Raw genomic sequence first — 57,671 nt, forward strand, 5'->3', positions numbered from 1 at the left:
GTGTTATCCGGTATTAGCCCCGGTTTCCCGGGGTTATCCCAGTCTTACAGGTAGGTTGCCCACGTGTTACTCACCCGTCCGCCGCTCGTTCCACAGGCTTCACCCCGAAGGGATCCGTCTGCTTCCCGCGCTCGACTTGCATGTATTAGGCACGCCGCCAGCGTTCGTCCTGAGCCAAGATCAAACTCTCCATAAAAGTTAGTTTGAATATGATTGACACCAATCAATCATATAATTGTCTTAGCTTTAATAATTGAAATCAGGGTTTAAAAGTTTAACTTTTAACCTGTTTTCTTGACATACTGGTTGTTTTGTTCAGTTTTCAAGGAGCAAATTTCGTTGCCGCCTCTCAAAATGGCGACTTCTTAAATATACCATCTTTCTAAGATAATGTCAATAATGTAATTGACTAATTTTTAAAAGATGTTTACGTTGCCGAATGCTTTTAAATGCGCAACGTCATTTAATTTACCACGATTTCTTTACTTAATCAAGGATAAATTTTAATGAAATTTTGCCGGCGAAATTCGTCATGAATTTTTGCGACAGAATTAACTTTATCATGGCTAATTTTTAAAGTCAACAATTATCTTATCCAAACTATAGTGGGAAATGCATCAAGAAAAGGGCTACAATTCTAACCACCGAACTATAGCCTGTATTTCAATAATTAAGAGAATTACTGTAAAGACTCATCTTTTCCATCACTCATCATTAATTCGATATTTCCGTTGATATACGCGTGCACCTTTTGTTTGAATTCTTTCTGCAATAAGAATTCCTTTCTCGGTTAGATAACTAAGCATCGCAGTTAAGTCTAATTGGTACGGCGAAACTTTCCCGTTTTGTTTTAGTTCACCATATGACCAACTATCCTCCTTAGTTTCCATAATACTTAATAAATGTTTTGCAGATACTTCGGCTCTCGTACTAATAACAAAGTCAGAAGCAATTATCATCAGTTGCAGTCGTTTAGAAATAGCTTCATCACTCTGTATTAATTCATCATACAATTTAAACACTTCAGGATCTATTTGTCTTACCTGATTCCACAGTGTTACTTCTGGATGATATCCTTTTTCAATTACTGCTAGTCTTGCTAAATAATGCAGTGAGTGTACCATTCTGCTAAATGCATCTTTATATTGTTCTGATGTGTAAAGATCCTTAACTTCACTATAACTTTTAACTAACTTACCAAATTCCATCGCCTTGCGTAAGTCTCTTTTTTCATGTGGAAAGTTTCTCAGTTGGTCTTTTAACTGCGAAAGGTATTCATTCCGATCAAAGATAACTTTTCCATCAATTATCCATTCGACCGCCTTCCGATATCCACTCGTATCAATCCATTCCATTAACAGCTCTTCTGTCACAGTGTGCATTGCTGCAATCTTGCCATCAAATTCGTAATGCTTTTCCTGCCATTTGCTTTCAGCTTCGTCAACTATAATGAGTAATATAACATCGAAATTATCTGTAATCGGACTGTTTGGCTTTGTTTTTTCTATTATAACGATCCCTAATGTGCTAGCATTCCCAGCACGTTCCTGATATATCGGTCTTAATAAATCCTCCATGTCACAAATCCTCCATTTACTTGGCAGTTAAGGAAGTATAAATACTTTCTTATTGCATAAATGCAACTAAAGCTTCTCTAATAAAGCTTGGTAATAAGCCAAGTTTTCTAAACTACTATAATATATTTCGTTATAATTTTGTGAAATCCTTTTTTTAAAATCAAAAAAAACATGAAAATATGCTATACTACCCATGTAACATATAAGGAGGACAAACATGGCGCAACAATTAGTCTATTCAAGTAAAATTAATAAAATCCGGTCTTTTGCTCTAATTCAAATATTCATCGGATTTGCTTTTATGTACGGAGGAATCTTAACGAAGAAAATTGAATGGTTAATGGTAACATTCTTTATAATAGGTGTTTTATTTGTGATCTTCAGCTGTGTCGTTTATTTTTGGATTGGTTTGCTATCAACTAAGGCTGTTCCAATCATTTGTCCAAACTGCGAAAATCCAACAAAGATGCTTGGCCGTGTTGATGCTTGTATGCATTGTAAAGAACCATTAACACTTGATAAGGAATTAGAAGGTAAAGAGTTCGATGAAAAGTACAATACAAGGAAATATCGAAAAGAAGCAAAAGCTAATACTAAGAATAATGAATAAATCCGTCACTTTGGCGGATTTTTTTAAGCAGTTAAGTATAAATACTTTCTAAGACTCATTCACATTTTATTGTATCCTGAAGTAATCCGTACAGATTACGGCTCAAACTTTTGACGAATATTTGATGAAGAAAGTGGGCGATAGATTATGTGCAGATTAACGTTTAATTTCACTGATCATAATGAAAAGAAAAATCCAATACTTTTCCAGGATCCACTGGAAATTATTGAGACTACTTGCATTGAGGAAGTAAAACCAGCACTAGAAAAGATACAGAAAGCTATTGATTCTGGATTCTATGCAGCAGGATATTTATCTTATGAAGCTGCACCAGCCTTCGATAATGCCTATCAGGTTAATTCAGGTTCAAAAATGCCGTTACTTTGGTTCGGGATTTTTCAGGAATCACTTCATGAAATAGAAAACAATAAGGCTTCCTATAATGTTAGCGAATGGAAACCAACTGTAAGTATAGAAGAATATAATTCCAATATTGATAGAATAAAAAATCAGATTAAATTAGGCGACACATATCAAGTAAATTATACAATTCGTATGGAATCTGAATTCGAAGGGGATGCAACTGCTTATTACAATCAATTGGCCAGTGCACAAACATCAGATTACAGTGCGTATATGGACCTTGGTGATTTCTCCATTCTATCCGCTTCTCCAGAATTATTTTTTAAAATGCGAAATGGAAAAATTACAACAAAACCAATGAAGGGGACCATCGGGCGAGGGAAATCATACAGCGAGGATCTTAAAAACGCTGAATGGCTTTTCCAATCTGAAAAGAACCGGGCTGAAAACGTAATGATTGTTGACTTATTACGCAATGACCTGGGTATGATTGCCAAACCGGGTTCTGTAAAAGTCCCAAGACTATATTCAATAGAGAAATATCCCACTGTTTATCAAATGACCTCAACAGTAACTGCAGAAGTTAAGGATGGTACTAGAATACTCGATGTATTTAACGTGTTGTTCCCATGTGGATCTATTACCGGTGCGCCAAAAGTAAGTACAATGAAGATTATTTCTACCTTAGAAAATTCACCTCGTGAGGTTTATTGCGGAACAATGGGTTATATCACCCCTGAACAAGAAGCGATTTTTAACGTGCCAATTCGAACAGTCATGATTGATAACCGAGATGGCAGTGCTCAATACGGCGTAGGTGGTGGCATCACTTGGGACTCCACAAAACAAGGTGAATATGAGGAAATTCTACATAAAACAAAATTGTTAACGAGGGACAAATGTGATTTTCAACTTCTCGAAACGCTAGGATTAAGAGATAGAGAATATATCGTTTTAGATTACCACTTAGAACGATTGGATAATTCAGCTGCCTACTTTAACTTTCAAATTGATTTAGCGTATGTAAGGAAGAGATTAATTAAATTTGCAGAATCAATTACTAACGGCGAATATCGCGTACGTTTACTCGTATCAGCAGATGGAGAAATTTCTATAGAAAGTAATGTTCCTGCTGTCCTTGATAAGCCAGTATATGTAAAATTGGCACCTAATCCGATTAACAAACAGGATGAGTTTTTATACCATAAAACAACGAACCGTACTGTATATGAAAAGTTCGACAAAACTGGTTTATTTGATGTTTTGCTATGGAATGAGGAACGCGAGGTAACAGAATTCACCATTGGTAATGTTGTAATCGAATTGAATGACAAACTGTATACACCACCAGTTGAATGCGGACTATTAGCTGGAACGTATCGGAAATATTTATTAGAAGAAGGCATTATAACGGAACGAAGGATAAAATTGGAAGAAATTCATTTATGTTCGAAGGTATGGCTTATAAATAGTGTACGAAAATGGGTTGAAGTCAGATTTGAATAAAACAAATCCAGCTGCCATCTGAGGCATCTGGATTTTTATCTTTAAATTAGTGCTTTTGTGTTTGTATTTGCTGGCAGTCTTCACATTTACCGTATATTTCCATTCGGTGATGACTAACATCAAAACCTGTTACCTGCTCAGCCAACGATTCCACTTCATCCAAAGTTGGATAATGAAAATCAACAATTTTGCCACATGCGTCACAAATAATATGGTAGTGTTCGGTTGTATTGCAGTCAAATCGGCTTGAGGAATCACCATAAGTAAGTTCACGAACAAGCCCTATCTCACGCAACACACGTAAGTTATTGTAGACTGTAGCAACACTCATGTTTGGAAATTTTCCTTCCAGAGCCTTATAAATATCATCAGCTGTAGGATGAATCATCGAGTTAAGAAGATAGTCAAGAACGGCATGACGTTGTGGTGTAATCCGAACGCCAGAGTCTTTTAACGTATTAATGGCTTCATTTAATTTATTGTCAGACACCGTCATGCACCTCACTTTCAATTATATGGTCGAAACTAATAATATTCTTATATTATAATCTTTATAATTAGTTTACCTGCTCATACAGTATTCTGTCAATATAAGTATATTGGAACTTTAAAGTTATTATAACCTGAAAAGAAAAAACGAACGATTCCAATATTTGAAAAGCGCTCGTTTTTATATAGATTAGATGTCTGCTTTTAATGGTATTTCTTTTCCATCCAAGCTTTGATTAACATATCTGGCGGCAACAAATAAAAAGTCGGATAATCGGTTTAAATACGATACAACAAGTGGATTAAGTGCTTCATCGCCCATCCCAACTGCTGTACGCTCCGCCCTTCTTGCCACAGTTCTTGCTGTGTGTAATGCACTGGATGCACTATGTCCCGACGGTAAAATAAAGTTTCGTAACGGCTCCAGGGTTTTATCCCATTCATCAATCTGATCTTCAAGCTCCTGGATATGCTCTTTTTTCAACTTCCAGGTTACTTCTTTATCCTCAGGTGTTGCAAGCTCTGCCCCAACATGAAATAAAATCGTTTGAATGCGGTGCATTTTTTCCAAAAAAGCGTCCTTTTCCGACCAATCTTCTTGATCAAGAAAACTTAATGCCAACCCTATCATTGAGTTTGCCTCATCACATGTTCCATAAGCTTCGACGCGTAAATCATCTTTTGGTACACGCTGACCATAAATTAACGATGTTGTTCCCTTATCGCCTTTTCTAGTATAAATTCGCATATTAATACCCCCTGGTTACATCAATTTTATTAACATAATTATTGCTATTTTCCTTATATACCTGAAGATTTGTTTCAAAAATTTCCAATGCGCGAGTCTGATAATGTGGTGATATGCCTGATAGGTGCGGTGTTACTGTTACGTTCTCTTCCTCCCAAAGTGGATGATTTTCTGGAAGTGGTTCTGTTTCAAATACATCCAGCACTGCATGAGCTATTTCCTCTTCTCGTACTGCTTTTAAAATGTCATCACCACGAACAGCATCTCCCCGCCCCATGTTTAAAAACACTGCATGGTAAGGCATCATTTGAAAATGTTCAAATGTAAAAAAGTCCTTCGTCTCCGATGTGCTCGGCAAAACAGATACTATAAAATCTGCTTCCGGCAATACTTCTACCATTGATTCATTCACAAGGTTGTAATCAAAATACTCTACTCGTTTGCCACTTCTGGAAATGCCATATGTTTTCATTTGAAATGCCTTCGCAAGTCGTGCTACTTCTTGTCCAATAGCACCTGTTCCAGCTATCAGCATTGTTTTCCCGGTGATTTCGTTCATTCGAACTGATCTGTCCCATTTATTTTGTGCTTCATTTTGTATTAACTGTTTACCTTGACGATATACTTGAAGCAGTGAAAAAATAGCGTACTCAGCCATTGGATGCTTATGAATACCTTTAGCATTAGTAACAAGTATGCCTTTTTCATGAATCGCCTCAAAAGGCATTTGATCCATACCAGCAGAGATTACCATAATCCATTTCAACTTCTCTGCTTTGCTGATTAAATCAGTTGTAAGGTCTTCACCATATGTTAGTAGAATTTCTGCTTTAGCTAAGTGCTGTTTAGCCTCGTCCATATTTTTATAGAAATAGAACGTTTCATCTGGATATTTTTCGATAAGTTTTGTTTTATGTTTGTCTGATAGTTTTGCTGCAGATAAGATCACTCAGCCCAATACCTCCTATTGCCATGTCTATTTCTAGAGTAACCGTTTTCTTTTAAAATTTCCATTTAAAACGATATGTTTAATAGTACGGTATTTAATAATCATATCAAATTTAAGCGAACAATTCTTAATATAAAAAAGATCGTCCTTGATTTTTTGATCATGATTTCGATTCGCATTTCCATTTACTTGAGCAAAGCCGGTAATCCCAGGTTTTACCCGTAACCGTTGTGCCTGATATTTATTATAGTATTCGACAATCTCTACAATTTCCGGACTTGGTCCTACAAGACTCATGTCTCCTTTAAGTACATTATATAGCAGCGGAAGCCGATCAAGGCGATATTTTTTTAGCCATCTTCCAGTGTGTGTCACATTTTGATGTGGATCGCGGTTAAAACTAAACTGATCCGGAACCCCATTATCCCATGATTTCGGAAATGGATGTGGTGGTAATGAGCGAATAACCTTTGATGGATTTGTGAGCGTACGAAACTTTCTTATTAAAAAAGGACGATTATCTTTTCCCATACGAACTTGCCGAAAAAGTATCGGTCTCCCGTCTTTTTTTAATATCCGATAACTTATTAGCAATAGCAATGGGCACGAAATAATTATCAATATCAAACTTCCCGTTACATCAACAATTCTTTTTACTATAAAAAACTTATTGATGTCTATATATGACGCAGGTTTAGACCGAACATTTTGACGAATCTCCATGCAACACACCCCCGCTTTTTAGTATATTCACTACATTTTATTCGATTAAACGGGCTTGTATAACTGTAAATACGAAAATGTAATATTAACTTTGGCTCATTGCTAAAGAGATTGTAGAGAAAGTGAAACATGCATATAAGAAAACTTGGCATTCGTTAAAGGGATTCTTACGAAAGCGTATTTTGCTTTCTTAAATCCCTTATACTCTGGAGTGCAAGCCTTTGGGCGAATTGCCTTAGTTGCACTTATGCAGTAAGAAAGTAGTTATACTTTCTTATCTAGTAAGAAAGCAGCCCATTTGGTATGGACTGCCTATGCTTAAATTATTTATTTTCCCGGATAAACTCCAATGCTTTTTCAACATGGCCTTCAACTTTTACTTTGCGATATTCCTTCTGAAGATTGCCTTCTTTATCAATGATAAACGTAGACCGTTCGATACCATAACTTTCTTTGCCAAAGTTTTTCTTCAATTTCCAAACATCATAGTCTTCAGCTACCTTATGTTCTTCATCTGCTAATAATAGAAAAGGAAGATCATGCTTATCGATAAATTTCTGATGTTGTTCAACTGGATCAGGACTAACTCCGATAATAACTGCATCAAGTTCGCTGAAGCTTTCTTGTGCATCACGGAAATCGCATGCTTCTGTTGTGCATCCTGGCGTCATATCTTTCGGGTAAAAATAAAGCACAACATATTTTCCTTTAAAGTCGGATAAGCTAACTTTTTTTCCGTCCTGATTTGGTAATGTGAAATCTGGGGCTTGTTTGCCTATTTCTACACTCATTATAATATCCCTCCATAAATTTTACGATTATCTTCACTATAGCATATCAGTTTACTCGTCTCTATTTTCTTGATTCGACTGTACAAGACGAAGCACGAAAGCAGTTGGAAGGATATAACCGATTATCGCCTGGACTAAGGCAATGAAACGTCCTAGCCCAATTGGTGTGATATCACCATACCCAATTGTAAGCAATGTCACCCCGCTAAAGTAAAGCGAATGACTGATAGAACCAATTACACTTACCTTTCTCAGCTCCCCATTCTCGACTAATAAAATATTGTTTATGGATAAAATAAAATAGATTAGACCAAAACCAAGAATAACAATAAGATAAATTACCAACAACGTGTAAAAAATTTCAGCAGAAAAACGGCTTTCCCGCATCTGAATATTTATCCGTAACTTTCCTCCACGAATAAAATCAACAAGGCTAGCAATCAAAATAAAACATATACCTATTATAATAATCCATAGAAATAAGCCCATAATATCCCCCGCTCTACGATATACATATGCTTATCCACCTGTTCATTTGTCATTTATTTTTCGAGATTAATACGATAGGATATAAATAGGTCTATAAAAGGGTTCTTCCATAGAAAGTGTATTTTCATCCATATTATCTATACAGCAAGCTGAAGAAATATTCTAGGAGGCATTTTAATGGATTTCACAAAATCAAAAGAACTACACGAGGAAGCACTTCAACATATTGTCGGTGGTGTAAACTCACCATCTCGCGCCTACAAAGGAGTCGGTGGAGGCACACCAGTCTACATGGAACATGCTAAAGGTGCTCATTTCTGGGATGTTGACGACAATAGCTACATCGATTACTTAGCGGCGTATGGACCGATTATCACGGGACATGCCCATCCGCATATTGCAAAAGCAATAACACATGCTGCAACAAATGGAGTTCTTTACGGTACGCCGACAAGACTTGAAAACAAATTTGCCAAAATGCTTAAATCTGCTATTCCATCATTAGAAAAAGTGCGTTTTGTCAATTCAGGTACTGAAGCTGTAATGACTACAGTCCGTGTCGCCCGTGCATATACAAACAGGAATAAGGTTATCAAATTTGCTGGCTGCTACCATGGTCATTTTGACTCTGTATTGGTCGAAGCTGGTTCAGGACCAGCTACATTAGGAACACCTGATTCAGCGGGTATCCCCAAGGCTGTAGCTGAGGATGTCATTACAGTTCCATTTAATAACCTCGATGCATTCAAAGAAGCAATAGATCATTGGGGTGACCAAATTGCTGCAGTATTAGTCGAACCGATAGTTGGCAACTTTGGAATCGTAGAACCGCATGCGGGCTTCTTGCAGGCCGTTAATGACATGACACATGATGCAGGTGCATTGGTGATTTACGATGAAGTAATTACAGCATTTCGTTTCACATACGGAAGTGCGCAGCAGGTTTATGGAATTGAACCTGACATGACTGCAATGGGGAAAATTATTGGCGGTGGATTGCCAATCGGTGCATATGGCGGTCGTCAAGATATAATGGAACAAGTTGCCCCACTTGGCCCTGCATACCAAGCCGGGACTATGGCCGGTAATCCTGCATCGATGGCAGCAGGAATCGCCTGCCTGGAAATATTGCAGGAAGATGGTGTCTACGAAAAATTGGATCAACTAGGAGCACGATTGGAAACTGGAATATTGCAAAAAGCTTCAGAGGAAAATATCCCTATTTCAGTAAATAGATTATGTGGAGCATTAACCGTCTATTTCGGTGATGGTGTGATCACAAATTATGACCAAGCTGAAGCAAGTGACGGCAAAGCATTTGCTCAATTCTTTAAATTGATGCTTGACCAGGGCATTAATTTAGCACCATCTAAGTTCGAAGCATGGTTCCTAACCACCGAACATACTAAGGAAGATATCGATAAAACAATTGAAGCTGTTGGACATGCATTTCGTGTAATGGCTGGCAAATAAAAGAGAATAAGTACACTCTCCATTGGAGGGTGTATTTTTAATTCTAACTTTTTATACTTACTTTATAAGCATTTAATAACATCAACTTTAAGATTAAGTCTTCTTTTTACTAGAATCGAAATTCACAAAGAAAAAGTGGCATCAATTAAAAAGTTTTTTTAGATGCCACTTTTTGCAGTTGGCGTTCGATAGTAGTTATAGAAAAGCTATAAAAGACTTAACGTTTTTTTGCGGACACAGGAGACTTTATTTCTATAAAAAGTGACTTTTCGAACCTATACTGACACAGAAGGCTTTGCACTTAGAAAGTATTTATAATCTATTAACTGCGAACGAAAGTGGCTAACCAAAAAACTCCCCCACAATTAGATGTGAAGGAGCTTTCCAGAAATTACGTGTCGATATATTCATGATCATCCAGATTTTGGACCTGATACAAATTATAATAATTTCCTCTTCGCCTCATTAATTCAGCGTGGGACCCACTCTCTTGGATTTCACCGTTTTCGATGACGACAATTCGGTCAGCGTGTGTGATTGTTGCTAATCGATGTGCCACAATAAATGTCGTACGATCGGATGCCAGCTTTTCGACAGCTTCCTGAATGGTATGTTCACTTTCTAAATCAAGCGCGGAGGTCGCCTCGTCAAAAATTAGAATAGGCGGGTTCTTTAAAAATACACGCGCAATTGCGATACGTTGCTTTTGTCCGCCAGAAAGTTTAACACCTCGTTCGCCGACAAGTGTTTCATAGCCATGAACTAACCCTTCAATAAAATCATGAGCGTTCGCAGCCTTTGCTGCAGCAATAACCTCTTCATATGTGGCATCAGGGTTTCCCATCCGAATATTCATGGATATAGATTCACTAAATAATGTATTATCTTGTAAAACCATTCCGATGTTATCACGTAATGACCTTGCCTTAACATCTCTGATGTCATTACCATCTACTTTTATCGATCCTTTTGTTACATCATAAAACCGTGGAATAAGGCTGATGAGGGTTGATTTACCTCCACCACTCATACCTACAAATGCTATTGTCTCACCATGTCGAACATTTAGAGAAACGTTGCGTAATACTTCCTCTTCCTCTTCTTCATATTGGAATGAGACATTTTCGATATCAATTTTTCCATCAACACGACCAAGTTGCTTCGCATTTTCCTTATCGACAATATCATATTTCTCGTTCATTAACTCAAAAACACGGTCAATAGATGCAATCGACTGCGTTAGAACAGTTGAGGAGCTAACAAGTCGGCGTAATGGGCTGTATACTCTTTCCATATATCCAACAAACGCAACCATTGTCCCCATTGACAGACTGCCACTGATCACTTGATATCCGGCGAATGCAATTACTAATAATGGCGCAAGATCAGTTATCGTGTTCATTACTGCAAAAGTTTTTGCGTTCCAGTCAGTATGATTTAATGCTTTTTGTAAGAAGTTATCATTTCTGGAATCAAACTGATCTTGTTCATATTCTTCCAATGCAAAACTTCGCGTAACTGGAATACCTTGTACGCGCTCATGTAAATGACCCTGAACTTCAGCAAGCGATTGTGAACGGTCACGCGTAAGACGCCTAAGTTTTCCATAGAAGTATTTAACGGAAAATCCGTATAATGGGAATAACATAATCGATACTAGTGTTAACCAGACGTTCATCGTTAACATAATTATAATTGCAATTAAAATAGTAATCATATCCAGCCAGATATTCATTAACCCAGTTATCACGAAAGTTTTTGTTTGTTCGACATCATGTATTACCCGGGAAATAATTTCCCCGGTTTTTGTCTTAGAATAGAATCTAAGACTCAGCTTTTGAATGTGGTCAAACAGTTTATCCCTTATGTCATATAGGATTGTGTTCCCTACCCATTGAGCCATATATTGTCGAATGTATTCAATGGGTGGACGTAAAACAAGAAATACTACAAAAGCTCCACCCATTAACCAAAAAAGATCATTGAGTTTCGCAGCATCTGTCATATCTTCTGCATTAATAATATCATCAATTACATATTTTAAAATTAATGGCATTAACAACGGAATACCAAATTTAACGATACCTATGAGCACCGTCCAAAGTATTTTCCATTTATATGGTTTAACAAACTGTAAATATTCTTTAGTACTACTCATATACTTCGCTTCCTTATTTGCTTAAGACTTTAATTGAAAATGCGCTGCTATCTTATTGTAACAAAGGCTTTTTTTACACACTTCCTGCATTATAAGACTTTACTGTTGCGAATTCAATTAATCGGTTTACCTATACGTCAGATAACGTTCATACCACTGATCGATAAAATCAGGGGAAAAAGGACCTTTGCGTTGTCTGACCCAGTGCAGTAAATATTCTATGTTATTATGCAAAATGCGATCTAGAACAGCGGGGTAATTCATCTGCTGCTTATGTTCTTCATATTCATCCTCATCGAGTAAATCATAAGTCATATCAGGGTACACCTTTACATCTAAATCATAATCAATATACTTTAATGCCTCATCATCATATACAAATGGAGAACTAATATTACAATAATAGTGTATCCCGTCATTACGGAGCATACCTATAATATTAAACCAATACTTTGAATGGAAATAAGAAATAGCTGGTTCGCGGGTAATCCAAGTTCTGCCATCACTCTCTTTTACCATTGTTTTATCATTTGCACCAATGACAATTAATTCTGTTCCTTTTAAAACAAGACTGTTTTCCCATACACGATGCAGTTGTCCATTATGTTTATAGCTTTGTATCTCCATTGTTGACCCTGCTTTTGGACCAGACATTCTATCTCTCCTTCTAATCACATCTCTTTGTCCTTATATTATAAGGCCAAGAAAAGTATAGATAAAGCAAAGTCTTTTAAAAGAAATGGCATTCGTTATAGGGATTCTTATGATGCGTAATTTTACCTTCTAGAACCACTAATACGTTGAAAAGGCTTTATAGATAAGCATTAGTTGCACTTAATGTAAGAATGAATTTTCTTAAATGCCATCAAAAAAAGAGCTTCCTGAGGCAGGAAGCTCTTTTGTGTCTAAAAATCGGGGATTGGTACGTTATTTTTTCTTTTGCTTAGATTGTTGGTTCTGCTTTCTAACTTCTTGAGCATTTGTTTCAGATGCAAATTCAGTACCGTACTGACCTTGCCCTTGTGCAGCTTGTTGATTTTGCTGTTTTACTTTTTGAACGTTTGTTCCAGCAGCTGATTTGTTAGGTTGTTGTTGCTTAGCCATCAGTATCACCTCCGCAATAATTAATTTCTCCATTTTAAAAATTGTTATCCATAATAAACGTAGTTAAAATTACCTTTAATTGGGATTAAATCCCAATATCGAATAAAGGATTTTTTTCTACATATAATAATTAGGACAAGTATTCGTTAACGGAGGTTTTACACATCGATACACCTAGAGATTTCGCCGAATTATCAATGATAAGCAAAACACAGTGGAATAATAATGAATTGGATTATTTTCAGCATGCTCTCTCACAGCTTTTACCATATGTAAATGCAGAGGGCTTGTCGATATTACAGGAAATAAATGATGAAATGCACAAAAGAGGATAATTGTTTTATTTCTTAACGCTTTCGCTTAGTCAAATGCTGGTGCAAACCCTTATATCAACCGCGATCTACCTTTAAAACCGCTCCATGTCTAGAACAAGAGTGCAAGCGCCTGTTCAGCGCCGTATGGACTGCGCTCAGCGCTGCGGATGGGTCGACGTTGCCGCGCAAAGCAGCGGTCTTAGTCGATCTTCCTTTTCCTTGATAAAGGATACACGAAGAGCGTAAAGCTGCCACATTAGATGGCAGCTCATTCTTCACGCATATACTTCATCATTTTTTGGTGCGAGACTGGGAATGGATAATCAGCTAGCCTATTTTTATCGACCAACTTAACCCTTTTATCAATGACCTTTTCACTTTCTGTAGTTGCTTCAATAATATCGAGTTGCCATATAATATGAGAAAATACATGTTTTAATTTCCCTAAGTTATTCCCTAAGTCAACCTGTATACCGTATTCCATATCAACCCAATTTTCGATATGGTCCATCCCAATTTCATCTATGGGGACCATTGGAAATTGCCACATATTAGCAAGCAGACCGGTTTCAGAACGTTTTTCAATAATATATTCGTTCTTTTCATTTCGAATTAATAATGCAACATACGGAATTGTCTTCTGTTTTTTAGCTTTTGATTTTATAGGTAATTTCTGTTCAACACCATCTTCAAATGCTCTGCACTGCTCTTGAACAGGACACAACATACACATTGGGGATTTTGGTGTGCATACTAAGGCACCTAGTTCCATTATCCCTTGATTAAACGCAGATGGATCATCATCCGAAATTATATTCTTTGTATAACGCTCAAAGTCCTTTTTAACTTTAGGCTGTGCAATATCGTCTTCTATTTTTAAAACACGTGATAAAACTCGCATCACATTCCCATCAACGGCTGGCTCTGGCTGATTGAAGGCAATTGATAATATAGCACCTTTTGTATATGGACCAACACCTTTTAAAGCGCCCAAATCTTTTGGATTAGCAGGAACTTTACTCCCATATGCAGAAACAACTTCTCTGACAGCGTTTTGTAGGTTACGTGCACGGGAATAATATCCAAGACCTTCCCATGTTTTAAGAACATCTTGTTGGTCGGCATCTGCTAAATCCTGTAAAGTTGGATACTTTGTAATAAATCGTTGAAAATAAGGGATAACTGTATCAACTTTTGTTTGCTGCAGCATTATTTCAGAGACCCATACTTTATATGGATCCTGATCTTTGCGCCATGGGAGATCACGTTTATTGGCATGATACCAGTTAATTAAGTTAGCCTGAAATTTTGAAATGTCGAAATTCTGTAATGTCTTATCAATCATACATTTACATCCTTTATGTTATAATTATTAAGTTGAAAGTAATTCTCGACAAGTGACAGGCACCACCCGAAATTTGTCGAATTATTGTCTAGGAGGGCCTGGTCTTATGGATACTGGTACCCATATTGCTATGGGCGTTGCACTTGGTGGTCTAGCAACGTTAGATCCTGCAGTGCAAAGTGATCCTACATTGTTTAATGCTATACTTGTCGGTACAATTGTAGGTTCACACGCGCCAGATTTTGATACTGTCTTAAAGCTTAAAAATAACGCTGTTTATATACGGCATCATCGTGGAGCAACTCACTCTATCCCAGCTGTGTTGATGTGGGGAGTCGTCATTGCCGGTCTTATCCATGCAGTCGTACCAGGTGTTAATTTTGTACACCTGTGGGCTTGGACTGCTCTGGCTGTCATTATTCACGTTCTCGTTGATATTCCAAATGCATATGGAACACAAGCATATCGTCCCTTCACAGATAAGTGGGTTGCAAAAGGGTTTATCAACACGTTTGATCCCTATATCTTCCTGCTTCATATTGGAGGAATTGTTGCCTGGATGCTTGGTGCAAACCCTGGGTTCACAATGCTAGTCATCTACGCGGTAATTTTATTATATTATATTAAACGTTATATAGATAAAAAAGATATCGTTCAGAAAATCCATGATTATTTTCCAGACACCGAGCAAATCGCAACTTCGCCTACCATAAAGCAAAATGAATGGCGTGTTGCTATTACAACAACAGACAAATTTTATGTAGGTTCAGTAATACACGGACACATTGAGATATTGGAAGAGTTTGAAAAAGTCCAATTACCAAATAACAAATTAATGAATTTAGCCAAAAAAGACAAAAATATCTCAGCCTTTTTATCATTTTCACCTGTTTATCGATGGGAAATTAATGATTATGATGATTTTACCGAAGTTCGGTTTATAGATTTGCGATATCGTTCCAATGAGCATTACCCATTTGTAGCCGTCGTGCAAATAGATGATAACATGAGAATAATGACCTCCTATACTGGATGGATCTTCTCCGAACAAAAATTACAGAATAAATTAGATGTAGAAAATAATCCAATTTAAACAACAGCACGGTTGCCTCCGCGCTGTTGTTTTACTTTTACTCCACTTTATCACCTAGTAGTGAAATTGGAATAGCTTCTTCCTTTTCATACGTTTCATTTAATAAATTAACTCGATGTCCCCATGCAAACACACCATTTATATAATTAATTTTAAATTTATAACCAGGATCGCCATTCAACTGATGTATATCTGTAGCTTTGAAGTCTTCCGGGTTAAGCATATAAGCCATCGCAACCTGTAACTTTCGCTCATAGATTGCCACTTCACTTATATTACCAAGCTGTTCAGCCTTCTGTGCTTTTTCCTTAAACTTACCAATCTCTTCTCGCAATTGTTCAAGCGAGTAATCACTATATCGTACATCCATTTTTGTATACTCCTTTCCTATCAGTTTACATTTTACCAAGAGTTTAGGAAAATAGAAATAATGATACTCACTAATCTAAGGAGGAAACGATATGCCAACTGTTGCAATTACAGGTGCAGGTAGTGGTCTAGGACGTGCACTTGCCTTAAAATATGCCAGCAATAATTATAAAGTATTTTTACTGGGAAGAACCGACACAAAATTACTTATGGTTCAAAATGACATCCTGAAAGGCGGCGGCCAAGCTGAGGTGATCCTCTGTGATGTTCAAGAACCAGCGTCAGTGAGTATAGCATTTCAACAAATAGGTGAACTAAATGTCTTTATCAATAATGCGGGAATTGGTATTTTTGGTCAGGTAGAGGATTATTCAATTGATGATATCGAATCAACATTGGATACTAATGTTAAAGGCACGATTTTGACAGTACAATCTGCTCTTCCGCAAATTCGTTCTAGTAAAGGGCGAATATTAACGATTATTTCAACTGCAGGATTACGAGGGAAAGTAAATGAGTCAATTTATTGTGCGAGTAAGTTTGCTGTTAAAGGGTTCACAGAGAGCCTACAAAAAGAGTGGGAGAATGACTCCATTGCCATCACAGCTGTTTATATGGGTGGTATGAATACACCATTTTGGGATAAATCAACACACGTTGCCGATGCAACAAGCTTAAAAGGACCTGAAGTAGTTGCTGAACATATTTTCAGGGAAGATGATGGCAGAAAGGAAATATTTATTGATAAATAATTTCATCACTTACTTGGATGGGGGAGTTAACGAGCGGGACCCCTATCCTCACTCGTCAAACGAGGTCTCTAGGAATTTATCAATTAAATCGAAAGTAAACCCCTTTCTATACAAAGCTTCTTTTATCTTATTGCGTAATTCATAGCCCTCAAACTTCTGCTGGTGTTTACGAAGAAGCTTTTCACCTTGTTTCACAATGGCATCCCATTCAGCATCGTCATTTTTTTCTTCTTGTACGTCCGCCAGCACATCCTTGATAACATCTTGTGTAAATCCCTTTTGCATTAATGTTGATTGCAGTTGCTGAACCTGTTGCTTAAATGAGTTGCTTTTACTTGTATTCAGTTTTTTCTCAACCCATTTAGCTGCTTTCACATGCTGTTCCTCATAGGTAAACAAATCAACCGCTTCACTAGCAATTAATTTGGAAACACCTTTATCCATCAATTCTTTTTTTACAAGCATCGGTCCCTTGCTTGCTGTTTGAATTCTTGTTCTAACAAATGAGTCAGCAAACTGCTTATCATCTATTAACCCCTCATCGAGGAGCTTGTCCATAATTTTCGTAATATGCTCTTCATCAACTTCTTTTTTAACAAGATAATCATAAATTTCTTTTTTTGTTCGCATTCGGTAGCTTAAAAAGTTTATTGCAAGGGTATATGATTTATGTAATGTATCTTTTTGGATAAGCGTGGCGATCGTCGTATCGTCTAAATCAAGGTCTTTACGAAGCTTATTCTCGATTAATACCGCTTCATCTACACTGAAGCCGTATTTTTCACCTTGGCCCTCATCCAGAAAGATATTGAACCGATTCTTACGTTTCTTTTGTGTAGTGATCCGGGTAATTTTTGTCAATGTTTCTCACCCCTTTCCCTAATGATAACATGATTTTTTGCCCGGACACTACTGTAAGAATCGATATACTAAAAGCTCTAAAATAGAATAAACTAATATAATAGTGATTAATTACTGGAGTGATAAAATGAATATATTAATTACAGGTGGAACCGGATTTGTTGGCAGCCACCTTACAAAAGCTTTGAACGAGAAAGATCACCACGTTTACATACTCACACGCTTCCCTGAAAAACACACAAACAGCGAAAAAACTTCTTTTATAAGTTATGATTATCAAGTAGAAAAACTCCCTGCAATTCATGGAGTTATTAACCTTGCTGGAGATTCCCTATTTGGTTACTGGTCTAAAAAGAAAAAGGATGCTATTATATCCAGCCGAATTAAGACGACACAAAAAGTTATTGATATTATGAAACAGATGGACAAAAAACCTGACGTATTTATTACTGGGTCAGCAATCGGCTATTATGGAACATCAGAGGATTCTATTTTTACAGAAAACACGAAAGAACCAGGTGATGACTTTTTAGCTAAAGTAGCAGTAGACTGGGAGAAAACTGCAAAACAGGCTGAACAACTGGATATTCGAACGGTTTACACTCGATTTGGCGTCATTTTGGGTAAGGAAGGCGCCCTCCCTTACATGAAGCTTCCAATTAAAATGTTTGCTGGAGGGAAAATAGGTAATGGAGAGCAGTGGGTATCATGGGTTCATATTGAAGATGTTGTCCAGCTTATTCAATTTTGCTTATTTAATACGCATATAAGTGGAGCAGTTAATATCACTTCACCGTATCCAAAGCGTAATAAAGATTTCACTAAAGTATTGGCAAAAGTACTAAAACGCCCATATTGGGTCTCTACCCCATCCCCTATTATCCGGACGGTAATTGGAGAAATGAGCCACCTGATTACGAAGGGACAATTCGTTTTACCACAACAAGCAAAAGATAAAAATTATCAATTTTCGTATCCTTACCTAGAGGAAGCATTACGAGAGACAGAACGTGAATAGGTTGAAATGTATATATTTGTTTGTTGTGGATAATCCTAACACCAAAGCGTAAGCGAGGGGGTTGTCCTATGAAAGGTAAGCCAAAAGACCAGCGTGAAAAGTTTTTGTCCAAAACACAGGAAGTATTGTATCAGAAGGAGTTTAAGCAAGCTGACAAAATACATGGTCAGTTAAGTCAGAGAAGAAACCAAAGGTAATTCTTTGGTTTCTTTTTTTAGGCTCTAGAGCAGCGGATAATGGACTCCCGAATCAGCCACGCCCTGTGCGTCGAAGGCTTGTGGTGAGCCCACGGCTAGTGAAGACACTGTGAAAGCGAGTACTGAAAATCTACGAAACAGTTAATCTTTGTTGTGTCGCAAACAATCTATATCTATAGCAACAATCTTTTATAAAACAACCCTTCTATTTATCCACAAGTTTAATAACAGTGTTAATAACTCTGTGAAACCCCTCCACATATACACCACTTATTCACACTATAGTTGTGCATAAGATTTTATCCTCCTGTTTATATTGTGGATACTCTGCTAAAACGTTGTGTGTAAGTTCACTTTCATGTTAATAACCTTGTGTATAATTATTTTTCTTTTAAAATGAACCTTTTCACGTCATAATTCGTAGATAGACTATCAACAACGATTGGAGTGAATTAGCATGGAAGAAGTAGCATTAATAGATATATTTAGCGAGATCAATTGGGCCATTATTGCACCCATAATCGTTATACAGGGAATTTTGCTTATTGTTTCTTTAATTGATTTAGTAAGAATCGAAAAAACAAACGGGCCCAAATGGCTTTGGTTCATTATCGTTATTTTCATTAACATAATTGGACCAATTATCTATTTTATTTTCGGGAGGAGACAGGATTAAATGGCGTTACTTACGGTTAATAATCTAACCAAGAATTATGACGGCAAATCTGCAGTTAATGAGATAAATTTTCAATTTCAGCCTGGTAAATGTATTGCTCTTATTGGACCAAATGGTGCTGGGAAGACAACTACTTTACGCATGTTATCCGGATTAATCAAACCTACCAGTGGATCAGTTACGTTTTCTGGTATGAAACAAAATGATGATATTAGAAAATACATTGGCTACCTCCCACAGTATCCAGTCTTTTATGCATGGATGACTGGAAAAGAATTTCTGGTCTATGTCGGTCGTCTTGCACATTTATCCAAAGAGGAAGCGAACAAGCGCACAGAAATACTTTTGGAACGTGTTGGTCTGACTGAAGCTAAAAATCGTCGTATTGGTAAATACTCTGGCGGAATGAAGCAACGCCTTGGCATAGCCCAAGCTATGATTCATCACCCAAAGCTTCTGATGCTTGATGAACCGGTATCATCATTGGACCCACTTGGACGCAGGGAAGTCCTAACCTTAATGGAAGAGTTGAAAGAAGACATGACGATTTTATTTTCTACCCACATTCTAGGAGACGCAGATGAGGTTAGTGATGAGCTTTTGCTATTGCATGAGGGACAAATTGTTGAATCTGGTTCCATGGAAGAACTTCGTCATAAGTATCAGACAGCTAAGATAGAACTAGGATTTCAGGACAATCTGGCAAACTATCATACTAAAATAGGTAACCTGCCATCGGTCGTAACATGTTCCATGGATCGAAACACAATCCATGTGACGGCAACCGATATTTTAAGTGCGCGCAAGGAAATTCTCGCAGCTGCTTCTCAAGAAGAATGGCCACTAACATCTTTTGCTATTAATCGCGCGTCTCTCGAAGACATGTTTATGAAGGCGGTGAGCAACTAATGCAATGGATGACACTTTTTAAAAAAGAACTTTTAGAAAATATCCGGAATCTCAAATGGATATGGGTACCTTTAGTCATGATTTTAATCGCCACCATGGATCCGGTATCGAGCTATTACTTACCACAGATTATTGATGCTGTTGGTGGGATGCCAGAGGGAACTGAATTCCAGCTACCTGATTTTACTCCAAGTGATGTTGTTATGATGAGTTTATCGCAAATAAGCAGTATTGGTGTACTTATTATCGTACTTATGTCAATGGGGACAATAGCTGGTGAACGCAAAAGTGGAGTTTCTGAACTAGTTTTGGTTAAACCAGTATCTTATACAAACTATATTACCGCCAAGTGGGCTGCAGTACTATTATTAACTCTGACTGCCTTGGCATTAGGAATGCTTTCCAGCTGGTATTATGTAAATCTTCTGTTTGGTGAATTATCTTTTGGTACACTCCTGCAAATTATTTTCTTTTATGGACTATGGCTTGCATTAGTTGTGTCCTTATCCATCTTTTACAACACATTATTAAAAATACCTGGTCTTGTAGCATTTCTTACGATTGCAACGATCCTGGTAATGAAACTGATTACAACTATCTTTTCACATCTTCTCGAATGGAGTCCTAATAATATTTCAGGATATATTAACCAGATGCTCGTGTCTGGCAGTGTTCCATCTGAACTAACAGGTGCAGCTATGGTAACAATAGTTATGATTATCTTGTTAGTAGCAAGCTCGATCTACATGTTCAAGTCAAAGGAAATGGCGAATTAAAGAATTGAGACAGGGAATAACTAAAACTTCCTAATTGAGAGATGAATAATAGCAGGCTAGGATTTTTAGAATGTTCATTTTCAATGGCTGGATCTAATACGTAGTTGATATATGATGCGACACAGTATTAAAATAATTTATGTGCGATGACATCGCTCCGGAAATACACTACGCTTTCCGTGGGCGGCTGATGAGCCTCCTTGCTCCTACGTCGCTGCGTAGTCTCATCTAGGCCTCAGCTCCCACAGGAGTCTACGTGTATTTCCTCCGCTGGATTGTGTATTACAATCCTAAAAATAAACAAATGTTGTTGTGATGGGTAAGAGAAACTTTAAATCATTTAAATTAACAACTCCAAGGAACGCGCAGTTCTTTATAAATCCAACTGCAGGCTAATACTCCCTTTCACCGACCTGGATACCAAGGCGACATCTGCTCAATCTGACGTTTTACAGTTTCTTCTTAGTCACGGGCATCCTCGTGACGCTAAGAGCGCTTCTCCCGGGGTCTTAAGGCACGTACTGAGTTCCCTTTGGCTAAGAGGGGCAATGTCACGACAAGCATTAATTAATTTACAGGATATAGTGAGAGCAAAACCTAGCGAAGGAAATACATGGAGACTCCTGCGGGAAAAGCAACAGCTGAAGATCCCGCAGGAAGCGTTTTTTGCTTCCGAGGAAGCTGAAGCGTTGCCCGCGGAAAGCGAAGTGTATTTCCGAAGCGGCATCATAGCACTCAAACTTTTTAAATAGTACGTCGCAGTTTATATCTAATCTGCAACAAAAATAAATCCGAACTAATTCGAATTCTATTTCAGGAATTTTGAATCATAGTTCGGATTTTATTTTGACTAAATAACTTTTGCCCAGGTCTCTCTATTTTACTTTTACAGTTGTGATCCTTCTTAAGAATAAAAAGGAAATGCAATAAACTACGATTCCTAAACCTAACATTTGATAAAAGAATGCTAAATCAATCTCTGAAAATAGGTTAATAAAGAAATCGACAATCCAGCCCTTGGCAATACTTATAAGTAATAAAACTACTAATACTCCTAAAAAGCTTCCGCCTCCTGCAAGCCCATATCTAAAGAATATTAGCCCCACTACAAACATGAGTGCAAGAAAGAAGAACATGACTGATGTATCAATAAGGATTCTCGTATACCATGTGTTATCCACAAAATACGCCAGATGAAGAAATGAAAATGTATCAACGCCAGTCATCTCTGCCAATACTTTTACAATCTCCTGGAGAATACTAGCTGCTGTACTCATAAATAATGAGATAGCCAGAAAAAATATCCCTAAGCTGACAAATACGCTTTTACGAGTTGCCCCCATCTTTATGGAAAATGGTATTGATTCTTTCACCGTTAAGAACCCTAAGATCCCACAATAAACATACATTGGGCCTGTTAAACTTAATATCATCATTCCATTCTCTACATCCGTTAAAAAATAAGCGAATGCAAGTGAAACAACTAATATGCTTAGTAAAATCGTCCAAAATATGAGAAGTGAATAACGAATATCAGTAATAAAGAAATAAAGTAGGCCTTTTAATTGTCTGCCCATCGTTATGCCCCCTTCTTTTCCGTTAAATAAATCATCAGTTCCTGAATAGGAATTCCCTCTGCAGATAGGCCTGCTGATTTTGCTTGTTCTATACTTCCATACACATAGGCTGTCATCATCCCAGCAAGATTCTTACTCTGAATTACTTCCTTACCTTTAACAAATTCTTCAACATCCTGAACCGTTCCAGAAACAGCACATGTATTGTTACGCAATTCTTCTGCTTCTTCTTTTAGTACTAATTTTCCATCCTGCAGAATAAGAACTTCTTCAAACATTAGACTAACTTCATCAATTAAATGGGTGGAAAAAATAATTGTTCGTTTTTCAGATTCATATTCTTCCAATAAAATCTCATAAAACTTCTTACGTGCTGCAGCATCAAGCCCTATATATGGTTCGTCAAATATCGTGATTGGAGCCTTACTTGCCAAACCGACTATTATTCCGAGAGCTGATACCATCCCTTTTGATAAGGCTTTTACTTTGGCATTAAGATTTAAGTTGTATTCAGCTATTAATTCATCAGCCAGCCCCTGATCCCATGTTGGATAAAAATAGGAATAAATACGGAGTACATTTTTTACTTTTAGATCTCTTTTAAAGTTGTTTCCTTCTTTAATTAAACAAATTGCTTCTGTTAATCGCTGATTATCAAAAGGAGGCTCTCCATCTATCAAAATCTGTCCTTCCGATGCTAATATTTGTCCTGATAATATTTCCATAAAAGTTGTTTTTCCTGCCCCATTTCTTCCAAGCAATCCATAAATTTTGGGTTCATTAAGCGTGAATGAAACATTATCAAGCGCATTTGTATCTTTATATTTTTTAGAGACGTCTTTAACTTCAATTTTCATAAGTTTCCCCTCTTTCCACCATTTCCAATAATTCTTCCCTACTGATGTTCAATTTGTTCGCTTCGCTCTTAAGAGGCAGCATGTAGTTTTCATAAAAAGTTTTCTTCCGTTTCTTAATTAAAATTGTCTTAGCATGTTCTGTTACAAACATCCCAACACCCCTTCGTTTAACTAAAATTCCTTCATTAACAAGCTCATTTATCCCTTTTGCTGCTGTTGCTGGATTGATTTGATAGTAGCCTGCAAATTCATTTGTGGAAGGGACCCGTTCGCCCGGCTTAACCGATTCGTTGATGACTGAGTCTTCCAGCTGCTCTTTTATCTGAAGGAAAATAGGTTTAGTTTCATCTAACTGATTTTTCATAAGTAAGCCCCTTGGTTAATTGGTTAATTAGTTATGTAACTAACCATATAACTATATTGATCACTTGTCAATAAATTTTTAGAAAATTTTACGAAACTGAAGTATGATTGCATAGTTCTTTCAACTGAATAACGTACGCTATCGTACCGGGATGCGCGCAAAACTTTTGAATTATAAATTCTGCAAATCTTTATTTTTTAATAAATTGATTCAAACAGAAAAAAATAGGCCCCTGTACATGTAATATGCAGAGCCTATCAATCTTCTCCTATTTTTTTATCTTGTGTTTTTGGCAATCTTCCTGCTTTCATAGTTGATTCGCGAAGTAAGTATTCCACATGACTATTAACGCTGCGGAATTCATCCTTGGCCCAGGACTGCAAAATATCATATAACTTCGGGTCTATTCTTAGCGGAAAGTTTTTCTTTTTAGCCATAGAATCCCTCTTTTTCTATTGATAAAGTGAACCTGTATTAACAACCGGCTGTGTACCATTATCTGAAACGATTGATACTAGTAGATTATTAATCATCGCAGCACGACGTTCTTCATCCAATTCAACAATCCCATCTTTCTCGATCCGTTTAACCGCATCCTGTACCATTCCGACCGCACCTTCAACGATTTGCTTACGTGCAGCGATAATCGCACTCGCTTGCTGGCGTTGCAACATAGCTTGTGCTATTTCAGTGGAGTATGCCAGGTGTGTTAAGCGTGCTTCGATGACATCAACACCTGCTACCTTCAGGCGTTCCTGCAGTTCTTTGGTTAGCTGGCTTGAAATTTCTTCAGCATTGCCACGGAGCGTTAATTCTTCATCAGTAAAAGTATCATAAGGGTATTTGGTTGCCACTGCCCGAATAGCAGTTTCACTCTGAATTTCTACAAATTCCTCGTATTGGTCAACATCAAATACTGCTTTTGCTGCATCGACAACTTTGAATACTATTACTGCTGCAATCTCAATTGGATTACCATTGACATCATTGACCTTTAATCGCTTACTGTTAAAATTACGTACCCGAAGTGATATTGTACGTCTCAATGAAAATGGAACTGTAACTACAATACCTTCTTTTCGTATACTCCCCATGTATTTTCCGAGGAAAATAACTACAACTGACTGATTGGGCTGTATTAAGGTAATACCACTTCCCAATATGATCGCAATTGCTAAACAAATGGCACCAATAACATATAATTCTTGAAATAAGCTACCTACTGTAACGGCTAGCAGAACTGCAATAGTAAGGATACCAACATAGCCATTCATCATCCACGCATCTTTTTCACGTAACATGTAAACACACCTTCCCCAGAATAGTTGGTTTAATTTAATTTAATATTATAATGATATCACAATTGTTTAAAATTGTAAATTTAACTTGCGTCCAAATTACTTGTTGGCTGCTTCTCAGTTTCAATCAGGTAACTTTCGCCATCTGTACTAATCGTAATGTCCCCGAATACTGCAGTTGAGTATATAGCTGCGTGAACGTTGTTTAAATTTTCGATAACCCGATCAACTGGGTGCCCATAGTCATTTTTCTTACTATATGTAAGAATGGCAAGCTCCGGATTTACTTTATCTAAAAAATCCGACGTGGTACTTGAGTTTGAACCATGATGAGCCACTTTTATGATTTCGGACTGCAGATTATATTTTTTCGACAGTTTCTTTTCTTGTTCTTTTTCGACATCGCCCATGAGCAAAAAGTCTATTTCCTTAAAGCTGATTTTTAACGCAATCGATGAATCGTTATTATCTTTATTTCCCGTATGTGTATTTAAAATTCGAACTTTGAAAAATGGGTCAATCTTAATCAGAGCATTTTGCTTTGCTATTTCAATTGGAATCCGCTGTTTCAGTATTTGACTGATATACATGGCATATGTTTTGGTTGAATATATTTTCCCCGAGTCAATAATCCGGTCTACTTCATATGACTTCATAACATGTGTAAGCCCGCCAATATGATCGATATCAGGATGTGTAGCAATAAGTAGATCAATTTTTTCAACGTTATGATCTTCAAGGAAGGCAACTACTTTTTTTCCAGCCTCAGGTGGGCCACCATCAATTAGAATATTTTTATCAGATGGCGTTTGTATCAACATACTATCTCCTTGGCCAACATCAATGAAGTGGACATCCATTTCGGTTTGTTCCCCGTAAACATTATTACCAGAACCGGTTAAAACAAAGAACACCAACAACATGGTCGAAGCACTCATTCGTAAGTATCTCTGCATGAAAGACATCCTTTATCAAATTTTATCTCTATATAGTTTTTCACTGAATCCGATTAATCATACGTATAACAGTAAACAGTAAGCGTGGTGCTGTTTCACTTCCCGGTATATTTTAAATCAGATTAGTTCTCCAACTATAAAAAGCCGCTGACACATTATGTCAGCGGCTTCCCATTGTTAAATGTTATTCACTTTTTACAACAACAATTTCACCATTTGTTACGTCTACATGAACAGCATTAACTGTTTCTTCTTCCAAAATCAGATCTGTTAATTGATCTTCAATTTTATCTTGGATAACACGGCGTAAAGGTCTTGCACCAAAGCGCCGGTCATAGCCAAGTTTTGCTAATTCTCTTTTTGCATCATCAGATACAGTGATGCTTATATCGTTTTCTTCAATTCTTTCTTCTAGTTCTGCAAGCATTAGATCAACAATTTCTATTAAATGATCCTCAGCTAGTTCATTGAAGGTAACGATACCGTCAAAACGGTTCAAGAATTCAGGTTTAAAATAGTCACTTAAGTTCTCAAGTGTTGAAACTGATTCATGTGCGTCTTTATTAAATCCAACATTAACTTCCTTCACACCAGTTCCAGCGTTGCTAGTCATGATGATTACGGTGTCTTTAAAGCTTACTGTTCGTCCATGTGAATCGGTCAAATGGCCATCTTCCATAATTTGCAGGAACATATTCTGTACATCTGGATGTGCTTTCTCAACTTCATCCAGCAAGATGATCGAATATGGGTTGCGTCGAACACGTTCTGTTAGCTGTCCCGCTTCTTCATGCCCTACATAACCTGGTGGTGATCCAATAATTTTAGACACTGCATGCTTCTCCATATACTCACTCATGTCTAGACGAATTAAGCTTTCACGGGAACCGAATAATTCTTCGGCGAGTGCTTTAGTCAATTCGGTTTTCCCTACACCAGTTGGACCAACAAATAAGAATGATCCAATTGGACGATATTTTGATTTTAGACCGGCACGGCTGCGGCGAACTGCTTTGGCAACTTTATTAACTGCTTCCGGTTGTCCGATAACTTTTGTTCCAATATTTTCTGCGATATTTCTCATTTTCTCTTGCTCGTCAGTTTGCAGTTTTGTTACGGGTATACCAGTTTTTTCTTCAATAATTAACTGAATATCAGCTACATCAACATCGACAACCTGTTCGTCATTTTTAGCTGTTTCCAGCTGCTTTTGCAATTGAATTTCTTGATAGCGTAAATTTGCTGCTCGTTCATAGTCTTCTTTTTCTGCAGCTTGTTCTTTTTCACTGACAACTTCCTCTATCTTTTGCTGAATGGAGTTAGAATCTTTTTCTGCATTTGAAAGGTTTAAACGTGAACCAACTTCATCCATAAGGTCGATAGCTTTGTCTGGTAAAAAGCGGTCCTGAATATAGCGCTGTGATAATGTTACAAACGCTTTAACTGCCTCTTCAGAGTACCGAACTTCATGGAAACTTTCGTAACGAGATTTTATTCCATTTAAAATTTGAGTTGCCTCATCCGCCGAAGGCTCTTTCACGATGATTGGCTGGAAACGACGCTCTAGTGCAGCATCCTTCTCAATTTTACGATATTCCTTTAATGTTGTAGCACCTATCAACTGCATTTCGCCTCTGGCTAATGCAGGCTTCAGAATATTTCCTGCATCCATTTGCGAGCTTTCTGCAGTACCAGCTCCTACTAATAAATGAATCTCATCAACGAATAAGATTACATTTTTACGTGATTGCAGTTCTTGAACAAGTTGCTTCATGCGTTCTTCAAATTGTCCACGAACACCTGTGTTTGCTACAAGTGAAGCAACATCTAATAGATAAATTTCCTTGTTCATAAGTTTGGCAGATACATTTTCCTCAGCAATTCGGAGGGCAAGTCCTTCAGCAATAGCTGTTTTACCAACACCAGGTTCACCTATTAAAACAGGATTGTTCTTATTTCGACGATTCAATGTTTCGACGACTCGTTTCACTTCATTGTCGCGGCCGATAACAGGATCGATTAAGCCAGCGCGTGCTGCATCTGTAACGTTTTTACCAAGCTGATCCAATAATCCATCGCCATTTCCTGTTTGTTGTTGTGTCTTTGTTCCGGTATAGCTTTGACCATTTCCTTGGAAAAATTTATCCGCAAAGCTATCTTGATTATTCTGAGCTGACCCATAACCACCGTTCATTAATTGACCTTGTATCTCTTTGAAACATTCATTACAAACGTGCATATGCATTTTTTCATTGTTGATTTGCATGGCTACATTAATTGATGCTGGGTGAATACCACATTGTTGACACTTCATATGTCACTCCTCCTTGTGATTTCAATTTATTATTAGGCAACTTGGCTTATCGTCAAGCCTCTATATAGATAAGCCTTAGTTGCGCTTATGCAGTAAGAAAGTTTTTAAACTTTCTTAACTGCTAAAAAGGTTTGACTTTGACTATATTTGACCTTTAACTTTATTATACTCTGACCAATTTTGACTTTCAAGTATTAAAGATTAATTTTTTTACTAAGAATCTTAATTATTATTTTGATTTATCCGTTCACTAATATTCTAAAACATATCTAATTGTTATTTTCACTTTAATTTACATATAATAATATTTAAAATGCTGATTAGACATATCGGCATTCGTTAAAGGACTCTTCTGAAAGTGTATTTTGCCTTCTTAGGACTTCTTATACTTTGAGGACAAGCATTAATATTTATAAACCTTAGTTACACTTTTGCAGTAAGAAAGTACCTATTAAATTGACTATCGCCGGGTGACCTGAAGCGGAGGATTTATTATGCAAGATTTGAGATTAGAACGAAGGAAACTGAAAAGATCAAAAATACGAAAGAAACGATTACTGTATTCAGTTATCTTTCTTATCGTAATTATTATTGGAATTGGAATTTACTTATTACTTCAAACTTACAATGCAGCAAACGAATCCTATAATGAATTAGATCGTCCTGGGGGTAAATCCGAACTGCGAAATGATACTGTCACAATTGGAGAAGATCCAATTTCAATTTTGCTGTTGGGGATTGAAAACTATTCCTCCGGAGGAAAAAATGGACGTGCCGATACGCAAATAGTTGTTACACTCAATCCGGACACAAACAAGATGACAATGACATCGATCCCCAGAGATACCAGAGTTAATTTACCAGCAGAAGCTGTTGGGCGGGAACATGCTGGATTTCATAAAATTAATGCAGCATATACATATGCCTCTCTTTCAGGATACGGCGCAACAAAACTAACAGTCGAAACTGCAGAAAATCTACTTGATATACCGATTGATGAGTATGCAGCAGTCGACTTCGAGGGATTTCGTGATATTGTTAATGCACTTGGTGGTGTAACAATAGACATTAAGAAAGGTTTTTGGGAAAAAAATATATATAACAATGACAAGAGAATTTATTTTACAGAAGGTACCACAAAGTTAAGTGGCGAAGAAGCACTAGCTTTCGTCCGAATGCGGAAAAGAGCAGTTAATAATTCTTACCCTCGCGATGAAAGACAGCGCCAGTTTATTAAAGCAGCGATTAGTGAAGCAATATCGGTTGGAACTATTTTTAGAATAGGAGAAATAACAGATATACTCGGTAAGCACGTTAAAACCAGCTTAAAACCAGCTGAAATCTATGCTTTAGAAAAGGAATACTCCTCAATAGAAACCGCGGCTATTGAAACATTTGAAATAGATGGCTCCAATCAGCGGGTAAATGGGGTATCTTATTTCATCCCTACTGATCAAGACCTTGCTAAGATATCCAAAAAACTAAAGCAGGAGTTAGGAATATCTGCTGTTAAAGTTCAGGATGATTGATAATGATAAGAATGTGATATCGATACGTCGATGCCCCCTCATGTTATGACGTTTAATTTTGACTATTACTTTTACTCACAGTTCCTAATTAATTTTCATAAATCCATTGACTTGTTTTCTTTTTTCTGTAAAATAATTATTGAAAATGAAATTCATTATCAATTAGGTACATACACTTAATATCAAAGGAGATTACTTATGAATAACAGATTTTTTATAATCAGCATAATCGCTTTATTATCTATACTTTCATTAGCTGCATGCGGAAATACTTCAGAGGATGGTGATACTTCTGAAGAGTCTAATGGTGCTAAAGGAGAAATCAACCTTTATACAGGGCGTCATTATGAAACTGACCAGGAATTATATGACCAGTTTACAGAAGAGACAGGAATCCAAGTGAATGTTATTAAAGGTAAAGATGATGAGCTAATAGCACGATTGGACCGTGAAGGAAAAGCATCTGAGGCTGACCTATTTATTACAGCTGATGCAGGACGTCTGCACATTGCAAAAGAAAAAGGGCTGCTGCAGGAAGTAAAAAGTGATACAGTTAACAAAAATATTCCAGATAAGTATCGTGATGAAGAAAATAATTGGATTGGATTAACAAAGCGCGCTCGTATAATTACTTATCATAAAGACCGGGTTAATCCTGAAGATATTCAAACATACCAAGATCTAACATCCGATACTTTTCAGGATAAAGTACTAATTCGTTCATCTTCTAACATATATAACCAATCTTTATTAGCATCACTAATTGCTATCGATGGTGAGGAAGGTGCTACAAAATGGGCTTCAGGCATTGTAGATAATATGGCAAGAGACCCAAAAGGTGGAGATCGTGACCAGGCAATTGGAGTTGCTGCAGGTGAAGGTGATGTAGCAGTAATGAACACCTACTATTTAGGTAAAATGCTGAATTCCGAAGAGGAAGAACAAGTAAAAGCAGCTGAACAGCTTGGTATCATTTTTCCAAACCAAGAAACAACCGGTACCCATGTAAACATTAGTGGAATCGGTTTAACAGCAAGTAGTAAGAACAAAGAGAATGCTATTAAATTCATAGAGTTTCTAACAACTAAAAGTGCCCAAGAGCAATTTGCCAAAGCTAACTATGAGTACCCTGCCAATCCAGATGTGGAACCTACTGAGCTATTGAAATCATGGGGTGAGTTTAAGGAACAGGAACTTAACCTAACTGAGTTAGGAGAAAATAACGATACAGCAATTAAGATAATGAATAAAGTTGGATGGAAATAACTTCTCTTATTACTCATCCTTAATGGTGAAATTATAAATAACTTATGCAGTAAGAAAGTATTTCCTTAGCTGCTTAAAAATACTGCATCAGTATTTGTAAAAGATGCAGTATTTTTATATACATTATAATTGAGAACTGTTATCATTGATATATTAATACCTTTTTTATTATCATGTGTAAAACCTCATCCATGACTAAGGGAAGTGTACGTTTTTGAAGCTGTATCGAAAGTTACCTGGTTATATGAACTTATGGACATTTTTATCCTTATTTATTGTTATTTTGATTCTGCTACCAAACGTTTCAATTTTATTGAACTTTTTTACCCAAGAAACTTCCAATTGGCAGCATATACAAGAATATATCCTGCCTTTACTGTTAAAGAACACTTCTATCATTATACTATTCACAGGCATACTTACTATTTTAATCGGCACCAGTTTAGCATGGCTTATCTCAGCTTATGACTTCCCACTAAAACGTTTTTTCAAATGGGGGCTAATTTTACCGTTAGCAATCCCTCCATACATTGCTGCATATACGTATAATGGGATACTAAACTACACAGGAACCATTCAAACAATATTACGGAATAAACTTGATTTTACCGTAAATCAGGACTACTTTGATATTATGACACTGCCTGGGGCAATTTTTATTTTCACAGTGTTTCTGTACCCATACGTATACATGATAACCCGTACTTTTTTAGCTAACCAGTCTTCTTCACTGATTGAGAATGCCCGTTTACTTGGGGGAAATGCGTATACCGTTTTCTTTCGGATCGTTCTTCCAATTTCCCGAAGTGCAATTGTTGGAGGAGTCAGTCTTGTTTTACTGGAAGTATTGAATGACTACGGTGTGGTCAAATACTTTGGTATTCAAACTTTTAGTACGGCTATTTTTCAAACCTGGTTTGGAATGGGCGATTTAAATGCTGCTATTAAATTATCAGCAACGCTTATGTTTATCGTTTTCTCTATTTTAATTATTGAAAAGCTCCTCCGTTCTCGCAGACGGTATAGTCAGACTTCCGCTAAAGTACGTCCGCTTTCCACAATACAATTAAATGGATGGCAACGCTGGATTGCATTTAGTTATTGTTCTATCATATTTGGGCTTGGTTTTTTAATTCCATTTATCCAATTGATTGATTGGATGCTTTTAACCTATAGAAAAATTATTGAACCAGCATTTGTAACGTTAATTGGCAATTCAGTATTTGTAGCATTTGTAGGTTCACTTATTATTGTTACATTTGCTGTTATCATTGCTAACTTTGCACGTATGCATCAGAGTTTTATTGCCAAGACATCTTCACGTATCACTATTCTTGGTTATTCAATTCCTGGTGCTGTAATTGCAGTCGGTATTATTACAGTTTTTATAAAGATTGATAATTTGCTTTTTGGTGTTTATGAGTCTGTCGGGATGCAACCTTCGCTATTCTTGAGCACTAGTTTGTTTATGCTTATATCTGCATATGTTGTCCGATTTCTAGCGGTTGGATTTAATGCGATTGAATCCGGGTTTGATGAGATCGGGAGTAAATATACAGAGGCATCACGGATATTAGGCATGGGAATAACAAAGACTTTTATTAAGGTTGATTTCCCCTTAATAAAAGGTGCGATTCTTAGCGGATTTTTATTATCTTTTATTGAAATACTAAAAGAACTTCCACTAACTTTAATCTTACGACCGTTTAATTTTGATACATTATCAACTAAAGCCTTTCAATATGCTAGTAATGAGCAGATACAAGAAGCTTCATTAGCATCTATTATTATTATTATAATCAGCGGAATTGCGATTTATATATTTCACCAAGTTTTAGAAAAGGGGCCAAGATAACATGTATATTCAAATCAAAGATGTTTCCTTTTGCTACGCAAATTCAAAAGAGAATATTATACATCAATTTAACCTTGATGTTACCAAGGGAGAAATTGTCTCAATTCTTGGTGAAAGCGGCAGTGGAAAAAGTACTGTACTGCGTCTGCTTTCTGGACTTGAAACTCCATTAAAAGGTTCAATCACAGTAAACAATGAAGTTATGACTGATGATTACCATTTTGTTTTACCGGAAAAAAGAGGCGTCGGTATGGTATTCCAGGACTATGCATTATTTCCTCATATGACTGTATCAGAGAATATTCAATTCGGTTTGAAGGGTCATACCAAGAAGGAAAAGAAGCAGCGTGTTGATGAAGTGCTTGAGTTAGTCAACATGGTCAAATATAAAAAGCGCTATCCTCATGAACTCAGTGGAGGTCAGCAGCAGCGTATAGCATTAGCAAGAGCGATAGCTCCCAAACCCTCACTTCTACTGCTTGATGAACCATTCAGTAATTTAGATGCTGATTTACAAATAAGAATTAGAAATGAATTAAAAGATATAATTAAAAAGACGGGTATTACATCTATTTTTGTAACCCATGACAGAAGAGATGCACGTGCGATTGCTGATCGTATCATTACAATGCGCGACGGTGCAGCTTATGAATGGGAATCTATTTGTACCACTCATACTGTTGATAAAAAACGGTTAGAAGTAATTAAATGAATGACGAACTAAAAACCTCTACTTTAAAGACGAATAATAGCAGGATATGTAGTTAAGAATGTTCATTATCAATGGTTAAATCTAATACGTAATTGGTATAAACTGCGAAGTACTCTTTAAAAAGTTTGAGTGCTATGATGGCGCTCCGGAAATACACTTCGCTTTCCGTGGGCGGCTGATGAGCCTCCTTGCTCCTACGTCGCAGCGTAGTCTCATCTAGGCCTCAGCTCCCACAGGAGTCTACGTGTATTTCCTCCGCTAGGTTTTGTTCACTGATTCAAAAAAATAAATGCATGTTGTGATGAACAAGATTTTAGACCATCTAAACCAGCAGTTGGAATATGCGAGACTCCTGTGGGACAGCGAGCCTAAGAGACCCCACAGGGAGCGTTCTTTGCGAGCGAGGAGGCTCGTGGTGAGCCCACGGAAAGCGAGTATATTCCAACTGCGCGGTTAGTGATCCTCACTAAATGATATTAATCTAATCTATGTCGCAGTTTTATATCTAATCAGCAACATTAAAAAAACTAGGCATTCACCAAGCCTTTTGGTGAATGCCATAGTTGCGCTTATGCAGTAAGAAAGTAGTTAAACTTTCTTACTGCAAACATCCGAACTAATTCGAATTCTATTTCAAGAATTTCGAATCATAGTTCGGATTTTACTTTGTCTAAAACACTTTTGTCCCAGCCTTTAATTGGCAGTTAAGCAGTAATTTCAAGTTTTCTAAACTTATTTTTTAATGCTTTCTTTCTTCCTTAACTCCACTCTTCTAATCTTCCCAGAGGTAGTTTTCGGCAATTCTTCAATAAAATCAATTTGTCTTGGATATTTGTATGGTGCTGTTAAATCTTTTACATGATCCTGAAGTTCCTTAACCAGATCAGGACTGTTTGGATCAACACCTGCTTGAAGTACAATAAACGCTTTAACTATATTTCCGCGAATTTCATCTGGACTTGCAACAACGGCACATTCTTGCACAGATGGATGTTTGACCAAGGCATCTTCCACTTCGAAAGGTCCGATAGTGTAGCCGGAACTAATAATGATATCATCACTTCGTCCTTCAAACCAAAAGTACCCATCTTCGTCTTTCGATGCCTGATCACCTGTCACATAGTAATTACCGCGCTGTGACATTTTTGTTCGTTCCGAATCCTTGTAATATTCCTGGAACAGCGCAGGACAATCAAGCTTAACTGCAATATCACCGATTTCATTGGCCGGTAACGGTTCTCCATTTTCATCAACAACGTCTACATCATTGCCAGGGGTCGGTTTACCCATCGATCCTGGTTTTACTTTCATATCCTTCATAAAACCTAATAATAATGTATTTTCTGTTTGACCATAGCCATCACGAACGGTCACATTAAAATATTTTTGGAACGTATCGATAACTTCCCTGTTTAAAGGTTCTCCTGCTGAAACCGCACTGTGCAACGCAGGCAATTGATAGTCTGTCAGATTATCTACTTTCGCCATCAAACGATATTCAGTTGGCGTACAGCACAATACATTAATTTCATTACCCTGCAGGAGACTTAAGTATGTTTTCGGATCAAATTTACCATTATAAACAAACCCAGTTGCACCCGCACCTAGCACTGATAAGAATGGACTCCAAATCCATTTTTGCCAGCCTGGTCCTGCTGTTGCCCATACCTTATCTCCTTCATTAATACATAACCAATTCTCAGAGGCTGTTTTCAGGTGGGCGTACCCCCAGCCATGCGTATGTACGACTCCCTTTGGATTCCCAGTTGTACCGGATGTATATGGCAGGAATGCAATATCATCACTTTTAGTGTCGGCCATTTCCAGTTGATCAGAAGCCTGTTCTTTTAATGAATCCAAATCATGCCAGCCTTCAACTTGTTTCCCTACTGAAAACAATGCTAATTGATCATATTCTCTAATGTCTTTGTACTGATCAACAAATGGATAATAACTTACTACACCACTTACCTCACCATGACTGACTCGGTATTGCAGATCCTTTGTTTTCAGCATTTCTGAACTTGGGATAATGATAATACCTGTTTTTAATGCTGCTAAATATGTTTCATATGCTTCTATCATTCTTGGAATCATAATGAGGATTTTATCCCCTTTTTTCAAACCATTTTCCAGGAATGCGTTACCAATTTTATTTACATTCTTCATCAATTGTTCATAGGTAATCTCTTTTGATGCACCTTTATCATCTTTCCAAATCAAAGCTTTTCTAGTTGGATCTGTTGCAAAACGCTCCATTTCCATTACGATATTATAATCTTTAGGAGCAATTAAATCATCTCTGTTCATCTTATCAACTCCAATACTAGGTTATAGTCGTAGTATAGCAAAATTTAAGAAAATTTTAAATAAAATAGACACAGCAAAAGTATTCGACTTATATCGGCAAATTTTTCAAAATACTATTCCAAAGATGAAGCTTCTGTATTACAATATAAGTTACTTTTAATGTACATAATTGGCAATTTTATATCATTGCAGTGAAGAAGGGATGATTAGGTATGGGGAACAGGCCTAATAAGCAGCATAGATCAAATTTATTATCATCATTATTCAACAAAAAGAAAGATAATACAGGAGAAAATAATACAGACAAAAATCTGTTAGAACACTACTCTGCTTCTTTAGCAATGTATCACCCGGACCTGATTATCGTCCTTTCACCAAACGGGGAAATTCTCTCCCAAAATAGAGGCAGTATAAATGAATTCCTGGGATATACTCCGATTGAATCGATTGACCATAAAGCGTCTTTGAGTAAAAAGGACTATCATCAATTAAAGTCAACATTCTACAAAGCATTAAAAGGCGAAACAAATAGACTTGAAATGACGTTATTAAATAAAAGTAAGGAAACGTTACATACAAATCTTACGTTTATTCCTATTAAACAATTAAATGGTAGTACTGAAGGGGTATATATCATAGTTCGAGATAACACTACACATCAACAAACACTGGAAGAATTAGAGTTAAACAAAAGTCATCTGGAACATGCCCAGCAAATTGCTAAAATAGGCAGCTGGGAATACGTGATTGATGATGATGAAATATCCTGTTCTGACTACACCTATGACATCTTTGGACTGGATAAAAGTCACTCTAAGGTATCAATGGATACCCCATTTGAGTTTATACACCCGGATGATGACGAAAAGGCAAGAAAAATGGTTGAAAATGCAATTGAAAAAGGTACAAGTTATGTCTCTAAATTTCGAATTTTTCATGGGAAGACCAATGAAATACGGTACTTAAGAGTACAAGCTGAAGTAATGTGGAAAAATAACAAACCATATAAACTTGTTGGAGTAGTACGAGACTATACAACCCAAAAGCTTTTGGAAAAGCAGATGGATGAGTCCAAACAAAACACAAGACAATTACTTGACCATTTAATAATAGGGTTTTGGCTGAAGGAATATGATACAGGAAAGGTAGAGTATGTTTCTAAGGGTGCAGAAGAGATACTGCAATATCCTTTAGACAAATTATATAACGAACCAATAATCTGGCAAAACATGGTCCACAAGTCTGACAAAGAAGAAGTAATAGAAAAACAAAACTTACTTACCGAAGGCAAATCACTATCCCTTAAGTATCAGATAAACTGTGGAGATGGAACTACTAAATGGATTTATGATCAAACCTTACCCTGGTTTAATGATGAAGGACAATTAACCCATTATTTTGGAATGCTTGCGGATGTTACTGGTGAAATTGAAATGCAGGAACAGCTGAAACATTTCGCAACCCACGACACTTTAACAGCTCTTCCAAATCAGCGCAGCTTATATGAAAAAGTAGATTATTTATGCAAGGATGAATCATCCACTAAATTTGCTTTATTTTACCTGGACTTGGATCGCTTCCAACTTATCAATGATTCACTTGGATATCAGATTGGTGATGAAGTCCTTAAAAAGGTCGCAAGCAGATTATTATCGGCATTACCTGATGGGGGCTATCTTGCCCGTATCAGCAGTAATGACTTTATCGTTCTCTTTGAAGACTACCCATCGAAGGAGTTTATTTTCAACCTGGCTGAACGAATTATCGAGGCTATTGAAGAGCCAGTCACTGTTGATGGGTACGAAATGCATGTAACTACAAGTATTGGAATTAGCTTTTTTCCGGAGGATGGTGAAAACAAGCTGACCTTAATTGAGAGTGCTCATGCTGCTTTATTTCACGCTAAACAACTAGGAAAAAATAATTACCAGTTGTACTCATTCACACGGGATATTACCTCATATAAGAAATATATACTTGAAAAAGATATGCGTAAAGCCATTGAAAAAGAAGAATTTGAAATATACTATCAACCCCAAGTTGCCACCTCAACTGGTGTCATTCAAGGTGCAGAGGCGTTAATTCGCTGGAATCACGAGGAATGGGGAATGGTGTCACCTGGGGAATTTATTCCATTAGCTGAAGAAAATCACCTTATCCATCAAATTGGTGACTGGGTAATTGAAAATGTGTGTAAACAAATACGTACATGGATAGATAAAGGGTATACGACTCGCCCTATTTCAATCAATGTATCGCCAATCCGTTTCATGAAAAAAGGATTGGTTGAATATGTAGCAGACCTGCTCACCAAATATGATGTGCCCGCAAAATACCTTGAACTTGAAATTACGGAAGGATCCTTATTAAAGAGCGAAAAAAATGTATTAAACACCCTTGATGGTTTAAGAGATTTGGGGATTAAAATTGCCATTGATGACTTTGGAACCGGATTTGCATCCCTTACGTATTTAAGAGAATTTAATGCAGATACAATTAAGATTGACCAGGTTTTTGTCCAAAATATAACCGAAGAAAATAAAAAAGATACTGCTATTATTTCTTCCGTATTACACTTGGCAAAAGGCATGGATATGAAGGTTATAGCTGAAGGTGTGGAAGAATACGAGCAGCTTAATTTCCTGAAACAAAAAGAATGCGACGAAATACAAGGTTACTTATTCTCTAAACCAGTTTCATTGGATATATTTGAACAGATGCTGGAAACAGGTTATATTAAACCCACAAAACCTAAAGTAAATAAACTGCCTGAGGATGAACGGAGAAGTTTTTATCGATTGAGTTTCCCTACCCCAGCCCTTGGTGAAATGACGATTATTGAAGTAAATGAGAAGAAGGTTAATTTGGGATCCGCTCAAGTATTGGTTGAGGACATTGGTCTTGGTGGATTAAAAATTCTTTCATCACTTAAGCTCCCGGTAAATTCAACAATCAAACTTACCTTCAATATCGAACTGATGGGGGAGAAATTTCTACTTGATGGGTTATTAGTCTGGAAAGACGAGGCTAAGCGAGACACATTCCATTATGGTATTGAATTTAACATTAGCGAACATGAAGAGGACCGTTTGGCAGGTGTGATTAATAAAATGAGTGTTCTGCTCCGGCTGAATCACACAATACCTGACACAAACTTTATTAACCAAAATCCTTATACCTATATCCAAAAGAATAATACTTAATGCCATAGAGCTGTGAATGACAGCTCTATGCACTTTCTTTTACTTCCTATATACTGGACTATATTAAACTATTGAAAAGGTGCTCTGGAACAATGATGAAATTAGCTAAACTATTGCTTTTTTATATACTCGGAGTTTTCGGAATTATTTGTATAAGTGTCTTTCCACAGTTTTTTCAGACTACTGGAATCTCTAATCCATTAAATTATTTCAAGGACCTTGGTGTATTTCTTACTGAATTCATTAAACCTGAATACTGGGTTTATCAAGTACCAAATTCACCGGGTAAATTTCCACTTATCGGAACCTTGTGGGAGCCTTTTGTTTATTCGATGCAAATACTTATTGGTGCGTTGCTGCTAGGGTTCGTGCTCGCATTCAGTTTTGCCTTATTTACAAACTTCTTACCTAAAAGAGTATTACATACCGTTAAAAGGCTACTCGATTTCCTGGAATCTATCCCTGACATCGTCATAGCAGCTATCCTGCAGATGCTTGTTATCTATGTGAAACATACATATGAAATTGAATTATTTCAGGTTGCGACCTATCTTGATGACAAAGCCTATGCTGGGCCTATAGTGACTTTAGCAATTTTGCCTATGGTCTCTTTATTTAAAATTCTGCTCTTGATGATTGAAGAAGAATTCACCAAGGATTACGTTTTATTCCTAAAAAGTAAAGGAATCAAAAAGCTAAGCGTACTAACCCGACATATATTAAAAAATATTCTTCCGACCACATTTCATCACACAAAAATAATACTTTGGGCAACACTTTCAAGTCAGTTTATTATCGAGCGCATTTTTAATGTACACGGGTTCAGCTTTTTCATCCTTGAAAGCTTTACACCAATGACAATTGCTGTATCACTAATTTTACTGTTTACGCCTTTCTTTTTAATCTTCCAGCTCGTCGATTTATGGACAGGGCAGAATATACATTTAACCGGGGACGAAACACCTCCGAAAGGAAGATTATCTTTCTTCTCCATCAAAGAATTGCTCGTGCGATTCCGTAATATCAAATGGAGAAGATTTGGATTCCGGCCATGGAAACCAGTGCTTGCTCCATTCATGGTATTTTTCAGGCACATGAAGAACTGGAAATTTGCGACAGGAAGTCTATTTTTCATTGTCATAATCAGTTACAGTGCATTTTATTCCATAACGAGCAATAATCACATTGATAAGGCCAGAATAGTATACGAAGCAGATGGTGTTACAATAAAAAGCACGCCACCTCACCCACCACCAGATCCTTTTTTACTGGGATCTGATAGTTTGGGATTCAGTATCTCGGATATGCTGGTTATCGGTGCCAAATATACTTTAATCTTCGCCTTAATCATTGCCTTTCTCCGCGTGATTATCGGAATGGCTGGAGGTGTATTATTTTCATTTGGACTGGGACCAAAACGGCAAAATTGGGTTGAAAAGACAGTCGATTCTATTCACTTTCTACCATTAAGTCTGATTGCATATTTACTGCTGAGGCCAATCCTGATGGAGCAGTTCAATGGTTTTTCTTACACGTTTACAGAGCGTATATTATTTGAAATCATTATTTTGACCATACTCGTTGTGCCTCTGACTTCAGTGCTTTCGGGGAACGAAATGAAGCGGGTGTTGAACGCAGAATTTATCAAGAGTGCGCAGGTTCTCGGGGGAAGTAACTTTCATATTTTCTGGAGGCATGTGCTACCGCATATCGGACCACGGATGACAATTTTGCTTGGCCAGCAATTCATTCAAGTGCTGCTGATTTTTATGCACTTAGGAATTTTCAACTTCTTCTTTGGTGGAACCAACATGACATTCGGCGCTGTCAAGGATCCACCGAGATCGATTACGTATGAATGGTCAGGAATGCTTGGCTCAACTACTAATGCTCTTTCTTCAGGAAAGTATTGGATTGTTGCCTGGGTACTACTCGCTTTTATTCTTAGTATTTTTGCCATGCAGTTTATCATTCAAGGTGTAAAAGAAATACAACAGACTAAAGTTGGGGTGATTTATAACTTGCGTAAGATGAAGAAAAAACGTGATAAACGTGATACCCCTAATAAGCCTGACTACAACATCAATTCGGATAGCTTTCGGATGATTAATGGCGATATAAATAACGGTGCTCCATAATTGGAACACCGTTATTTTTTTGGTTAATAGCCATAAAGAGGTGCCGGCAACATATTTTTTAATACTAAATGATCCAAGCTTTTAAATGTATAACCTTGCTTTTTCAATTCCGTAATTAATTTATCCAATGCTTGTGCATTATCTGATGACACGGTATGGAGAAGTATTACTGCACCGGGATGAATTTGTTTCATTATATTTTCATATGCGTATTTCCAGCCTTTTTGCTCACTTGTTTTCCAGTCAGTGAACGCCAGCGACCAGAATATATGGATGTATCCTAACTCATTTGCCCACTTAAGTGTCTTTTCACTAAATATACCTTTTGGTGGACGCAAATATTTGAGGGTTATCTGATTCGACACATCGGATACAGCCTGTTCCAAGGACTCCAGTTCCTTTTTCATCGTTTCCTTTGATACAATAGTAAAATCCGGGTGATGATACGAGTGATTTCCAATAATATGCCCTTCATCAACCATTCGCTGGACAAGATTTGGTTGACTTGTTACATAATGTCCAGTCAGAAAAAATGTAGCAGGAACGTTCTCTTTTTGAAGGACATCCAGAACTTCATCAGTATAGCCTTGCTCGTAGCCGTTATCAAACGTTATATAAAGCACTTTATCCCCAGAATCATCCGCGTAATACGATCCGAATCTTTCCAGTATCTCCTTGTACTTGCCGATTTCCGGAATTTTGTGTTCGGTATTCTTTTTAAATCCCCATCCGTAGCCATTACTCGCAAAAATCGTTTCACTATACAGAAAAAAAGTAAGGATAGTCAAGATGAAAATTAATGCTGAAAAACTCCATTTTCGCATAACAACCCACCCATTTCTTCCTTACTTTTTCCATTTGAATCGTTAATTATTCATTTTAGAGGATGATTGCGCCTATCCAGCCAAAAATAAATAATGGAATGTTATAATGCATAAACGTTGGCACACACGTATCCCAAATGTGGTGGTGCTTACCATCCGCATTTAATCCTGAGGTTGGCCCAAGTGTACTGTCTGAAGCCGGTGATCCCGCGTCACCTAATGCTCCAGCGGTTCCGATTAGTGCAGCTGTCGCCATTGGTGAGAATCCTGCTGCAATACAAATTGGTACGTAAAGTGCCGCTAAAATTGGAATTGTTCCGAATGATGAACCTATACCGATCGTAACAACTAACCCAACAAGCAGTAGAATAAATGCTATTAATGGTTTATTGTTCCCAAGAATTCCCGAAGATACTTCAACTAATGCATCTACTGCACCTGTTTCTGTTAAAACTTTTCCAAACCCAGAGGCAACAAGCATAACAAAGGCAATTGTCCCCATCATAGAAATGCCATCCGATACTACTTTATCTCCATTATTAAATGGTACAACAAGCAGTATAAACATGAGAACAAGACCAGTTAATGCACCGGCAATTAAATTCCCGGTTATTAATTGAACTGCTAATGCCGCTACAATCGCAATTAATGTTAGGAAATGACTTTTATTAAATTTAACTTGTTCCAATTTTGGTGCAGAAAAACTCACTTCACCGCCGCCTGCACCCGGAATCGATTCACGATCTTTGCGATAAGTTATAAACACAGCAATCAATAAACCAACTATCATACCGGAACCAGGTATTAGCATCGATAACGCTGACTCTGTAATTGTTATGTCAACTCCGCTTTGCTTCATCCCTTTAACAATTGCTTCGTGAAAAAGGAGACCAAAACCAGCCGGAATCATAACATAAGGTGCTTTCAAACCAAATGTCAGGGCAGTTGCAACACCACGCCTGTCCATTCTCATATCATCAAAAAGCTTTAATAACGGTGGAATTAAAATTGGTATAAATGCAATATGAACTGGTACAAGATTTTGAGATAATGATGCCACACCAGCAATTACCAATAATGTAATTGTTTTCTTTCCAGTTAAAATTCGAATTAAGTAATTTACTAGAATCATGGTAATTCCTGTATAACTAATTGCAACGGCAAATGCTCCGAGCAGGACATAACTTAATGCTGTACTTGCTTGACCACCCATGCCGCTTACCAACATTTCAATTGATTCAATAATATTGAGTCCAGACATCAAGCCTGCAGTAATGGCTGCTGCAATAATTGCAATAATAACATTTACCCGCAGCAAACTTAGAATGGTCATGACTAGCACCGATACAACTACAACCCATTCCATTTTCGATTTCCCCTCTCTTTATCTATTACCTTAACTTTTGTAATCAACATTTCAACACTTCATCATGATAAAGTATTAAAGCGATAAAATCAACCCCTTTTTTTAAAAAATCCTCAGATTATGTCGGGTCTTCTGCTGACTGTTTTCGTTTTCCGGTTGAAGTTTGCTCTCTTCTGTTGATGTTCGCGCTCTTCTGTCGATGTTCGCTCTCTTCTGTTGATGTTCACGCTCTTCTGTCGATGTTCGCGCTCTTCTGTCGATGTTCACGCTCTTCTGTTGATGTTCGCTCTCTTCTGTTGATGTCCGCTCTCTTCTGTTGATGTTCGCGCTCTTCTGTTGATGTTCGCGCTCTTCTGTTGATGTTCGCGCTCTTCTGTTGATGTTCGCGCTCTTCTGTTGATGTTCGCGCTCTTCTGTTGATGTTTTCGTTTTCCGGTACATAAAAACCCCTGAAAAGTTTCAGGGGTTTTCACAAAACAACATTGCTCTTATCTTAGCTGAAAAGAAAAGGATACGTGATCCTGAATTGGGATCCATGCACCAATTCCTTGTTTTGTTACGTTTTTAATAACGAGTGATTTGTTTGATCCTTTTAATCGAAAGTATACTTCTCCAAATGTTACCTGACCTTTTTCATTGATAGCAGGCGCATACGCTTGCAAGTGACCGTACTTTTTGGCCGGGACATTGTAGGAGTTTTCCTTCTTTGTATCTTTTCCGATTATGGTGCTATAGGAGAGTGGTAATTTTGTTCTCTCTTTTGATTTTAATAACATCATCTTTTTAATATCGTCAGGATCTGTGATTTTATTTGTTAACGCTCCCTGTATTTCCTTCTTTTCCTTCTGGGTATAATGCATTTCCTGGTTTGATTCGCCACCAATATTATTTAGCTCATTCGCATTAATTTTTTGGTATTCCCAGTTTATATTTGTCTCATCCGATTTGTAGTTGAGCGGCCATCGCCCAAGGTAAACCATACCACGATATCCGAATGCAATTGGTGATGGTTTTATAGATGTCTCGTTAAGCATTTTTATTAGGTCTGGATTTTCAACTGGTATATCGAGCTCATCAATCAAATCTTTAGTCAACCCGCTCGGTTCCACTACTTCCTGATCCTCAGTTGAATTCGGGAAAGTATTTTCTTTTGATATATTCAAAACATGACTTGGTATGTCATACTCCTTTTCTGACTTTTTCTCTTCCTTTCCTAAGCTATTAAAAGGAAGTAAAAAAACGAAAACAAATATGATTAATGCTGTGATGTAATTCCTTTTTTTCATGTGTCCCATTCCTTTCCTTTTAGCTTAGTTTTTTCAGACACATGAATATTATACCTTTAATATTATTGACTTAGTTCAATTGTTTCCAGATGCTCTTCAATATTTATACTGCCTTCAACAGAACGGATCATTGAACAGTTTTTTCTTGCTAGTGCTAAATTTTTGCTTAGTTTGTCGGGATCTAAATGGTAGCCTTTAATAGCATAATATAATACAACACGTTCTATACGATTTGCTTCCTCAGGGTTCCGTTCAACTTCTGCGTTGATAGATAAATCTTCATATTTTATCCGCTGTTTAGATAAAATTTTCCGTAATACTGATCCACTGCATCCTGCAATTGATGCAATCATTAGCTGAAAAGGACGAAAACCGTAGTCCTCATTACCTGATACATCCAAGGGTCCATACTCTAAATCAACCTGCATCCCATTCTCTTTTAAGTAAAAATCCATTATAAATCACTCCTTTATTTTATATGAACAGCTTATTTATATTTAACCTTTTTTGCAAACATCATAACTTGTTTTCATTTAAATGTATTTGGATTGACCTTTATAACGAAAACAATTACATTGAATGGAACTGAATATGACATTTAATAAATGAGATTGAAGGAGGAGAAATATGGCATCAGAGCGAACAAGATTTTGGATATTAATTTCTCTTGTTTCTATTTCAGGATTTTCCCAAGGCATGATTCTCCCTTTATTGGCAATTATTCTGGAACAAAGTGGTATAGCATCATCAGTTAATGGATTACATGCAACTGGATTATATATTGGTGTGCTTTTAGCATCTCCCTTTATGGAAAAACCAATGCGAAAATATGGATTTAAACCAATCATTGTCGTTGGCGGAATGCTTGTATTTATCTCATTGGCACTTTTTCCCTTTTGGGAGTCCTTATGGTTTTGGTTTATTTTACGCGTCACTATCGGTATTGGAGATAACATGCTGCACTTCGGAACGCAAACGTGGATTACAACTACTAGCGCAAAAGAAACTAGAGGAAGGAATATTGCCTTCTATGGTTTGTTTTTCGGAGTAGGATTTACATTAGGACCGCTTATGACACGTTTATTAGAAATCAGCCAAGCACTGCCATTTTTGTTATCGGCAGTCCTTAGTATGCTTGTTTGGTCATCCATGTTCTTTGTACGAAACAAATTTCCGGAAAAGGATGGGTTCAACACAAGTAGTACTGCTAGCTCGTTAGGCCGTTTTATTAAAACTGGCAAAATAGCATGGGTTGCTCTTCTGCCGGCATTCGGCTATGGATTTCTGGAAGCTACATTACATAGTATTTTTCCAGTTTATGGATTACGAATCGGCCATGATGTGGAAATTCTCTCAGTCATTATTCCTTGTTTTGCAGCTGGAAGTGTCATAACGCAAATTCCATTAGGTATGTTGAGCGACCGACTTGGAAGAAGAAATGTCTTATTAGCGGTATTAAGTTTCGGGATTCTTTGTTTCCTTGCTGCCGCATCGTTAGAAAACTCAGTAGTCGCATTATTTACAACATTTACTTTAGCAGGTATGTTTACTGGCTCTTTGTTTTCTTTAAGTATTACGTTTTTGGCGGATATTTTACCACCCTCCCTGTTACCGGCCGGGAATTTAATGACGGGGATTTCGTTTAGCATTGGAAGTATAAGTGGACCATATTTGGGTGGTCTGTTTCTTGAATATTTTCCAGGTGTTTCCTTTTTTTATGTAATTGTCATTATGTTGATACTTATTTTGACAGCAACATACACAAAGAAGAATGTCGAATTTCAATATGGTTAGACTTAACGCAAAGCTCTACTTTAGATAAGTCTTAGTTGCGCTTATGCAGTTGAAAAGGACATAGTAAAGACAAAGGACACTCAAACCTCGAGTGTCCTTTGTCCTTTATAGAAATCTGCTATATCTAATTTCTAAACGATCTTGCATAAATGAAATGATTACACATATTGGCCAGTAAATTAAGGCAACCAATATATATAATGTCATGGCATCGAATTCCCTGCCTACAACAATCTGCGTTTTCTGGAACAACTCTGGAACAGTAATTACTGCTGCCAGGGAGGTTGCTTTAACAATGTCCATAAACACATTTGTTAGCGGTGGGATTGCTGTTCTGGTTGCTTGCGGCAAAATAACTTTCCTTAATGTATTCCAATAGCCTATATTCAGAGCTTTGGATGACTCCCATTGGCCATTGTCAATACTATTCAATGAGGCACGATTGATTTCTGCGATAAAAGCTGCGCTATTCAGTCCAAATCCAGCTGAGGCAGCAACTAGCGCCGACAATTCTAGTCCCACATATGGGAGTCCAAAGTATAATATAAATAGAAAAACCAGAATTGGCGTGCCACGCATGAAAGAAATATACGCCCTGGACGGCCAACGCAATAAAATCTTATCTGAATTTCGCGCTAATGCCAAAAACAATCCTAGAATCATTCCAATTGCCATACCTGCTATGGCAACTCCAAGGGTAGTAGGCAATCCACCCAATACAAAAGGTAAGCTTTCCAGTGCTAACTCAATATCAAACACTCCACCAAAGTCAAAACCATTAAAATTAATCATGTTCTATTACAGTTCCAATCCTTCTATTTCTTTTATTTCGCCTTCAGGTCTTTTGGAGGCATCTTCCTTATAAAATTTCTTAGCTAATTCTGACAACGTCCCATCTTCCCGCATTTCTTCCAAGACTTTATTAATCTCTTCGGTTAATTTATCTGCTTTATTTGATAGAATTGCTGCCTGTTCTGTTGGATGAAACTTTAATTCTGGATGAAGCATAATATCAAAATCTGGAAATGCTGCCACACCAAATTTTGATAAATAGTAGTCATTTACAATTACATCAGTTCTACCATTATGTACGTCACGCAGATAAGCTTCATTAGGTGCATTTCCGTATGTCTTAACTTCAGCTCCAAAATGTCTAGCAATTTCACTGTAGACAGTTGTTGCTCCGCCACCGGCTTTTTTACCTTCTAAATCTTCTAACGAATTTATCCCGGAATAATCCCCTTTTCGAACAACCATTGTAGAATAAGAATATTTATAAGGGTTACTAAAATTAAACTCTTCTTTTCTTGTACTTGTTATTTCAATATCGTTTGCAGCAACATCGATTCTTCCACTTTTTATAGCTGGAAGCATACTATCGATCCCCATAATTTCATAGGAGACTTCTAGGTCAAGCCGATTTGCTATCTCTCTCATTACTTCAACATCGTAGCCAGTTAATTGATCTTCACTCTCGCCTTCACCCTTGTAATAGGAAGATGCGATAAGAGTACCAGATGTTCCAACAACCAATTCCCCGGATTCTTGAACTTCAGCCCACTTACTATCTTCAGATTTGCTGTTGCCCTTTTCTTGATTGTCGCCTTCACCACATGCTGCTAACGCGAATACTGTTACTAGTAGTATAAATACTAACTTCTTTATATACATAAATTTCACTCCTTCTTATTCACAACATTTAAATTGTGTTACATTTAAAAGTTTATAATGATTGTAACAGTATAAGTCTATTGATTCAACCAAAATATACACTGTATTCATGGTATAATGTACCTGTATTAGTACTCTTATATTTGCACTTGACTTTATTTTATCTCATGGTAAAATAATAATAAGTATTTGTTTATAATAATTATAATCTGAGGAGATCATAATAATGACGACCAATTCAAAAACATTACATTCACCAAGTTCACATACGTTCAAATCCTTTTTTGCAAAAAGTTCATTTAGACGCTTTATCGTGCATATAGAATTAATTGCTGCGCTGTTCAGCGGTTTGCTAATTTTGATTACTTGGTCACTTGAGGACTCCATTTCAGCTACTGCATGGGTCATCCTGCACCTAATTGCCTTTGTGATTGGCGGCTATGCTAAAGCTAAAGAAGGAATTCAAGAAACAATAGCAAATAAAGATCTAAATGTGGAAATGCTGATGATTTTCGCTGCTATCGGATCAGCATCCATTGGGTATTGGACTGAAGGTGCCATCCTCATATTTATCTTTGCATTATCTGGAGCATTAGAAACCTATACATTGAAAAAAAGTGACAAAGCGATATCATCGCTTATGGATTTACAGCCAGAACAAGCATTAAGAATTAAAAATGGCCAGGAGAAGATTGTTCCCGTTTCTGAATTGAAGGTTGATGATATCATTTTGGTACGTGCTGGTGAGCGAATTCCTGCAGATGGTGAAATAGTTAAGGGGGAAACGTCAATCGATGAAAGTGCTATTACTGGAGAATCAGTACCTGTCAGTAAAATAGACAGCAATGATGTTTTTGCAGGGACAGTGGCACTGGACGGATCCATATCAATTAAGATTACCAAGCATGCGGATGAAACGCTTTTCCAAAAAATCATTCAACTGGTTCAATCAGCCCAGGAAGAAAAATCTCCTTCACAGTTGTTTATAGAACGATTTGAGGGAACATATGTAAAAGTAGTTCTTGCAGCGGTTGCTATTATGATGTTTTTACCCTACTTTATTTTTGGCTGGTCATTATCAGAGAGTATTTACCGAGCAATGATCCTGCTAGTTGTTGCTTCACCTTGTGCCTTGGTAGCTTCAATTATGCCTGCCACACTATCTGCCATTTCCAATAGCGCTAAAAGTGGCGTTCTATTTAAAGGTGGCGTTCATGTTGAAAACTTGAGCCATATTAAGGCGATAGCATTTGACAAGACCGGTACGTTAACGAACGGAACACCTGAGGTAACAGACACATACGTTCACACAAAGTGGGAAAAGGAAAAAGTGCTTGCCATTGCCGGAGCTATTGAAAAAGAATCCATACATCCATTAGCAAAGGCGATTTATGCCTATAGCACAGATTACACAAATGTACATGATTTGAATATTCATCATGTTACAACAGTAAGTGGTAATGGTGTTTCTGCATATGTAAATGATGAGAAATGGGAAATCGGTAAAGCTGGTTTTGTTGGTGAAAAAGCTGCTTTCAACTTCCAAGGGGGAATAGCAAAGCAACTTGCTGAACAAGGTAAAACCATCGTATTCGTCAAAGCAAATGATGAAATCGTAGCGCTTTACGCACTCAAAGATACAATCAGAGACAATACAAAACAAGCGATAAAAACCTTGAAAAAGCATGGTGTGCATACGATAATGCTGACTGGAGACAACGAAACAACTGCTAAAGCAATTGCTGCTGAAGCCGGTATAGACCATTACATTGCTGAGTGTCTACCAGATGAAAAAGTAAACCATGTAAAACAACTGCGAACCGACTATGAAAATGTAGCGATGGTTGGGGACGGGATAAATGATGCCCCAGCATTGGCAAGTGCAAATTTAGGAATTGCCATGGGTAAAGGAACTGATGTAGCACTGGAAACCGCAGATGTCGTATTAATGAAAAATGATTTATCCAAAATAACAAATGCCATTAACTTATCAGGTCGTATGAATAGAATTGTAAAACAAAATGTTGTATTTTCCTTAAGTGTAATTCTATTATTAATAGCATCAAACTTCTTACAAATAGTAGATTTGCCATTAGGTGTAATCGGGCACGAAGGTAGTACTATCCTAGTTATTTTAAATGGGTTGCGTTTATTAAAATAGCTATCACAAATTTGTGATAGCTATTTTTCAGTTTCCTTCCCTATTCCTTTTTTAAGTATTGCGTTAATCGCGCCACCAATCATAATAATAATTCCGGATAAATAAAACCAAATCATCAAGACAATGACGGTACCCAGACTACCGTAAGTAGCTGAGTAATCTCCCATAGAACTAACATAAAAAGAAAAGGCTAATGAAACTAGCTGCCAGCCAATCGTTGCAAAAAGCGCACCCCATACTGCATTTTTAAAATAGATCCGTTTATTGGGTGCGAGCTTATATAATGCGATTAATACAATGAAAAATACTACAGAAGAAACAACCCAACGCAATGTTTCCCATACACTTAGGAAACCAGCAGACAACCCAAAAAATGTGAAAATGTATACCCCAATCGTTTTTCCAAAAATAGGAAGTAAAAAGGCCATACAAATTATAAGTACCATAGCAATTGTTAACACAATCGCTATAAGCCGGGATACAATAAATGAACGATCCTCATCAACGTCATAAGCCCGGTTAAACCCACGCATAATTGCATTTATTGCATTCGATGCTGACCAAAGTGTACCGATGATGCCAATTGACAGTAATTGCCCATTTTGATCATTCATCAACTCGCTCACATTTTGATTGATCAAATCTGTTATTTGTCCAGGTGCGTATGTCTCGATAAAGTTTATTACAGTTGATTGTTCAATTGGCAAATAACCAATTAGAGTCATTAAAAACAATAAGAAAGGAAAAAGGGATAGTAAGAAAAAGTAGGCTAACTGAGCTGATAAACCAAATATATCATCTTCTGTAATTCGTTGATAAAGTTCTTTTAAAAATGCCATACTCCTTTTCAATATCTAACCACCCTTATCTCAAAACTTACAATGTGTTTTCCAAGTCCTTTTGATCTTTATTTGCAAATTTGTCTAAGGTGTTTTCCACTTGTTCTAAGGCATTGATCGCATTTTCTGCACCGCTTGAAAACTCTTTGTTGAACTTATCAAAACTATCCTTGGCACTTCGAACTGCCTCTGATGGATGTTTCACATAATAGCCTGACCTGTTTTTAGCGTAATTCATTTTCAGCTTCGTATAATTTCTTGCATCATTATTAAATAATGAAACTAATCCTCCTACGATTGCACCCATCAAAACTCCAATAAATAAATTTCGTTTACCCATTCTGTATCGCTCCTTTTATTCTATATGTTATTCTCAGATCTAATATACCTTAGTAATTCATTACAGCCTTCAGAGATTAATTCGTATGTGTAATCAAAATTGCCTGTATAATAAGGATCTGGTATATTTCCTTCTTGGGGATCTTGTACAAAGTCCATCAGTTTGGCTAATTTAGCATCACCAGCTTTATTACTTAGATTTTGCATGTCTTTTCTATTTTGCTCATCCATCGCAATGATATAATCAAAATCTCCCCAGTCACTAAAATTTACCTGCCTAGCCTTTAATTCCTTATACCCTATTTGATACTTGTCTAACAATTCTCTAGTACCTTTATGAGGAGGTTCTCCAGAATGCCAGTCACCAATACCTCCTGAATCAGCCCCAATTTTATCAGTTAAATTTTCTTTATCAACTAAATCACGAAATACTGCTTCAGCCATTGGTGATCGGCAAATGTTACCTAAACATACAAATAATACGCGTATCATATCCACATCCTACCCTTCATAAGTATTATAATCAATTATTGTTTGCTGATTAAGTAAAATGTCATAAACGATTTTCTTTATTGTTCTAACAATATCCCTTTGGTACGCAATGCTTCACAAGCTTCATCAAGCTGACGCTGTGTTTCAGCCTCAATCGTATGTAAGTGAACACCTTCAGTGAGCTGGGATAGTAAAGCAGCCTTTGTTTGTTTCATCTCATCAAGAAAAGCATCAACATCACGGCGGTTTTTTAACATCAGTGATCCAGTAATATCTCCGTAGATAGGGTGCTCCACCATTACATTTTGAATCGATACACCATGATCAACAAGTGTATACAGTTCAACCTCCGTTTCTTCTGACAGATGACAAACTGCGATTACTCTCTGGACCTTAGGATTCTTTTTATTCTCCTGAAAATAAACATACCCGCGCGAGGTAGCAATTATGGGTTCACCTTTTGCCTTTAACAGGGAAACATCCTGTACGATAACCTGGCGACTGACATTCATCCGTTCTGCCAATATTTTGCCTGTCATTGGATCATTATTGCCTTTCAACCACGTTAAAATCAAACATCTTCTTTTTTCGCCAAGTACCTTATTCCCTTCTTCTGTCATACTGATCCCCCCTAACAATGCTCTATTACATGTTATATACTTCATTATACCGAACAAGCTTCTATCATGCATTAGCCACCATTTATTTTTGTAGAAAAACTTAGAATATCACTTAAGGAAATGCATTTCACCTTCTAAATTAATACCTGGAACTCCAAACTCACCTACAGTAAAGGCTGTTATTATGCTTTTCCAACGTAGGGGATAAAATGGTGCTAATCCAACGATTCGGAAAATACTCGACCGATGTGACCGCTTCTCTCTATACGAAAAGATCTTGGGTTCTCATAAAGCAGAGAAATAAGTATTGCTTTTTTAGCTTCATTGTGTAAATATAAGTGTAAAGACACATGTAAATGTCAGGTGGTTATTAACAATACAAACATTTATCATAGTGTTATTATTTTTGCTCAATATTTCACAAGGAGGGGGATTTACCGTAATGAAACATATTAAGTCGAAAGTTTTGTGGGGCGTTCTTATTGTTTTCCTAATATTATTAGCCTATGTCCTTCCCTACACGGTCTTGTCAGGTATTCATGCCTGGTATGGCAGCTTCCTTTTATGGGGGATTATCGGATTACTTATCATCATTGCAAATTTCATGGTTACAAAGGATTGGGGGAAGTAAGTTGAATACTAATATGGTAATTTGGGGAATTGCACTTTATATTATTCTAGCATTATTTGTTGCATATAAGTCTCGTCGTGGTGACAGGACGGATATGTCTGGGTATTATCTTGGGGGGCGCCAAATGAACGGCATCCTTTCAGCATTAAGTTACAGCGCAACTACATACAGCGCATTCATGATGGTTGGTCTGGCCGGACTGACTTATCAAGGTGGTGTTGGCGCACTTGGTTTTGAAATCGTTTATTTTACAGGTGTTTCACTAGTTGCGTTGTTCGGGCGGCGTTTCTGGTTAGCCGGTAAGAAGTACGGGTATGTAACACCTTCTGAAATGGTCGGTGATCGTTATGAAAGTAAACCTGCTGCATCTGCAATTGCACTCGTTAGTTGTTTATTTCTCATTCCGTATTGTGCGGTACAGCTTGCTGGAGTAGGATATCTTTTACAAGGAATTACTGACGATGCTATTCCTTTTACAGCTGGTGTCGTGATTGCAACAGTGCTGGCAATTCTTTATTCCTATGTAGCTGGTATACGTTCTGTTATGTGGACAGATTCGCTGCAGGCTGTGATTATGATTATTACTTCAACAATTGTAGCGTTGTTAGTGATTGATGGATTAGGTGGATTTGGACAATTCTTTGATACTTTGCAAACGAATCATCCAGATGCACTTTCCGTACCTGGTAACGGCTATTTTAATATCTTAACCTTTCTTGGGATGACACTACCATGGTTTTTCTTTAGCTTATCTAACCCGCAAGTTAGTCAGCGGATGTTCATGCCGTCCTCGATAAAAGGGTTACGTCAAATGCTGATTGGCTTTCTTGTGTTCGGTCTTATTTACACCTTTGTATCAGTTTTATGGGGTTTTTCTGCACTTCAGTTATTTCCGGATCTTTCAACGGCAGACCTGGCAACTCCCAAATTGTTGTCATCTGACCTTGTCCCGCCTGTACTAGGTGTTATCGTAATGGTCGGTATTTTGGCTGCTGCCGTCTCAACGATTGATTCCATCATGCTGACATTGTCGTCCATGTTTGCCCGTGACGTCTATGGTAATTTGAAAAAGCGTCCAAATGATAAGAAGCAGTTGCAAGTTGGAAAAATCGTCATTCCAATAATCGCTATCTTGGCATATGCATTTGCGGAACTGGAATTAAATTTAATTGCTGTATTGTCAGTTGCTGCATCATCTGGGTTAATTGTTGGCGTCCCGGCCTTTTTCGGTACGTTTTTCTGGAAGCGTGGAACTGCTGCTGGTGTCATCTCCAGTGTATCTTTAACAGCCATTCTTGTTCTTATACTTGAATTCACTGGTATAAAACCACTAGGACTTGCTTCCGGGATTTGGGGGCTGCTTGTTTCAACCATTCTCTTTATTGGGGTTAGCCTTCTGACAAAGGCTCCAAAACAAAAAGCAACCGCATTTATCAATATATTAAAAACAGAGTCGGAAAGCACCGATTAAATAGCAAAGGAGCCTCTTTTCATGATGATAGGAGGCTCCTTTTTATTAACTCTAGGGAGAAAATAATAAAATACAAACAATCGAAGTGAATCCTCGTTCCGTTAAATAATGGGTTCTTCAACAACAAAAGGTATTATGTGATTTCTGAACCCGTAACCATATGTACTATTCAGCTAAAGGCGCAATACATGCATCATCATTATTCTTGGCAGCATTTACATAGCTGGAAACATTATATGCATTTAATCTCTCCGCTTCAACTGTTTGCAGAAACTGATGTATTTCGTTTGGATCCTGTTTACCAGATGCAATCCATTCATCTTCTTTATTTTTAGGTAAAATAATCGGCATTCGATGATGGATATCCTGCATAAAGTCGTTCGCCTCTTTTGTAAGGATGGTACAAGTGAAAAGCTCTTTATCCTCTTGCTTCCATTTGTCCCATAGTCCTGCAAAAGCGAATAATTTACGATCACCAACTTGAATTCGTTTTGGCTGTTTTTCTTTTCCATCACGCTTCCACTCGTAAAAACTATCAGCAACAATCAGGCAACGCTTTTGTGCCATCAACTTTTTAAAACTTGGCTTTTCGTGTGCCGTTTCACTTCTGGCGTTAATCATTTTATAACCTATCTTTTCATCACTCGCCCATGATGGAACCAGTCCCCAACGTAAGTATCCTGCTCGCTTTTCCTTCCCATCGTGAATGATAGCCAATACATTTTGACCAGGTGCAATGTTGTAGCTTGGCTGATATGAATCAATAGCTTGTTCAATACCAAACTCATTCAAAATCTCCAGTTCATCAGCTAATAGCGTATAACGTCCACACATTGAATATCCCCCTATTAAAATATACTTAAGTCCCATTGTTTAGCAATATGCCGCAGCAAACGGATTCCTGCTATACTGTTCCCTTTATCGTCTAATGAAGGCCCATAAACACCAATTCCACAACCTTCAAGAAAAGGTAAATCCTCATCACGTACCCTTGGAGGAACCGCAGCAATTATACCACCAGAAACACCACTTTTTGCGGGAATACCAACATATGTAGCAAATTTCCCTGAAGCATCATACATTCCACATGTCAGCATTAACGCTTTTGCTATCCGTGCAACCTGCCTTGGAATAATCTCTTCTTGTGTATCAGGGTCCTCTCCATCGTTAGCAAGGATCATTCCAATTCGCGCTAAGTCATTAATCGTTACTTCAATCGAGCATTGTTTAAAGTAAGTCTCCAGTGTTATGTTTAAATCGGACTCCAGAAAGCCGACTTCCAATAAATAATAGCCTATGGCCCGGTTACGCATAGATGAATCTCTTTCTGATTCATACACTTCAACATTTATTTCAGGTCGATAGCCTAGCATAACTTCGAGGAGTTGAAGCATTGGTTTTAATTTTTCATCTGAAGTATTACCTTCCAATAGTGATGTTACTGTTATCGCACCAGCGTTAATCAGAGGATTAAATGGCTTTTTAACCTGTTTCATTTCCAAATGAATAATCGAATTAAACGCTTCACCTGCTGGCTCAACATCAACTCTATCAAGCATATAGGCTACTCCTCGCTCCATACAGCCTACAATAAAGCTTAGTACTTTAGATATACTTTGCATTGTAAACGGAATATCATCATCACCAGAGTGTATGTTAATTCCATTTTTCCCTATAATTACAATTCCTAGATCATCCGGATCAGCTTTTTGCAATACAGGAATATAGGATGCAACCTCCCCATCATTAGTATGTTTTCGATAGAATGCCACCCAATCGTCAACATAGCTTTGAAGCCATTCTTCCGTTTCTTCCGTATTCCAATTTGCTATACCTTGTACCATTTTACCACCTCTTATCAAGTAGTATGTCTTTATTGCAGCTATTTTTTTCGGTAAGTATTATTTTCAGAATATTGCCCATTATATTATATCCTATGCTACCATAGATATATAATAATTATACTAGGTAGGAGTGAAGCTGTATTTCTCTATTTTTAAAAGCATCCCCTTTATCATAGGTAGATATGTGACTGTTCTTGCACTCATCCTCGTTAATTGAATTCCACTAAATAGGATTCCTGAAACTGTATAACAATATCACTGCAATTGGAGGTTAACAAATGAACAAAAGAGAAAGTATTCTGCAAGCATTGAGTGAGCTCCAGCAAGATGATCTTAACCCGAAAGGAGGCAATGTGTGGGCGTACGTTTACGACAGTGGATTACGTGAAGCTGAAAAAGTAGCAACAGAGGCACACAATATGTTTATAAATCATAATGGGCTTGATTTCACCGTATTCCCTAGTCTATTACAGCTGGAAAATAATATTGTAGCAGAAATCGCAGAACTCTTTTCGAACGAGCCAGCATCAATAGCTGGTACTTTTACCAGTGGTGGTACAGAAAGTATTATTCTCGCTGTCAAAGCAGTGAGAGATTATGCAAGCGAGCATAAACCATCAATAACAACACCAGAAATAGTTCTCCCAAGTACTGCGCATGCAGC

The 57,671-nt window shown here is 37.2% G+C and carries 56 protein-coding genes and 1 rRNA gene (1 of these 57 running past the window's edge); 22 read left to right on the forward strand and 35 right to left on the reverse strand.

All coding sequences use genetic code 11. The features are described 5' to 3' along the window. Both J2Z82_RS04960 and J2Z82_RS04965 read right to left on the reverse strand, forming a co-directional pair. Window positions 1-196 (reverse strand): 16S ribosomal RNA (locus tag J2Z82_RS04960); the annotation flags it as partial. Between the two features lie 508 nt (window positions 197-704). Next, window positions 705-1,577: a nucleotidyltransferase-like protein gene (locus J2Z82_RS04965; protein WP_209479685.1), complete on the reverse strand. Its 873-nt coding sequence runs from the start codon at window positions 1,575-1,577 to the stop codon at window positions 705-707. 217 nt (window positions 1,578-1,794) lie between these two features. Here J2Z82_RS04965 and J2Z82_RS04970 point away from each other — a divergent pair, with 217 nt between their 5' ends. Both J2Z82_RS04970 and pabB read left to right on the forward strand, forming a co-directional pair. After that, complete coding sequence (locus J2Z82_RS04970) at window positions 1,795-2,187, forward strand: YgzB family protein (protein WP_209479686.1); 393 nt, start codon at window positions 1,795-1,797, stop codon at window positions 2,185-2,187. Between the two features lie 147 nt (window positions 2,188-2,334). After that, window positions 2,335-4,056, forward strand: a complete 1,722-nt coding sequence (gene pabB, locus J2Z82_RS04975) for an aminodeoxychorismate synthase component I (protein ID WP_209479687.1) — start codon at window positions 2,335-2,337, stop codon at window positions 4,054-4,056. A 46-nt stretch (window positions 4,057-4,102) separates the two neighbouring features. Here the strand turns inward: pabB and perR are convergent, their stop codons facing one another. The 6 genes from perR to J2Z82_RS05005 all read right to left on the reverse strand — a co-directional run bounded on the left by perR (window position 4,103) and on the right by J2Z82_RS05005 (window position 8,245). Beyond that, window positions 4,103-4,552: a peroxide-responsive transcriptional repressor PerR gene (gene perR / locus J2Z82_RS04980; RefSeq protein WP_209479688.1), complete on the reverse strand. Its 450-nt coding sequence runs from the start codon at window positions 4,550-4,552 to the stop codon at window positions 4,103-4,105. Between the two features lie 183 nt (window positions 4,553-4,735). Next, the gene (locus tag J2Z82_RS04985) at window positions 4,736-5,293 is read right to left on the reverse strand and encodes a cob(I)yrinic acid a,c-diamide adenosyltransferase (protein WP_209479689.1); all 558 of its coding nucleotides are present in this window, start codon (window positions 5,291-5,293) and stop codon (window positions 4,736-4,738) included. 1 nt (window position 5,294) lies between these two features. After that, a complete protein-coding gene (locus J2Z82_RS04990; RefSeq protein WP_342453602.1) occupies window positions 5,295-6,242 on the reverse strand; it encodes a D-2-hydroxyacid dehydrogenase in 948 nt (315 codons plus the stop codon). Window positions 6,243-6,275: 33 nt separating this feature from the next. Continuing rightward, window positions 6,276-6,965, reverse strand: coding sequence for a sugar transferase (locus J2Z82_RS04995; RefSeq protein WP_209479690.1), 690 nt, complete (start codon window positions 6,963-6,965; stop codon window positions 6,276-6,278). A 323-nt stretch (window positions 6,966-7,288) separates the two neighbouring features. Next, a complete protein-coding gene (gene bcp, locus J2Z82_RS05000; protein ID WP_209479691.1) occupies window positions 7,289-7,756 on the reverse strand; it encodes a thioredoxin-dependent thiol peroxidase in 468 nt (155 codons plus the stop codon). A 51-nt stretch (window positions 7,757-7,807) separates the two neighbouring features. After that, window positions 7,808-8,245 carry a potassium channel family protein gene (locus J2Z82_RS05005; RefSeq protein WP_209479692.1) on the reverse strand — a complete coding sequence of 146 codons (438 nt, stop codon included), beginning with the start codon at window positions 8,243-8,245 and terminating at the stop codon, window positions 7,808-7,810. Between the two features lie 177 nt (window positions 8,246-8,422). Between J2Z82_RS05005 and J2Z82_RS05010 the strand changes: the two genes are divergently transcribed. After that, complete coding sequence (locus J2Z82_RS05010) at window positions 8,423-9,718, forward strand: glutamate-1-semialdehyde 2,1-aminomutase (protein WP_245251114.1); 1,296 nt, start codon at window positions 8,423-8,425, stop codon at window positions 9,716-9,718. A gap of 391 nt (window positions 9,719-10,109) precedes the next feature. Here J2Z82_RS05010 and J2Z82_RS05015 read toward each other — a convergent pair whose 3' ends face one another. The 4 genes from J2Z82_RS05015 to mutY all read right to left on the reverse strand — a co-directional run bounded on the left by J2Z82_RS05015 (window position 10,110) and on the right by mutY (window position 14,639). Next, window positions 10,110-11,876 (reverse strand): ABC transporter ATP-binding protein, encoded by a 1,767-nt coding sequence (locus J2Z82_RS05015; RefSeq protein WP_209479693.1) that lies wholly within the window; start codon window positions 11,874-11,876, stop codon window positions 10,110-10,112. A gap of 126 nt (window positions 11,877-12,002) precedes the next feature. Beyond that, window positions 12,003-12,530 (reverse strand): nucleoside tri-diphosphate phosphatase, encoded by a 528-nt coding sequence (gene ntdP / locus J2Z82_RS05020; RefSeq protein WP_209479694.1) that lies wholly within the window; start codon window positions 12,528-12,530, stop codon window positions 12,003-12,005. Between the two features lie 273 nt (window positions 12,531-12,803). Then, the gene (locus J2Z82_RS05025; RefSeq protein ID WP_209479695.1) at window positions 12,804-12,980 is read right to left on the reverse strand and encodes a gamma-type small acid-soluble spore protein; all 177 of its coding nucleotides are present in this window, start codon (window positions 12,978-12,980) and stop codon (window positions 12,804-12,806) included. Between the two features lie 582 nt (window positions 12,981-13,562). Continuing rightward, the gene (mutY, locus tag J2Z82_RS05030) at window positions 13,563-14,639 is read right to left on the reverse strand and encodes an A/G-specific adenine glycosylase (RefSeq protein WP_209479696.1); all 1,077 of its coding nucleotides are present in this window, start codon (window positions 14,637-14,639) and stop codon (window positions 13,563-13,565) included. Window positions 14,640-14,745: 106 nt separating this feature from the next. Between mutY and J2Z82_RS05035 the strand changes: the two genes are divergently transcribed. Beyond that, complete coding sequence (locus J2Z82_RS05035; RefSeq protein ID WP_209479697.1) at window positions 14,746-15,732, forward strand: metal-dependent hydrolase; 987 nt, start codon at window positions 14,746-14,748, stop codon at window positions 15,730-15,732. A gap of 37 nt (window positions 15,733-15,769) precedes the next feature. Here the strand turns inward: J2Z82_RS05035 and J2Z82_RS05040 are convergent, their stop codons facing one another. Continuing rightward, complete coding sequence (locus tag J2Z82_RS05040) at window positions 15,770-16,102, reverse strand: YfhH family protein (protein WP_209479698.1); 333 nt, start codon at window positions 16,100-16,102, stop codon at window positions 15,770-15,772. Window positions 16,103-16,193: 91 nt separating this feature from the next. Between J2Z82_RS05040 and J2Z82_RS05045 the strand changes: the two genes are divergently transcribed. Beyond that, window positions 16,194-16,853, forward strand: a complete 660-nt coding sequence (locus J2Z82_RS05045; protein ID WP_209479699.1) for an SDR family NAD(P)-dependent oxidoreductase — start codon at window positions 16,194-16,196, stop codon at window positions 16,851-16,853. Window positions 16,854-16,901: 48 nt separating this feature from the next. Here the strand turns inward: J2Z82_RS05045 and recX are convergent, their stop codons facing one another. Beyond that, entirely contained in the window at window positions 16,902-17,714 is an 813-nt protein-coding gene (gene recX, locus J2Z82_RS05050; protein WP_209479700.1) for a recombination regulator RecX, read from the reverse strand. 127 nt (window positions 17,715-17,841) lie between these two features. Here recX and J2Z82_RS05055 point away from each other — a divergent pair, with 127 nt between their 5' ends. The 6 genes from J2Z82_RS05055 (at window position 17,842) to J2Z82_RS05080 (ending at window position 22,042) form a co-directional block, all read left to right on the forward strand. Continuing rightward, on the forward strand, window positions 17,842-18,732 hold the full coding sequence (locus tag J2Z82_RS05055) for a TIGR01777 family oxidoreductase (RefSeq protein ID WP_209479701.1): 891 nt from the start codon (window positions 17,842-17,844) through the stop codon (window positions 18,730-18,732). Window positions 18,733-18,800: 68 nt separating this feature from the next. Then, window positions 18,801-18,929 carry a YfhE family protein gene (locus J2Z82_RS05060; RefSeq protein ID WP_209479702.1) on the forward strand — a complete coding sequence of 43 codons (129 nt, stop codon included), beginning with the start codon at window positions 18,801-18,803 and terminating at the stop codon, window positions 18,927-18,929. Window positions 18,930-19,386: 457 nt separating this feature from the next. After that, window positions 19,387-19,605 carry a PLDc N-terminal domain-containing protein gene (locus J2Z82_RS05065; RefSeq protein ID WP_209479703.1) on the forward strand — a complete coding sequence of 73 codons (219 nt, stop codon included), beginning with the start codon at window positions 19,387-19,389 and terminating at the stop codon, window positions 19,603-19,605. Further along, window positions 19,606-20,514 (forward strand): ABC transporter ATP-binding protein, encoded by a 909-nt coding sequence (locus J2Z82_RS05070; RefSeq protein WP_209479704.1) that lies wholly within the window; start codon window positions 19,606-19,608, stop codon window positions 20,512-20,514. Further along, entirely contained in the window at window positions 20,514-21,290 is a 777-nt protein-coding gene (locus tag J2Z82_RS05075) for an ABC transporter permease (RefSeq protein ID WP_209479705.1), read from the forward strand. Before J2Z82_RS05070 ends, J2Z82_RS05075 begins: the two co-directional genes overlap by 1 nt. A 548-nt stretch (window positions 21,291-21,838) precedes the next feature. After that, window positions 21,839-22,042, forward strand: a complete 204-nt coding sequence (locus J2Z82_RS05080) for a hypothetical protein (protein WP_209479875.1) — start codon at window positions 21,839-21,841, stop codon at window positions 22,040-22,042. Window positions 22,043-22,165: 123 nt separating this feature from the next. On the opposite strand, the gene J2Z82_RS05085 is transcribed toward J2Z82_RS05080, so the two are convergent. From J2Z82_RS05085 to J2Z82_RS05115, 7 genes are all read right to left on the reverse strand, one after another. Beyond that, the gene (locus J2Z82_RS05085) at window positions 22,166-22,867 is read right to left on the reverse strand and encodes a hypothetical protein (RefSeq protein WP_209479706.1); all 702 of its coding nucleotides are present in this window, start codon (window positions 22,865-22,867) and stop codon (window positions 22,166-22,168) included. A gap of 2 nt (window positions 22,868-22,869) precedes the next feature. Next, the gene (locus J2Z82_RS05090) at window positions 22,870-23,724 is read right to left on the reverse strand and encodes an ABC transporter ATP-binding protein (protein WP_209479707.1); all 855 of its coding nucleotides are present in this window, start codon (window positions 23,722-23,724) and stop codon (window positions 22,870-22,872) included. Next, complete coding sequence (locus tag J2Z82_RS05095) at window positions 23,714-24,088, reverse strand: GntR family transcriptional regulator (RefSeq protein ID WP_209479708.1); 375 nt, start codon at window positions 24,086-24,088, stop codon at window positions 23,714-23,716. Before J2Z82_RS05095 ends, J2Z82_RS05090 begins: the two co-directional genes overlap by 11 nt. Window positions 24,089-24,345: 257 nt before the next feature. Next, window positions 24,346-24,525, reverse strand: a complete 180-nt coding sequence (locus tag J2Z82_RS05100) for a type II toxin-antitoxin system antitoxin (RefSeq protein ID WP_209479709.1) — start codon at window positions 24,523-24,525, stop codon at window positions 24,346-24,348. 15 nt (window positions 24,526-24,540) lie between these two features. Next, complete coding sequence (locus J2Z82_RS05105; RefSeq protein ID WP_209479710.1) at window positions 24,541-25,389, reverse strand: SPFH domain-containing protein; 849 nt, start codon at window positions 25,387-25,389, stop codon at window positions 24,541-24,543. 80 nt (window positions 25,390-25,469) lie between these two features. After that, the gene (locus tag J2Z82_RS05110) at window positions 25,470-26,342 is read right to left on the reverse strand and encodes a ComEC/Rec2 family competence protein (protein ID WP_209479711.1); all 873 of its coding nucleotides are present in this window, start codon (window positions 26,340-26,342) and stop codon (window positions 25,470-25,472) included. A gap of 184 nt (window positions 26,343-26,526) precedes the next feature. Then, window positions 26,527-28,656, reverse strand: coding sequence for an ATP-dependent Clp protease ATP-binding subunit (locus J2Z82_RS05115; protein WP_209479712.1), 2,130 nt, complete (start codon window positions 28,654-28,656; stop codon window positions 26,527-26,529). A gap of 494 nt (window positions 28,657-29,150) precedes the next feature. On the opposite strand from J2Z82_RS05115, the gene J2Z82_RS05120 reads away from it, so the two are divergent. From J2Z82_RS05120 to J2Z82_RS05135, 4 genes are all read left to right on the forward strand, one after another. Beyond that, entirely contained in the window at window positions 29,151-30,185 is a 1,035-nt protein-coding gene (locus tag J2Z82_RS05120; protein ID WP_209479713.1) for an LCP family protein, read from the forward strand. 198 nt (window positions 30,186-30,383) lie between these two features. Further along, window positions 30,384-31,451 (forward strand): Fe(3+) ABC transporter substrate-binding protein, encoded by a 1,068-nt coding sequence (locus J2Z82_RS05125; protein ID WP_209479714.1) that lies wholly within the window; start codon window positions 30,384-30,386, stop codon window positions 31,449-31,451. A gap of 244 nt (window positions 31,452-31,695) precedes the next feature. Continuing rightward, window positions 31,696-33,306, forward strand: coding sequence for an ABC transporter permease (locus J2Z82_RS05130; protein ID WP_209479866.1), 1,611 nt, complete (start codon window positions 31,696-31,698; stop codon window positions 33,304-33,306). A 1-nt stretch (window position 33,307) separates the two neighbouring features. After that, the gene (locus tag J2Z82_RS05135) at window positions 33,308-34,018 is read left to right on the forward strand and encodes an ABC transporter ATP-binding protein (protein ID WP_209479715.1); all 711 of its coding nucleotides are present in this window, start codon (window positions 33,308-33,310) and stop codon (window positions 34,016-34,018) included. Window positions 34,019-34,750: 732 nt separating this feature from the next. Here the strand turns inward: J2Z82_RS05135 and mbcS are convergent. Next, window positions 34,751-36,328: an acyl-CoA synthetase MbcS gene (gene mbcS, locus J2Z82_RS05140; protein WP_209479716.1), complete on the reverse strand. Its 1,578-nt coding sequence runs from the start codon at window positions 36,326-36,328 to the stop codon at window positions 34,751-34,753. Between the two features lie 212 nt (window positions 36,329-36,540). Between mbcS and J2Z82_RS05145 the strand changes: the two genes are divergently transcribed. Beyond that, on the forward strand, window positions 36,541-39,531 hold the full coding sequence (locus J2Z82_RS05145) for an EAL domain-containing protein (RefSeq protein ID WP_209479717.1): 2,991 nt from the start codon (window positions 36,541-36,543) through the stop codon (window positions 39,529-39,531). A gap of 92 nt (window positions 39,532-39,623) precedes the next feature. Continuing rightward, window positions 39,624-41,669 (forward strand): ABC transporter permease subunit, encoded by a 2,046-nt coding sequence (locus J2Z82_RS05150; protein WP_209479718.1) that lies wholly within the window; start codon window positions 39,624-39,626, stop codon window positions 41,667-41,669. A gap of 23 nt (window positions 41,670-41,692) precedes the next feature. Here J2Z82_RS05150 and pdaA read toward each other — a convergent pair whose 3' ends face one another. The 5 genes from pdaA to J2Z82_RS05175 all read right to left on the reverse strand — a co-directional run bounded on the left by pdaA (window position 41,693) and on the right by J2Z82_RS05175 (window position 45,600). Continuing rightward, a complete protein-coding gene (gene pdaA / locus J2Z82_RS05155; protein WP_209479719.1) occupies window positions 41,693-42,493 on the reverse strand; it encodes a delta-lactam-biosynthetic de-N-acetylase in 801 nt (266 codons plus the stop codon). A gap of 55 nt (window positions 42,494-42,548) precedes the next feature. Next, window positions 42,549-43,859 (reverse strand): Na+/H+ antiporter family protein, encoded by a 1,311-nt coding sequence (locus J2Z82_RS05160; RefSeq protein WP_209479720.1) that lies wholly within the window; start codon window positions 43,857-43,859, stop codon window positions 42,549-42,551. A 102-nt stretch (window positions 43,860-43,961) separates the two neighbouring features. Continuing rightward, window positions 43,962-44,300, reverse strand: coding sequence for a hypothetical protein (locus J2Z82_RS05165; RefSeq protein WP_209479721.1), 339 nt, complete (start codon window positions 44,298-44,300; stop codon window positions 43,962-43,964). Between the two features lie 47 nt (window positions 44,301-44,347). After that, complete coding sequence (locus J2Z82_RS05170) at window positions 44,348-45,145, reverse strand: YfkD famly protein (protein ID WP_209479722.1); 798 nt, start codon at window positions 45,143-45,145, stop codon at window positions 44,348-44,350. A 62-nt stretch (window positions 45,146-45,207) separates the two neighbouring features. Beyond that, on the reverse strand, window positions 45,208-45,600 hold the full coding sequence (locus tag J2Z82_RS05175; protein ID WP_209479723.1) for an OsmC family protein: 393 nt from the start codon (window positions 45,598-45,600) through the stop codon (window positions 45,208-45,210). A gap of 172 nt (window positions 45,601-45,772) precedes the next feature. Here J2Z82_RS05175 and J2Z82_RS05180 point away from each other — a divergent pair, with 172 nt between their 5' ends. Then, the gene (locus J2Z82_RS05180) at window positions 45,773-46,939 is read left to right on the forward strand and encodes an MFS transporter (protein WP_209479724.1); all 1,167 of its coding nucleotides are present in this window, start codon (window positions 45,773-45,775) and stop codon (window positions 46,937-46,939) included. 105 nt (window positions 46,940-47,044) lie between these two features. Here the strand turns inward: J2Z82_RS05180 and J2Z82_RS05185 are convergent, their stop codons facing one another. Continuing rightward, window positions 47,045-47,731, reverse strand: coding sequence for an amino acid ABC transporter permease (locus J2Z82_RS05185; protein WP_209479725.1), 687 nt, complete (start codon window positions 47,729-47,731; stop codon window positions 47,045-47,047). Between the two features lie 6 nt (window positions 47,732-47,737). Next, complete coding sequence (locus J2Z82_RS05190; RefSeq protein ID WP_209479726.1) at window positions 47,738-48,610, reverse strand: transporter substrate-binding domain-containing protein; 873 nt, start codon at window positions 48,608-48,610, stop codon at window positions 47,738-47,740. A gap of 226 nt (window positions 48,611-48,836) precedes the next feature. Here J2Z82_RS05190 and J2Z82_RS05195 point away from each other — a divergent pair, with 226 nt between their 5' ends. Continuing rightward, the gene (locus J2Z82_RS05195) at window positions 48,837-50,771 is read left to right on the forward strand and encodes a heavy metal translocating P-type ATPase (RefSeq protein ID WP_209479727.1); all 1,935 of its coding nucleotides are present in this window, start codon (window positions 48,837-48,839) and stop codon (window positions 50,769-50,771) included. A gap of 20 nt (window positions 50,772-50,791) precedes the next feature. On the opposite strand, the gene J2Z82_RS05200 is transcribed toward J2Z82_RS05195, so the two are convergent. From J2Z82_RS05200 to J2Z82_RS05215, 4 genes are all read right to left on the reverse strand, one after another. Continuing rightward, window positions 50,792-51,622: a YihY/virulence factor BrkB family protein gene (locus tag J2Z82_RS05200; protein WP_245251119.1), complete on the reverse strand. Its 831-nt coding sequence runs from the start codon at window positions 51,620-51,622 to the stop codon at window positions 50,792-50,794. A 25-nt stretch (window positions 51,623-51,647) separates the two neighbouring features. Continuing rightward, window positions 51,648-51,950, reverse strand: coding sequence for a YtxH domain-containing protein (locus J2Z82_RS05205; RefSeq protein WP_209479728.1), 303 nt, complete (start codon window positions 51,948-51,950; stop codon window positions 51,648-51,650). A 20-nt stretch (window positions 51,951-51,970) separates the two neighbouring features. Next, complete coding sequence (locus J2Z82_RS05210; RefSeq protein WP_209479729.1) at window positions 51,971-52,441, reverse strand: low molecular weight protein-tyrosine-phosphatase; 471 nt, start codon at window positions 52,439-52,441, stop codon at window positions 51,971-51,973. A 77-nt stretch (window positions 52,442-52,518) separates the two neighbouring features. After that, window positions 52,519-53,061 carry a transcription repressor NadR gene (locus tag J2Z82_RS05215; protein ID WP_209479730.1) on the reverse strand — a complete coding sequence of 181 codons (543 nt, stop codon included), beginning with the start codon at window positions 53,059-53,061 and terminating at the stop codon, window positions 52,519-52,521. A gap of 442 nt (window positions 53,062-53,503) precedes the next feature. On the opposite strand from J2Z82_RS05215, the gene J2Z82_RS05220 reads away from it, so the two are divergent. Both J2Z82_RS05220 and J2Z82_RS05225 read left to right on the forward strand, forming a co-directional pair. After that, entirely contained in the window at window positions 53,504-53,692 is a 189-nt protein-coding gene (locus J2Z82_RS05220; RefSeq protein WP_209479731.1) for a hypothetical protein, read from the forward strand. 1 nt (window position 53,693) lies between these two features. After that, window positions 53,694-55,163 (forward strand): sodium:solute symporter family protein, encoded by a 1,470-nt coding sequence (locus J2Z82_RS05225; RefSeq protein WP_209479732.1) that lies wholly within the window; start codon window positions 53,694-53,696, stop codon window positions 55,161-55,163. A 165-nt stretch (window positions 55,164-55,328) separates the two neighbouring features. Here the strand turns inward: J2Z82_RS05225 and J2Z82_RS05230 are convergent, their stop codons facing one another. After that, a complete protein-coding gene (locus tag J2Z82_RS05230; RefSeq protein WP_209479733.1) occupies window positions 55,329-55,997 on the reverse strand; it encodes an SOS response-associated peptidase in 669 nt (222 codons plus the stop codon). Window positions 55,998-56,011: 14 nt separating this feature from the next. Beyond that, a complete protein-coding gene (locus tag J2Z82_RS05235; protein WP_209479734.1) occupies window positions 56,012-57,007 on the reverse strand; it encodes a glutaminase in 996 nt (331 codons plus the stop codon). A gap of 278 nt (window positions 57,008-57,285) precedes the next feature. Between J2Z82_RS05235 and J2Z82_RS19530 the strand changes: the two genes are divergently transcribed. Then, window positions 57,286-57,671, forward strand: partial view of a pyridoxal-dependent decarboxylase gene (locus J2Z82_RS19530; RefSeq protein WP_209479735.1) — the 5' portion only. Its footprint extends 97 nt past the window's final position; the window shows 386 of its 483 coding nt (coding positions 1-386); the start codon lies at window positions 57,286-57,288; its stop codon lies off the right edge, out of view.

This window comes from Virgibacillus litoralis, assembly GCF_017873675.1.
Lineage (GTDB): Bacteria > Bacillota > Bacilli > Bacillales > Amphibacillaceae > Lentibacillus > Lentibacillus litoralis.

Bases quoted from the DNA above. Each gene is read 5' to 3' on its own strand.
- J2Z82_RS04965 (WP_209479685.1), bottom strand. From the start codon at position 1,577: ATGGAGGATTTATTAAGACCGATATATCAGGAACGTGCTGGGAATGCT.
- J2Z82_RS04970 (WP_209479686.1), top strand. From the start codon at position 1,795: ATGGCGCAACAATTAGTCTATTCAAGTAAAATTAATAAAATCCGGTCT.
- pabB (WP_209479687.1), top strand. From the start codon at position 2,335: ATGTGCAGATTAACGTTTAATTTCACTGATCATAATGAAAAGAAAAAT.
- perR (WP_209479688.1), bottom strand. From the start codon at position 4,552: ATGACGGTGTCTGACAATAAATTAAATGAAGCCATTAATACGTTAAAA.
- J2Z82_RS04985 (WP_209479689.1), bottom strand. From the start codon at position 5,293: ATGCGAATTTATACTAGAAAAGGCGATAAGGGAACAACATCGTTAATT.
- J2Z82_RS04995 (WP_209479690.1), bottom strand. From the start codon at position 6,965: ATGGAGATTCGTCAAAATGTTCGGTCTAAACCTGCGTCATATATAGAC.
- bcp (WP_209479691.1), bottom strand. From the start codon at position 7,756: ATGAGTGTAGAAATAGGCAAACAAGCCCCAGATTTCACATTACCAAAT.
- J2Z82_RS05005 (WP_209479692.1), bottom strand. From the start codon at position 8,245: ATGGGCTTATTTCTATGGATTATTATAATAGGTATATGTTTTATTTTG.
- J2Z82_RS05010 (WP_245251114.1), top strand. From the start codon at position 8,423: ATGGATTTCACAAAATCAAAAGAACTACACGAGGAAGCACTTCAACAT.
- J2Z82_RS05015 (WP_209479693.1), bottom strand. From the start codon at position 11,876: ATGAGTAGTACTAAAGAATATTTACAGTTTGTTAAACCATATAAATGG.
- ntdP (WP_209479694.1), bottom strand. From the start codon at position 12,530: ATGTCTGGTCCAAAAGCAGGGTCAACAATGGAGATACAAAGCTATAAA.
- J2Z82_RS05025 (WP_209479695.1), bottom strand. From the start codon at position 12,980: ATGGCTAAGCAACAACAACCTAACAAATCAGCTGCTGGAACAAACGTT.
- mutY (WP_209479696.1), bottom strand. From the start codon at position 14,639: ATGATTGATAAGACATTACAGAATTTCGACATTTCAAAATTTCAGGCT.
- J2Z82_RS05035 (WP_209479697.1), top strand. From the start codon at position 14,746: ATGGATACTGGTACCCATATTGCTATGGGCGTTGCACTTGGTGGTCTA.
- J2Z82_RS05040 (WP_209479698.1), bottom strand. From the start codon at position 16,102: ATGGATGTACGATATAGTGATTACTCGCTTGAACAATTGCGAGAAGAG.
- J2Z82_RS05045 (WP_209479699.1), top strand. From the start codon at position 16,194: ATGCCAACTGTTGCAATTACAGGTGCAGGTAGTGGTCTAGGACGTGCA.
- J2Z82_RS05055 (WP_209479701.1), top strand. From the start codon at position 17,842: ATGAATATATTAATTACAGGTGGAACCGGATTTGTTGGCAGCCACCTT.
- J2Z82_RS05060 (WP_209479702.1), top strand. From the start codon at position 18,801: ATGAAAGGTAAGCCAAAAGACCAGCGTGAAAAGTTTTTGTCCAAAACA.
- J2Z82_RS05065 (WP_209479703.1), top strand. From the start codon at position 19,387: ATGGAAGAAGTAGCATTAATAGATATATTTAGCGAGATCAATTGGGCC.
- J2Z82_RS05070 (WP_209479704.1), top strand. From the start codon at position 19,606: ATGGCGTTACTTACGGTTAATAATCTAACCAAGAATTATGACGGCAAA.
- J2Z82_RS05075 (WP_209479705.1), top strand. From the start codon at position 20,514: ATGCAATGGATGACACTTTTTAAAAAAGAACTTTTAGAAAATATCCGG.
- J2Z82_RS05080 (WP_209479875.1), top strand. From the start codon at position 21,839: ATGTCACGACAAGCATTAATTAATTTACAGGATATAGTGAGAGCAAAA.
- J2Z82_RS05085 (WP_209479706.1), bottom strand. From the start codon at position 22,867: ATGGGCAGACAATTAAAAGGCCTACTTTATTTCTTTATTACTGATATT.
- J2Z82_RS05090 (WP_209479707.1), bottom strand. From the start codon at position 23,724: ATGAAAATTGAAGTTAAAGACGTCTCTAAAAAATATAAAGATACAAAT.
- J2Z82_RS05095 (WP_209479708.1), bottom strand. From the start codon at position 24,088: ATGAAAAATCAGTTAGATGAAACTAAACCTATTTTCCTTCAGATAAAA.
- J2Z82_RS05100 (WP_209479709.1), bottom strand. From the start codon at position 24,525: ATGGCTAAAAAGAAAAACTTTCCGCTAAGAATAGACCCGAAGTTATAT.
- J2Z82_RS05105 (WP_209479710.1), bottom strand. From the start codon at position 25,389: ATGTTACGTGAAAAAGATGCGTGGATGATGAATGGCTATGTTGGTATC.
- J2Z82_RS05110 (WP_209479711.1), bottom strand. From the start codon at position 26,342: ATGCAGAGATACTTACGAATGAGTGCTTCGACCATGTTGTTGGTGTTC.
- J2Z82_RS05115 (WP_209479712.1), bottom strand. From the start codon at position 28,656: ATGAAGTGTCAACAATGTGGTATTCACCCAGCATCAATTAATGTAGCC.
- J2Z82_RS05120 (WP_209479713.1), top strand. From the start codon at position 29,151: ATGCAAGATTTGAGATTAGAACGAAGGAAACTGAAAAGATCAAAAATA.
- J2Z82_RS05125 (WP_209479714.1), top strand. From the start codon at position 30,384: ATGAATAACAGATTTTTTATAATCAGCATAATCGCTTTATTATCTATA.
- J2Z82_RS05130 (WP_209479866.1), top strand. From the start codon at position 31,696: ATGAACTTATGGACATTTTTATCCTTATTTATTGTTATTTTGATTCTG.
- J2Z82_RS05135 (WP_209479715.1), top strand. From the start codon at position 33,308: ATGTATATTCAAATCAAAGATGTTTCCTTTTGCTACGCAAATTCAAAA.
- mbcS (WP_209479716.1), bottom strand. From the start codon at position 36,328: ATGAACAGAGATGATTTAATTGCTCCTAAAGATTATAATATCGTAATG.
- J2Z82_RS05145 (WP_209479717.1), top strand. From the start codon at position 36,541: ATGGGGAACAGGCCTAATAAGCAGCATAGATCAAATTTATTATCATCA.
- J2Z82_RS05150 (WP_209479718.1), top strand. From the start codon at position 39,624: ATGATGAAATTAGCTAAACTATTGCTTTTTTATATACTCGGAGTTTTC.
- pdaA (WP_209479719.1), bottom strand. From the start codon at position 42,493: ATGCGAAAATGGAGTTTTTCAGCATTAATTTTCATCTTGACTATCCTT.
- J2Z82_RS05160 (WP_209479720.1), bottom strand. From the start codon at position 43,859: ATGGAATGGGTTGTAGTTGTATCGGTGCTAGTCATGACCATTCTAAGT.
- J2Z82_RS05165 (WP_209479721.1), bottom strand. From the start codon at position 44,300: ATGTACCGGAAAACGAAAACATCAACAGAAGAGCGCGAACATCAACAG.
- J2Z82_RS05170 (WP_209479722.1), bottom strand. From the start codon at position 45,145: ATGAAAAAAAGGAATTACATCACAGCATTAATCATATTTGTTTTCGTT.
- J2Z82_RS05175 (WP_209479723.1), bottom strand. From the start codon at position 45,600: ATGGATTTTTACTTAAAAGAGAATGGGATGCAGGTTGATTTAGAGTAT.
- J2Z82_RS05180 (WP_209479724.1), top strand. From the start codon at position 45,773: ATGGCATCAGAGCGAACAAGATTTTGGATATTAATTTCTCTTGTTTCT.
- J2Z82_RS05185 (WP_209479725.1), bottom strand. From the start codon at position 47,731: ATGATTAATTTTAATGGTTTTGACTTTGGTGGAGTGTTTGATATTGAG.
- J2Z82_RS05190 (WP_209479726.1), bottom strand. From the start codon at position 48,610: ATGTATATAAAGAAGTTAGTATTTATACTACTAGTAACAGTATTCGCG.
- J2Z82_RS05195 (WP_209479727.1), top strand. From the start codon at position 48,837: ATGACGACCAATTCAAAAACATTACATTCACCAAGTTCACATACGTTC.
- J2Z82_RS05205 (WP_209479728.1), bottom strand. From the start codon at position 51,950: ATGGGTAAACGAAATTTATTTATTGGAGTTTTGATGGGTGCAATCGTA.
- J2Z82_RS05210 (WP_209479729.1), bottom strand. From the start codon at position 52,441: ATGATACGCGTATTATTTGTATGTTTAGGTAACATTTGCCGATCACCA.
- J2Z82_RS05215 (WP_209479730.1), bottom strand. From the start codon at position 53,061: ATGACAGAAGAAGGGAATAAGGTACTTGGCGAAAAAAGAAGATGTTTG.
- J2Z82_RS05220 (WP_209479731.1), top strand. From the start codon at position 53,504: ATGAAACATATTAAGTCGAAAGTTTTGTGGGGCGTTCTTATTGTTTTC.
- J2Z82_RS05230 (WP_209479733.1), bottom strand. From the start codon at position 55,997: ATGTGTGGACGTTATACGCTATTAGCTGATGAACTGGAGATTTTGAAT.
- J2Z82_RS05235 (WP_209479734.1), bottom strand. From the start codon at position 57,007: ATGGTACAAGGTATAGCAAATTGGAATACGGAAGAAACGGAAGAATGG.